Origin of the sequence: Loigolactobacillus zhaoyuanensis, assembly GCF_003946385.1 — a bacterium.
GTDB classification, from domain to species: domain Bacteria; phylum Bacillota; class Bacilli; order Lactobacillales; family Lactobacillaceae; genus Loigolactobacillus; species Loigolactobacillus zhaoyuanensis.
In genome coordinates, this window is record NZ_RHOE01000014.1 from 1 (window position 1) to 48,553 (window position 48,553).

Annotated in this window: 42 protein-coding genes, 1 pseudogene and 1 riboswitch; of the genes and pseudogenes, 32 read left to right on the plus strand and 11 right to left on the minus strand. The window is 42.3% G+C overall.

The window, feature by feature from the left end; translation table 11 throughout:
• Positions 1 to 295 precede the first annotated feature (295 nt).
• Positions 296 to 1,246, plus strand: coding sequence for a serine hydrolase (locus EKM76_RS04650; protein WP_225417876.1), 951 nt, complete (start codon positions 296 to 298; stop codon positions 1,244 to 1,246).
• Between the two features lie 120 nt (positions 1,247 to 1,366).
• On the opposite strand, the gene EKM76_RS04655 is transcribed toward EKM76_RS04650, so the two are convergent.
• From EKM76_RS04655 to EKM76_RS04665, 3 genes and pseudogenes are all read right to left on the minus strand, one after another.
• Complete coding sequence (locus EKM76_RS04655; RefSeq protein WP_125549574.1) at positions 1,367 to 3,148, minus strand: ABC transporter ATP-binding protein; 1,782 nt, start codon at positions 3,146 to 3,148, stop codon at positions 1,367 to 1,369.
• A pseudogene (locus EKM76_RS04660) lies at positions 3,141 to 4,868 on the minus strand (ABC transporter ATP-binding protein). The gene EKM76_RS04655 and the pseudogene EKM76_RS04660 overlap by 8 nt, the downstream one beginning before the upstream one ends.
• 215 nt (positions 4,869 to 5,083) lie before the next feature.
• A complete protein-coding gene (locus EKM76_RS04665; RefSeq protein WP_125549537.1) occupies positions 5,084 to 6,067 on the minus strand; it encodes a choloylglycine hydrolase family protein in 984 nt (327 codons plus the stop codon).
• 222 nt (positions 6,068 to 6,289) lie between these two features.
• On the opposite strand from EKM76_RS04665, the gene EKM76_RS04670 reads away from it, so the two are divergent.
• Positions 6,290 to 8,824: a M1 family metallopeptidase gene (locus EKM76_RS04670; RefSeq protein ID WP_125549538.1), complete on the plus strand. Its 2,535-nt coding sequence runs from the start codon at positions 6,290 to 6,292 to the stop codon at positions 8,822 to 8,824.
• A gap of 124 nt (positions 8,825 to 8,948) precedes the next feature.
• Here EKM76_RS04670 and EKM76_RS04675 read toward each other — a convergent pair whose 3' ends face one another.
• On the minus strand, positions 8,949 to 9,170 hold the full coding sequence (locus EKM76_RS04675) for a hypothetical protein (RefSeq protein ID WP_125549539.1): 222 nt from the start codon (positions 9,168 to 9,170) through the stop codon (positions 8,949 to 8,951).
• Between the two features lie 160 nt (positions 9,171 to 9,330).
• Between EKM76_RS04675 and EKM76_RS04680 the strand changes: the two genes are divergently transcribed.
• Genes EKM76_RS04680 through EKM76_RS04690 form a run of 3 tightly spaced genes read left to right on the plus strand, consistent with a single transcriptional unit; the run spans position 9,331 to position 11,328 of the window.
• A complete protein-coding gene (locus EKM76_RS04680; protein ID WP_125549540.1) occupies positions 9,331 to 10,629 on the plus strand; it encodes a Y-family DNA polymerase in 1,299 nt (432 codons plus the stop codon).
• Positions 10,622 to 10,948, plus strand: coding sequence for an acetyl-CoA carboxylase (locus EKM76_RS04685; RefSeq protein ID WP_125549541.1), 327 nt, complete (start codon positions 10,622 to 10,624; stop codon positions 10,946 to 10,948). Before EKM76_RS04680 ends, EKM76_RS04685 begins: the two co-directional genes overlap by 8 nt.
• Complete coding sequence (locus tag EKM76_RS04690) at positions 10,945 to 11,328, plus strand: hypothetical protein (RefSeq protein WP_125549542.1); 384 nt, start codon at positions 10,945 to 10,947, stop codon at positions 11,326 to 11,328. The genes EKM76_RS04685 and EKM76_RS04690 overlap by 4 nt, the downstream gene beginning before the upstream one ends.
• A 120-nt stretch (positions 11,329 to 11,448) precedes the next feature.
• On the opposite strand, the gene sstT is transcribed toward EKM76_RS04690, so the two are convergent.
• The gene (sstT, locus tag EKM76_RS04695) at positions 11,449 to 12,738 is read right to left on the minus strand and encodes a serine/threonine transporter SstT (RefSeq protein WP_125549543.1); all 1,290 of its coding nucleotides are present in this window, start codon (positions 12,736 to 12,738) and stop codon (positions 11,449 to 11,451) included.
• Positions 12,739 to 13,399: 661 nt separating this feature from the next.
• Positions 13,400 to 14,785 (minus strand): APC family permease, encoded by a 1,386-nt coding sequence (locus EKM76_RS04700; protein ID WP_125549544.1) that lies wholly within the window; start codon positions 14,783 to 14,785, stop codon positions 13,400 to 13,402.
• 649 nt (positions 14,786 to 15,434) lie between these two features.
• Between EKM76_RS04700 and EKM76_RS04705 the strand changes: the two genes are divergently transcribed.
• From EKM76_RS04705 to EKM76_RS04740, 8 genes are all read left to right on the plus strand, one after another.
• Positions 15,435 to 15,932 carry a GNAT family N-acetyltransferase gene (locus EKM76_RS04705; RefSeq protein ID WP_125549545.1) on the plus strand — a complete coding sequence of 166 codons (498 nt, stop codon included), beginning with the start codon at positions 15,435 to 15,437 and terminating at the stop codon, positions 15,930 to 15,932.
• A gap of 16 nt (positions 15,933 to 15,948) precedes the next feature.
• Positions 15,949 to 17,124 carry a chorismate synthase gene (aroC, locus tag EKM76_RS04710; protein WP_125549546.1) on the plus strand — a complete coding sequence of 392 codons (1,176 nt, stop codon included), beginning with the start codon at positions 15,949 to 15,951 and terminating at the stop codon, positions 17,122 to 17,124.
• A gap of 18 nt (positions 17,125 to 17,142) precedes the next feature.
• A complete protein-coding gene (gene aroA / locus EKM76_RS04715; RefSeq protein ID WP_125549547.1) occupies positions 17,143 to 18,438 on the plus strand; it encodes a 3-phosphoshikimate 1-carboxyvinyltransferase in 1,296 nt (431 codons plus the stop codon).
• A gap of 157 nt (positions 18,439 to 18,595) precedes the next feature.
• Positions 18,596 to 19,888, plus strand: a complete 1,293-nt coding sequence (eno, locus tag EKM76_RS04720) for a phosphopyruvate hydratase (protein ID WP_125549548.1) — start codon at positions 18,596 to 18,598, stop codon at positions 19,886 to 19,888.
• Positions 19,889 to 20,133: 245 nt separating this feature from the next.
• Positions 20,134 to 21,480 (plus strand): NADP-specific glutamate dehydrogenase, encoded by a 1,347-nt coding sequence (gene gdhA, locus EKM76_RS04725; protein WP_125549549.1) that lies wholly within the window; start codon positions 20,134 to 20,136, stop codon positions 21,478 to 21,480.
• A gap of 1 nt (position 21,481) precedes the next feature.
• On the plus strand, positions 21,482 to 22,321 hold the full coding sequence (locus EKM76_RS04730) for a pyridoxamine kinase (RefSeq protein WP_125549550.1): 840 nt from the start codon (positions 21,482 to 21,484) through the stop codon (positions 22,319 to 22,321).
• A 93-nt stretch (positions 22,322 to 22,414) separates the two neighbouring features.
• On the plus strand, positions 22,415 to 22,969 hold the full coding sequence (locus EKM76_RS04735; RefSeq protein ID WP_125549551.1) for an ECF transporter S component: 555 nt from the start codon (positions 22,415 to 22,417) through the stop codon (positions 22,967 to 22,969).
• 28 nt (positions 22,970 to 22,997) lie between these two features.
• A complete protein-coding gene (locus tag EKM76_RS04740) occupies positions 22,998 to 23,573 on the plus strand; it encodes a nucleoside/nucleotide kinase family protein (protein ID WP_191986905.1) in 576 nt (191 codons plus the stop codon).
• Between the two features lie 37 nt (positions 23,574 to 23,610).
• Here the strand turns inward: EKM76_RS04740 and EKM76_RS04745 are convergent, their stop codons facing one another.
• Positions 23,611 to 23,802: a hypothetical protein gene (locus tag EKM76_RS04745; protein ID WP_125549553.1), complete on the minus strand. Its 192-nt coding sequence runs from the start codon at positions 23,800 to 23,802 to the stop codon at positions 23,611 to 23,613.
• 684 nt (positions 23,803 to 24,486) lie between these two features.
• Between EKM76_RS04745 and EKM76_RS04750 the strand changes: the two genes are divergently transcribed.
• The 11 genes from EKM76_RS04750 to EKM76_RS04800 all read left to right on the plus strand — a co-directional run bounded on the left by EKM76_RS04750 (position 24,487) and on the right by EKM76_RS04800 (position 35,598).
• The gene (locus EKM76_RS04750; protein WP_125549554.1) at positions 24,487 to 24,927 is read left to right on the plus strand and encodes a cell surface protein; all 441 of its coding nucleotides are present in this window, start codon (positions 24,487 to 24,489) and stop codon (positions 24,925 to 24,927) included.
• Between the two features lie 14 nt (positions 24,928 to 24,941).
• On the plus strand, positions 24,942 to 25,871 hold the full coding sequence (locus EKM76_RS04755) for a DUF6681 family protein (protein ID WP_125549555.1): 930 nt from the start codon (positions 24,942 to 24,944) through the stop codon (positions 25,869 to 25,871).
• Between the two features lie 369 nt (positions 25,872 to 26,240).
• Complete coding sequence (locus EKM76_RS04760; RefSeq protein ID WP_125549556.1) at positions 26,241 to 27,227, plus strand: D-2-hydroxyacid dehydrogenase; 987 nt, start codon at positions 26,241 to 26,243, stop codon at positions 27,225 to 27,227.
• Positions 27,228 to 27,451: 224 nt separating this feature from the next.
• Entirely contained in the window at positions 27,452 to 28,189 is a 738-nt protein-coding gene (locus EKM76_RS04765) for an amino acid ABC transporter ATP-binding protein (RefSeq protein ID WP_318531401.1), read from the plus strand.
• An 18-nt stretch (positions 28,190 to 28,207) separates the two neighbouring features.
• Entirely contained in the window at positions 28,208 to 29,035 is an 828-nt protein-coding gene (locus tag EKM76_RS04770; RefSeq protein WP_125549557.1) for a transporter substrate-binding domain-containing protein, read from the plus strand.
• A 2-nt stretch (positions 29,036 to 29,037) separates the two neighbouring features.
• The gene (locus tag EKM76_RS04775; protein ID WP_125549558.1) at positions 29,038 to 29,676 is read left to right on the plus strand and encodes an amino acid ABC transporter permease; all 639 of its coding nucleotides are present in this window, start codon (positions 29,038 to 29,040) and stop codon (positions 29,674 to 29,676) included.
• A 15-nt stretch (positions 29,677 to 29,691) separates the two neighbouring features.
• Positions 29,692 to 30,348 carry an amino acid ABC transporter permease gene (locus EKM76_RS04780; RefSeq protein WP_125549559.1) on the plus strand — a complete coding sequence of 219 codons (657 nt, stop codon included), beginning with the start codon at positions 29,692 to 29,694 and terminating at the stop codon, positions 30,346 to 30,348.
• 114 nt (positions 30,349 to 30,462) lie between these two features.
• Complete coding sequence (locus EKM76_RS04785) at positions 30,463 to 32,082, plus strand: ABC-F family ATP-binding cassette domain-containing protein (RefSeq protein ID WP_125549560.1); 1,620 nt, start codon at positions 30,463 to 30,465, stop codon at positions 32,080 to 32,082.
• Between the two features lie 135 nt (positions 32,083 to 32,217).
• A complete protein-coding gene (locus EKM76_RS04790) occupies positions 32,218 to 32,748 on the plus strand; it encodes a hypothetical protein (RefSeq protein ID WP_125549561.1) in 531 nt (176 codons plus the stop codon).
• Between the two features lie 197 nt (positions 32,749 to 32,945).
• A complete protein-coding gene (gene recQ / locus EKM76_RS04795; RefSeq protein ID WP_125549562.1) occupies positions 32,946 to 34,718 on the plus strand; it encodes a DNA helicase RecQ in 1,773 nt (590 codons plus the stop codon).
• Positions 34,708 to 35,598, plus strand: coding sequence for an RluA family pseudouridine synthase (locus EKM76_RS04800; RefSeq protein WP_125549563.1), 891 nt, complete (start codon positions 34,708 to 34,710; stop codon positions 35,596 to 35,598). The genes recQ and EKM76_RS04800 overlap by 11 nt, the downstream gene beginning before the upstream one ends.
• Here EKM76_RS04800 and EKM76_RS04805 read toward each other — a convergent pair.
• The gene (locus EKM76_RS04805) at positions 35,576 to 35,854 is read right to left on the minus strand and encodes a hypothetical protein (protein WP_125549564.1); all 279 of its coding nucleotides are present in this window, start codon (positions 35,852 to 35,854) and stop codon (positions 35,576 to 35,578) included. The two genes, EKM76_RS04800 and EKM76_RS04805, sit on opposite strands and share 23 nt — an antisense overlap.
• A gap of 166 nt (positions 35,855 to 36,020) precedes the next feature.
• Complete coding sequence (locus EKM76_RS04810; RefSeq protein ID WP_125549565.1) at positions 36,021 to 36,809, minus strand: alpha/beta hydrolase; 789 nt, start codon at positions 36,807 to 36,809, stop codon at positions 36,021 to 36,023.
• Between the two features lie 131 nt (positions 36,810 to 36,940).
• On the opposite strand from EKM76_RS04810, the gene EKM76_RS04815 reads away from it, so the two are divergent.
• From EKM76_RS04815 to EKM76_RS04840, 7 genes are all read left to right on the plus strand, one after another.
• Entirely contained in the window at positions 36,941 to 37,480 is a 540-nt protein-coding gene (locus EKM76_RS04815) for a GNAT family N-acetyltransferase (RefSeq protein ID WP_125549566.1), read from the plus strand.
• 106 nt (positions 37,481 to 37,586) lie between these two features.
• Positions 37,587 to 38,153: a hypothetical protein gene (locus EKM76_RS04820; protein WP_386794890.1), complete on the plus strand. Its 567-nt coding sequence runs from the start codon at positions 37,587 to 37,589 to the stop codon at positions 38,151 to 38,153.
• A 205-nt stretch (positions 38,154 to 38,358) separates the two neighbouring features.
• On the plus strand, positions 38,359 to 38,886 hold the full coding sequence (locus tag EKM76_RS04825; protein ID WP_125549567.1) for an Rrf2 family transcriptional regulator: 528 nt from the start codon (positions 38,359 to 38,361) through the stop codon (positions 38,884 to 38,886).
• A 138-nt stretch (positions 38,887 to 39,024) separates the two neighbouring features.
• Positions 39,025 to 39,171: a hypothetical protein gene (locus EKM76_RS13430; RefSeq protein ID WP_164507596.1), complete on the plus strand. Its 147-nt coding sequence runs from the start codon at positions 39,025 to 39,027 to the stop codon at positions 39,169 to 39,171.
• A 283-nt stretch (positions 39,172 to 39,454) separates the two neighbouring features.
• On the plus strand, positions 39,455 to 41,134 hold the full coding sequence (gene alsS / locus EKM76_RS04830) for an acetolactate synthase AlsS (protein WP_125549568.1): 1,680 nt from the start codon (positions 39,455 to 39,457) through the stop codon (positions 41,132 to 41,134).
• 177 nt (positions 41,135 to 41,311) lie between these two features.
• Complete coding sequence (gene budA / locus EKM76_RS04835) at positions 41,312 to 42,037, plus strand: acetolactate decarboxylase (RefSeq protein WP_125549569.1); 726 nt, start codon at positions 41,312 to 41,314, stop codon at positions 42,035 to 42,037.
• A 41-nt stretch (positions 42,038 to 42,078) separates the two neighbouring features.
• Positions 42,079 to 42,258: riboswitch (Lysine riboswitch) on the plus strand.
• Between the two features lie 116 nt (positions 42,259 to 42,374).
• Positions 42,375 to 43,838 (plus strand): amino acid permease, encoded by a 1,464-nt coding sequence (locus EKM76_RS04840; RefSeq protein WP_125549570.1) that lies wholly within the window; start codon positions 42,375 to 42,377, stop codon positions 43,836 to 43,838.
• Between the two features lie 89 nt (positions 43,839 to 43,927).
• On the opposite strand, the gene EKM76_RS04845 is transcribed toward EKM76_RS04840, so the two are convergent.
• Together EKM76_RS04845 and EKM76_RS04850 are read right to left on the minus strand one after the other, a co-directional pair.
• Entirely contained in the window at positions 43,928 to 45,439 is a 1,512-nt protein-coding gene (locus EKM76_RS04845; RefSeq protein WP_125549571.1) for a helix-turn-helix domain-containing protein, read from the minus strand.
• Between the two features lie 138 nt (positions 45,440 to 45,577).
• On the minus strand, positions 45,578 to 46,243 hold the full coding sequence (locus EKM76_RS04850; protein WP_125549572.1) for a deoxynucleoside kinase: 666 nt from the start codon (positions 46,241 to 46,243) through the stop codon (positions 45,578 to 45,580).
• 470 nt (positions 46,244 to 46,713) lie between these two features.
• Here EKM76_RS04850 and serS point away from each other — a divergent pair, with 470 nt between their 5' ends.
• On the plus strand, positions 46,714 to 47,991 hold the full coding sequence (serS, locus tag EKM76_RS04855; RefSeq protein WP_125549573.1) for a serine--tRNA ligase: 1,278 nt from the start codon (positions 46,714 to 46,716) through the stop codon (positions 47,989 to 47,991).
• Positions 47,992 to 48,553: the final 562 nt, after the last annotated feature.

Genomic DNA, 48,553 nt, shown 5'->3' on the forward strand with positions numbered 1-48,553 from the left:
GCAATATTTTCTGGCCAGCTCGGCACCGCCGATATCATGGTCTAGATGTTCACTGATAATTTGCGCTTTTAAAACTGGGCTATATTTAACCATGAAAAAAGTACCTCACAATCATTAGACTCTTTGTCTAACAATTATGAGGCACTTCACTTTGCCATTATGGCAGAGCTTTTTTTGTCACTGATGATTAGCTAGGCTTTGAAAACGCGTAGTAATGACAGTTAAGTTTAATTTAAGGGTTAGTAATTATACTAAAAGTCATCAAGTTAAGTTTATAAAAGGAGATCAGTTTATTTTGCAGCGACACCGACTTAAACAAAAGTACCGTCGTGGCTTGCATCGTATCGAATCGACCGTTGTAGTGTTAGGTTTAGCAACGCTGGGATTTTTAGGTTGGCAAACGGTAAATGCCGGTACTGGTTCTGCTCAAACAACACAGGCAGCAGCTACACGATCGTCTGTAAGTACGACGACGGCTGCAACTAAGCAGCGGGCCAGCATTACAAAAAAGCTTCAAACTTACTTAGACAAGGTGACTGCCGATGGTGATGCCAGCGTTAGTATTTACAGTTTAGCAGCTAATGGTTCGACCGCTACTACTGCTGATCAGCAAGTGTATGGCGCTGGAAAAATTAATGTTAGTAGTAACGGTACAACAACGGCAATACCAGCCAGTACATATAAACTTTTCATCGCGGCGTACTTATTTCACCTCCACCAAAAAGGCGAGTTCAGTTGGACGACTGCCAATCGGGCCGGCTTTGAGCAAATGATCGTGAATTCTAGTAACGATTTCCCTTTGAGTATTCGTGCCAAATATGGAACGGATAGCATTAATACGTTCATTAAAAATCAAGGGTGGACGAGCCCAGTTTTCGTTAACGACGAGGCAACTAATACGACAAGTCAAAGTTTGTGCCTGCTATTACAAAATCTAGATGCCGGAACGGGTGCATTTAGTAATAAAAGCGATCGTCAGTATCTATTGTCGCTAATGAAAAAGCAGATTTACCGCAGCGGGATTCCCGCTGGTGTGGCAGCAGTTGATAGTGGGGCCACAGTGGCGGATAAAGTTGGGTTCTTGGATGATGTCAATAACGACGCCAGTATCGTCACTACCAGCGATGGTCACCGCTATATATTAGTTATCATGACGCATGGGCATCAGCAGACGACCTTAGATTTCTCAAGAATCAAAGACATTGCCGAACAAGTTCAGAAAATTATGGGTACAGGCACGGACTAAAGTGGCAGTGGTTAAAAAGAATGCGCATAACTTAACGACTTAAAATTTTAGAAAAAAAGAGCTCCCAGTTGGGAGCTCTTTTTCTAAATGATCGAAGTTGCGGACTTTTGTTGTGACCATCTAGCTATCGAATTGGCTATTGTACAATTTGGCGTAAAAGCCATTAGCTGCTAGCAGACTTTGATGGGTCCCACGTTCAATAATACGGCCTTGATCGATAACTAAGATTTGGTCGGCAGCTTGAATCGTTGATAAACGATGAGCGATCACAAAGCTAGTTTTGTTTTGCAATAAGGTTGCCATGGCCTTTTGGACGTCAGCTTCGGTGTTACTGTCAATTGAGGCTGTCGCTTCATCTAACACTAGCACTGGTGCTTCAGCGACAAAAGCGCGGGCAATACTGAGTAATTGTCGCTGGCCTTGTGAGAGACTATGCGCATTTTCACTTAGAATTGTATCGTAACCATTGGGTAATTGAGTAATGAAAGTATCAGCGTTAGCTCTGACGGCGGCCAAACGTACAGCCGCATCAGTTGCTTCTAAGCGCCCCAAGCGGATATTTTCACGGATACTCATTTGAAAAATGAATGGTTCCTGCTGAACGATAGTCACCATACGCCGGAGGTCATGGCGCTGAATATCTGTGACATCCACGTCATCTAATAGAATACGGCCTTGTTGCAGCGGATATAAATTAGTTAGTAGATTCATGATCGTTGTTTTGCCGGCACCAGTTGGACCGACCAAGGCGATCACTTCGCCGGGCTTTGCGCTGAGATTGATGTCTTGCAGAATCATTTTTTGGTCATAAGCGAAGGAGACGTGCTCAAAAGTAACGTTACCCTCTGTGTGGGTGAGCCGGCGTGCATGAGTTGCATCCTGCTCCGGTCGTTCATCAATTAATTTGAAAACTCGTTCAGCGCTAGCTAATGATAATTGCAAGGTGTTGATCAAATCTAGAATATTATTGATCGGACCAGTGAAATTACGTAAATAAATTAGAAAAGTAAAAATTATACCAACCGTGATGGCATGACTACCCATTAAGATTGAAAGCGCACCTGCTGCAGTGATCAAAACATAAGCGATATTATTGATCATATTGTTGAACGGACCAATCGTACTGGAAAATGCTTGTGCTCGAAAAGCGGCTTTGGTGTACTCCGTATTAGTGGTATCAAAAGCAACCATCGTTTCCGCAGTATGGTCAAATAACTGAATCAATTGTTTGCCGGAGACTGATTCTTCAATTTGCGTATTAAGACTACCTAGCGCTTGTTGCTGGGTGACGAAAGCTTTCTGGGTGATCCGAGCAATCGCCTTAGTAAAAATATAAGTAGCGACGGAACTAAGTAGCGCGATTACAGTCAGTAGAGGTGATAAAATCAGCATGGCAATGCCCATACCGACAACACTGATCACACCGGTAAACAGCTGCACGAAGGTCTGCATCAGGGCGGTATTAATGTTATCGACGTCATTAGTTAAGCGGCTCATGACATCACCGTTATCGTGGGTATCAAAGTAGCGCATCGGGAGCTGTTGCAGATTAGCAAACACATCATGGCGAATTTGGGCGCTGGTATCTTGGGCAACGCGGATCATGATTTTATTTTGAAAATAAATGAAGATACTGGAGGTGATATACATCAACGCCATAGCTAGGCAGACGAGCAAAAGCAAACGCAGCTTACCGTGGCTAATAAAACGGTCAATGATGATCCCATTTAAGCGGGTACCGACTATGGTTACAACCGTGGTCACAAGAGTCAGAAAAAAAACGAGTACCAATTTTGAACGCCGTGAATCTAAATAATGCCAAATACGTTTCAGCGAGCTTTTCCAATCAGTAAGCTGTACTTTTTCAGGGTGAATGGCACGGGGGCCAGGTCGATTATTCATGTCCAAAGCGGCCACCTCCTAATTGGGTCTTCACTAAATGCTGATAAAAGCTTGAACGCTGTAGTAGTTGCGCATGAGTACCTTGAGCTGCTAATTTACCATCCTCTAAAACAATAATTTGGTCGCAATCGATTACATTGGTGACACGCTGCGAAATAATAATTGTTGTTTTATGCTTACGGGTTGTGGCTAACTGATCCTTGATCTGGGCATTAGTTGTTTGATCAACGGCGCTGGTGGCATCGTCCATGATCAAAATATCCGGATCTGGCACCAAAGCGCGAGCAATATTTAAACGCTGGCGCTGACCCCCAGAAAAATTTTTACCTTTTTGCTCAACAGTTGCATCGAAATGTTGTGGTAGGTGGGTAATAAATTCTTCAGCGTCAGCAATAACGGCAGCAGATTCAAGTTGACTATCAGGTGCATTTGGTGCGCCGTAAGTTAAATTATCGCGGATCGTTCCAGAAAAGAGTAGCGAATCTTGTAATGCGACGGCGATTTTGGCGTGTATGTCGGGTAGGCTTAGCTGTTGAATATCGACATTACCGATCAAGATTTTACCGCTGTAGCCGTCGATGCTACGGGTCAATAATTTAATGATCGAGCTTTTACCGGAACCAGTTGCGCCAATAATGCCTAACCACTGACCATTTTTAAGATTGAAATTAATTTGATCGAGAATTGGTTTGCTTGCGTCATAACCGAAACTAACATTTTCAAATTGAATACTACTGTCAACTGGCCGCTTAGCGCTAGTAGCAGGTAAATTTTCGTCGATCTATTCATCTAAAACAGCCTGAACGCGGGTGGTTGAGGTAACAGCGCGCGAGAAAGAGGTGATGATGTTGACTGTTTGCACCATAGCAGTTGTAATTTGGATCATGTAATTGACGAAAGCCATGATCTCACCATTACTAATTAGATGGCTAATAGCTAGATTACCACCGTAGCCAAGGGCGACAACCACACCAAGGTTTAGTAATAGCTGAATGATCGGTGCCAAAATAACGGTTGCTGTGGCTGCATTTTGACTTTTTTGCCGTAATTGCTCGTTTTCAGTTTTGAATTGGGAAAATTGATGATTTTCTAATACATAAGCTTTGATCGTTTTAGCGCCTTGTAGGTTTTCACGCATTACCCGATTGATCGTATCGACTGCTTGTTGCATTTTAGTATAAAGTGGGATGCTACGACGAACAACGAATGACAAGAAGACGATCAGAATGGGAATGATAACGAATAAAATCGGTGCTAAATTAGGACAGACGATCACTGACATCACAATTCCGCCTAACATTAGCATCGGTGAACGAACAAGTCCCCGGGTGACCATCATCATTAAGTTTTGCATCTGGGTCACGTCGTTTGTGATCCGTGTGATCATGGTAGCTGGTTCAAGGCCATGGGGGCTACGATCTGCCAGTGCAATGTGCAACATACGACTGCGTAATGCTTTGCCCATTGTTAAAGAAGCATAGCTGCCTAATGTCCCCGCGCCAACGCCAAAAAATAAGCCTAGAATTGCAAAAAGGAGCATTAAAAGCATGTGATTGATCACATAAGTCATATCACCTTTGCCTAGACCATTATCAATAATTTGTGACATCAATGTTGGCTGTTGTAAATCGCAAAAAACTTCACCAAGCATAACAAATGGCGCAAGAAAGAAACAGAGTCTACTTTTACCGTGTGCGTGCTGCATAATAATTTTAAACAAGCTATCATCTCCCATAAAAAGGACGATTTTAACTAATCTAATTTCGTTATATTAGATTAACTATTATAAAAATATTCTATCACTAATTGATTTAAATCAGAACGCTGTTTACTTATATCGCTTACAATTTAGTCAGTTTTTTATGTTAAATCAGTTTATGTACAGTAAAACCGTTCAAGTTAGGTAAAAGATAACTTGAACGGTTCATTGATAACTTAATTGACTTCATGGAATTGTTGCTGTGTTTGTAATGGAAATTCTACTGGTGCCGCACTGTTTAGAAGCTTTTCCGTTAGTTTAACCTGTGTAATAGTTTGGTCGGCATATGGTTGCATGTAAAAAGTTGGTTCAGCTAGACTCATGTAGCCACGATATTGGGTGTAATCGAAGTCACCGTCAGCTTGGATTTTCACACCTCTAGGAATTTCAACGTTGTTTAAAATATGTGATAACGTGTTGATGGCCGCGCCGGTATTCGCTGCAACTTCGGTATACTGCCGGGTGAAGGCGGTACGAATAAAGCGCGAAACGGAAGTATAGTCGCCAGGCAAACCTAGTGCGCCAGTGCCAGCGCCAAAACTATTGGCGGTAAACTCACCATAGGGTTTATCACTGTGCAACCCAGGATTCAACTGAACGTAGTTGTTTAAATTTTTTAAGTGCCAATCAAAATCTGGTGAATTAGTCATTACGCCAACTGGGTTATCGGTGATCTTGACACCAGTGGCTTGCTGTTCGATCACCACGCTAGCCCCGGTGCTGTCGGCAACGATCCAGTGCAGTGGCACAACGATTTTTAAAAGACTATTTGGGACAGCCAGGATATTAACGTTAGCAAATTTTTCCTTTAAATCAGCAATGCTGGCCACGTTACCTAAAATCCAGTTAAGGACTTCGTGGGAGGCAAGATTAGTGGCACCGTTTTGTGGTTGTGCAGCATAAACGGATTCGGTGAAGTATAAAGCTGCCGCGCCAACACCTTTTTCGTTGACGCCATCCACGAGAATATAACCATTCAAATTGCGCCCAGCACCAACAAAGCCATAGCGAGTATCAAAACCGGTTGTGGTAGCATCGCTGGTGAAATGATGTTGCCGGGGGATCACAACTGGCCGACCGCCTAACTCAAATCCAAAATCCATTGTTCGTGCCAAAAACCAATTACTATTGGCATCTTTATAAGTTAAGCTCGTACACACACTGCATCACGCTCCCTAATAATTTGCTTAATTTTAGCACGCAGCGTTGATATAAAAAAGTCTTTACAATTAATTAGCCGGCTTGAGTGAAAATTATTGCTGCCACTTAGGCATCAGCATAGACTGTTGGTGCACCGATCAAAGTTAAGAAAAGCGGTACCTTTTTGTTGAAAGTCGTATAATGTAATTATGAATAAGGTTAATCAATTTAAGGAGGAACTCATGACAGAATTAACACGTTTTTATCAGACCTTCCAACCGACGCACTATGATATTTTTTTGGACATCAACCGGGCAGCCAAACAATTCAGCGGTAAGACCACGATCACTGGTACTGCCAAAACGCAGGCGATTGCGATCCATCAAAAGGGGTTAGTGATCGAATCAGTTCAAGCTGATGGACAGAATGTATCTTTCACCACTGATAAGGCGGCCGACGCGATTCGAATCGACTTAGCTAAAACAGGTAACGTCACCTTAATGATCAGTTATCAGGCCACTTTAACCGACTCGATGATGGGAATTTATCCGTCATACTATGAAGTGAATGGCGAAAAGAAACAAATTATTGGGACGCAATTTGAGACGAATTTTGCACGCCAAGCTTTTCCATGTATTGATGAACCAGAAGCCAAAGCGACATTTGATTTGGCCATCAAGTTTGATGAGCATGCTGACGAAACGATCATTAGCAATATGCCGGAAATTCGTAATGAAAATGGTATCCATTATTTTGATACCACCGTTCGGATGTCGACGTATTTGATTGCTTTTGCCTTTGGTGAACTACAAAGTAAATTAACTACCACTAAAAGTGGCGTACAGGTCGGCGTTTTCGGGACTAAAGCGCATCAAGCTAACGAATTAGATTTTGCGTTAGATATTGCTAAACGGTCGATCGAATTCTATGAAGATTTCTATCAAACCCCATACCCGCTACCGCATTCTTGGCAGCTGGCCTTACCTGATTTTTCGGCGGGGGCAATGGAGAACTGGGGCTTAGTTACTTATCGTGAAGCCTACTTATTGCTTGATCCAGATAATACGGCGCTAGATATGAAGCAACGTGTTGCCACGGTGATCGCGCATGAATTGGCTCATCAATGGTTCGGTGATTTGGTCACGATGAAGTGGTGGGATGATCTATGGTTAAATGAAAGTTTTGCTAATATGATGGAATATGTGGCTATTGATGCGCTCGAACCTGACTGGCATATCTGGGAAACTTTCCAAAAATCAGAAGCGGCTGCAGCTTTGCAACGTGACGCAACTGATGGGGTACAATCAGTCCATGTTCAAGTTGAAAACCCTGCAGAAATTGATGCGCTGTTCGATAGTGCGATCGTTTATGCAAAAGGCGCACGGATGTTGGTCATGGCGCGAGCATTGGTTGGTGATAAGGCTTTGCGTGCTGGTCTGAAAGCTTATTTTGCTGCCCATCAATTTGATAATGCAACTGGGGCTGATTTATGGGCTGCGCTAGGTGACGCCGCTAACATGGATGTCGGTGCAATTATGAATTCATGGCTGGAACAACCAGGTTATCCGGTGGTGACAGCAGCAATTGTTGATGGTCAGTTGACCTTGTCACAGCTACAATTTTTCATTGGTAAGGGGCAAGAAATTGGCCGCCAATGGCAAGTGCCACTGAATAGTAATTATACGGCGGCACCGGCAATTTTGACTGACAAAAGCGTAGCGTTAGGCGAGTATGCGCAATTACGCAAAGCTAGTGGGCAGCCATTCCGCTTAAATGTCGGCAACAATTCACATTTCATTGTTAAATACGATCAAACATTGTTGAATGATATTTTGAATAATGTCACTGCAATGGATGCTATTTCACAATTACAAATTCTACAAGATCTGCGTTTGTTGGCTGAAGGTGGTCAAGTATCTTATGCCGCTGTAGTGCCATTGTTGTCCCGTTTTGCCAACAGCCGATCAACAGTTGTTAACGCAGCTTTGTATCAGGTTGCAGGTAATCTGAAGAAATTCGTTACACCAGATTCTTTTGCGGAAACTAATTTGCAAACATTCTTTGATCAATTGAGTGCGACCCAAGTTGCGCGCTTAGGTTGGACCGCAAAGACTGATGAATCCAACGACGATCAGTTAACACGGCCATACGTTTTAAGCGCAGCCTTATACGCTAAAAATACGGACGCAATTGCGGCGGCGCATGATTTATTCACGGCTAACCAAACTCAATTAGCCACTTTACCAGCGGGTATTCGCGTGTTTGTTTTAACTAATGAAGTTAAAAACTTCGGCAGTACCGAATTGTTTGATCAGTTCTTGCTAGCTTATCGCCGATCCACCGATGCCAGTTACAAGGCTGATTTATGTGCTGCTCTGACTAGCACCGCCGACGTGGCACTGATCACGCGCTTGATCGGAAAGTTTGAAGATGCGGAAACCATCAAGCCGCAAGATTTACGTGCTTGGTTCCGTGGTGTTTTAGCCAATGATGACGCGCAACAAGCGGCATGGGACTGGATCCGTAATGATTGGCAGTGGTTGGAAGATACAGTCGGCGGCGATATGGAATTCTCCACCTATATTACCGTTATCGCCGGAATTTTCCACACGCCAGAACGCTTAGCGGAATTCAAAGCCTTCTTTGAACCTAAACTCGCCACACCAGGTTTAACCCGCGAAATCACGATGGACATTAAAGTCATCGCAAGTCGTGTTGATCTGATCGAGGCAGAAAAACAGGCTGTAAACGCCGCTGTTGCAGCGGTTGTTGAATAGTTAATTGATCGTCAAGAGCTAACTTGGAACTATTCTGAGTTAGCTCTTTTTATGTACGCTGAAATAAAAAAAGAGTGTGACATCAGTAAAATTATGTCACATCCTCATGCTGCGAGGTAACGCGTTATTTTTCAACTAAATCAGCGCTAATAACGTCTTTCGCGGCAAATATTTTATGCTGACTGCCGTCATAGGTGATATCGTAGCGAACGGCGCGACCGATATTGAGAAAGTCATGACTAGTGGTTTCAATTACGGCATCGTTGGTTGTAACGGCAACAGTTGAAACTTCATTAAGGGTCAGTGTTTGGCCGTTTGCAAGCTTGATCGTTAAAATATTGTCCATAGTAATAATCCTTTCAACGGGTTTATTTTGAATCAAAATGAGTCTCCTAGTAAAGTGTAGCACTGTCGCAGTCGAATGAACGGTTCTAAACGCAAAAAAAAGCTTGCTAAATCGAACGTACGTTCTTATAATGGATTTAAGCGATAACGAGGTGGATTGAATGGATTATACAGATGAACCACATGGGGTCTTTTTTATGATCGATAATAAATCATTTTACGCGAGTGTTGAAAGTATTGAGCGTGGACTGAATCCGTTACGTTCGACGCTGATCGTGATGTCTGAGGCGGATAATACTGGTAGTGGCTTAGTGTTAGCGGCTTCACCGCAGGCTAAAAAACGTTTTGGCATTAGCAATGTTTCGCGGCAGTACGAGGTACCAGTCACGCCGGAACTACTAGTGGTGCCACCACGAATGAACTTATATATTGAAAAAAATTTGGCGGTCAATAAAATTTTCCGTTCATTTGTCGCTGATGAAGATTTATATCCCTATTCGATCGATGAGTCGGTTTTAGATTTAACTCGTTCGTGGCGCTTATTTGGTGCGACACCGCTGATCGTAGCGCGTAGGATCCAAAAAACGATTCGGCAGCAGTTAGGTCTATACACCACAGTGGGCATCGGGGAAAATCCAGTCCAAGCAAAGTTAGCGCTTGATCTATTTGCTAAACATGACCATGAATTATTGGGAACACTGACTTATGCGCTGATGCCGGCTAAGGTGTGGTCAATAACGAATTTAACTTCGGTATGGAGTATTGGTCAACGGACGGCCGCTCATTTACAACGCTTAGGTATTCACAGTATGTCTGATTTGGCGCGAGTTGATCCATTTGAACTACAGCAGGAAATGGGTGTGATCGGCGCGCAACTATTTGCTCTGGCATGGGGGATCGACCGCAGTCAGTTACATGAGTTAGTGACACCAGCAGATAAAAGTTGGGGGAATTCGCAGGTTTTGCCCCGTGATTACCTTCAGCAAAAAGAAATTGAATTAGTGCTCCGTGAAATTGGCCTGCAAGTGACCACGCGTATGCGGCATCATCAGCAAAAAGCTGGCTGTGTCAGTTTGGGTATCGGGTTTGCACATGTAGCAGCACAGGAGGATGGTCGCAGTGGGTTTAGCCACTCTTTACGGATCGAGCCAACGGACAGCAATCGCGAATTAGTTGATCATTTGCTGACGTTATTTCGTGAAAGCTGGGCAGGACAAGCCGTGCGCCACATTGCAGTTTCTTATTCGCGTTTAGTACCGAATACTGGGCTGCAACTTGATTTATTTCAGGATCCACAGCGGCAAATTAAGGACGATCGATTTGAACGCGTGTTAGATTCGATCAGAGCGCGCTTTGGCACTACAGCGCTGTTCCCGGCTAGTAGCTTGTTACAAGGCGGAACAATGTTGTCACGGGCGGCGCTGGTCGGTGGGCATAATGGAGGTAATAGCTTTGATTGAAACAACACAACAAGCAGCTAAATTGATCCAACAACGAATACAGCGCTATTTTAAGCCACAGACCCGGCAACGCTACCAAATTGACGTGGTCAACAATATTTATGGACCAACTTATAACTTTTTTCTCAATATTCAGGTGCCACAGCAGCGTGAACGCTCATTGCCGCTACATCGACTACAAGTCTATCAATTGAATTATTTAGAAAATGTGATCACGTTATTGCAGAACACGACCCAATTGACGTTCAACTTTATTGATTTTAAGCAGTTACGCTGGCCAGATAAGCAGACATTGATCCGATTGGGGGCATTAAAATGATTTTACATAAAACAACTGATGACCAGCTGGCAACTTATTTTTTCAAGCATCATTATCATGACCGAGGAATGAAGAAGTGGGGCGGTTTCTATTTATCTGACCATACCAGTGCACTGAAAAAAATGCGTGCTACAGAAGTTGCAGAGGCCGCATTGCCGACACAGCCTTTGGCCATGATCAGCCAAAAATTATTTGGCGCATGGCAACATAAGCAAGTGGTCCACTTGCAGTTAAACCAATTAGAAGCGGGCGAACAGGTTGTGGCGGTTACAGGAATTGTGGTGGGGATGGCGGATAATGAAATTGGCATTCAAAATGAAGATCAAAAAATAATTTGGCTGGTGCTAGCGGAGATTAAACATCTAGAAGTAGTGGCGTAGGTCATTTCTAGCCATATTTATACCTGTATTTCAGCGACTGCATATGGGTACGCACATATAATGGCCAATAAAAATGAGACTGCAACGTCAGTTTACTGACGTCACAGTCTCAGCAATATTTTAGACTTCGTGTTTTTCGATAATTGGAGTTATATCGCCAGCTTCAGTTTGCTTAGCGTGGCGAACACGTTCAGCAATATTAACTGGTTTACCTGCACGGCGCAGATCAGCAAATTCAGCGGTTGCAGTGAAAAGAATGTCGCTAGATGCATTAACTGCTGTTTCGACAGAATCTTGAATGACACCGATAATGAAACCAACACCAACGACTTGCATGGCGATGTCATTAGAGATACCAAACAAACTACAAGATAGCGGGATCAGCAATAATGATCCGCCGGCGATACCAGAAGCACCAGTAGCTGAGATGGCAGATATGAGGCACAGTAGAAAGGCCATTGGGAACGAAACGCTGATGCCTAACGTGTGGGCGGTTGCCAAAGTCATCAATGAAATAGTCATGGCGGCACCACCACTATTAGCTGACGCGCCTAATGGAATTGAAATGGCATAAGTTTTTTCACTTAAACCTAAACGCCGGCTAAGATCCATGTTGATCGGAATATTGACGGCTGAACTACGGGTGAAGAATGCTGGAATACCACTTTCGCGTAAAGTAAACAACGTCAATGGATATGGATTTTGATGAGTCATCAGCCAGACCATTGCCGGATATACGATCAAGGCGACAAAGCTCATCGTGCCGACAACCAGCAAAATTAATTGACCGTAGCGAGCTAAGCCGTTAAGACCAGTTTGAGCAACTGAACGGAAAACTAAACCAACGATTCCAAGTGGTGCTAGTTGAATGATGAATTGGACAACATTGGTGATAGCGCTGGAAAAGTCGCTAACCAGTTTTTGAGTGGCCTTGAAGGGGCGTAGACCGATTCCAATCAAGCTAGCCCAAACTAGGAGTGCTAAATAATTACCTTGAGTGAGCGCCTTAACTGGATTTTCGATGGCACTGTTGAATAAATTGGTAATGACCGACGCGATACCCTTTGGTGCCTGTGCGGCTGCACTGACTGTACCTTTAGGCAAAACGATATCCACTGGAAAAAGATAGCTGGCACCAACGGCTACTAGTGCGGCAATGAAGGTGGCCATCAGATACAGAACAACAATTGAGCGCATATGCGTCTGTGCGCCTTTTTCGTGTTTCGACATTGATGACATGATCAACATAAAAACTAATAGCGGTGCAATTCCTTTAAGCGAATTAACAAATAAATCGCCTAAAATTTCGATCCAAGTCCAGCTTGGAATGGTAACGCCAAGAATTGCCCCAATAACAATACCGATCAAAATTCGTTTGATCAATGATACCCTAGTAATTCGTTCCCACATAACTTTCAACTCGCAATCTTTTTTTGATTATTATAAAAGTATAAAGGATTATGAGAGAAAAATAAACTTTTTTTAATATTAAGTAATATTTCGCAACCATTTTAGTTAATATTTTCTAATTAATTGAGCGTAAATACTTCCAAATTTAAATGGTATGTTTAGAGTGACTAAGTTAGTTATCGTAATTCAGCTTAGAACCCAATTTTTTTGCAATTAAGCTAATATCGGACACAGAAAACGATAAAAAAAGAGTTTAATAAGAAATAGTCACTTAAAAAAGTAAATAGCTGATTTATACTAGTTGTTGTCAGATAGGGCGTTAGCGATATATTGAATCCTTAATTAAGCGCTTGTGAGGAAGATACTGAATAGTTTTATAAAAAACTGCTAATGAAACCGGATAAATTAAAAGCGACATGCTATGCTAAATACATCCTTTGGGAAAGGACGTTGATAAGTATGGATTTGGAAAACGGTCGGCGGCCTGTGTGTACAGGCTATTGGCGACAAAAGATTTTTTAACGGCTTATGTTAGTTACTATTCAGTACTACGATTAAAAACTTAAAAAAGGGGCAAGGCTGCCATGTTAAAAACGGAGTTACGACAAGTTTAGACTTGTTGTAACTCCGTTTGGTGTTTTATGAGCACACAGCTATGAGGTTAAGAAATATTTTCGTGGCGAATTCCGTATGAGAAGTAGATCACCATACCGACGGCAAACCAGATCAAGGAAGCGATCCAAGTTTCCAATGATAATGTTAGCATCAAACCGATGCAGGCTAACGCGGAGATAATTGGTAATACAGGCGACCAAGGAACATGGAAGCCATTATGTTTGATCTCGTTATGTTTACGCAACGGAATGATCCCAATTGAGACAAAGGTAAAGGCAATTAAAGTACCAATATTAACTAAATTAGTTAATTGATCCAGTGGAACTAAACCACCTAAGAAAGAAATGATGATGGTGACAATGATCAGGCTGTGCTGGGGTAAATGATGCTTACCCTGTAATCGGCCTAAGGATTTAGGCAGTAGGCCATCACGACCAATAGAATAAATCAACCGCGAGCTACTATAAACCATAGTGATCATCATTGTGAACATACCGGCCAATGCACCAATTGAAATAATACCTGCTGCCCAATTTTGGCCCACTTTTTGTAATGCGAAAGCCACTGGATTCGCGACATCTAGTTCACGGAAAGAAACCATTCCGGTTAAAACAACAGCAACTAAAATATAAAGGGCCGTCGCGACGATTAAAGTACCAATGATCCCAATCGGCATGTTACGTTGTGGATTTTTGACCTCCGCTGCGGATGATGAAACCGCGTCAAAGCCTAGATAAGCAAAGAATACTGTAGAGGCTCCCTGTAAGACGCCGATTTTACCAAAAGGCAAGAAGGGGTGCCAATTGGCCGGTTTTACGTAAAAAATACCCACTAATAAGAAGATAAAGATAATACTGATCTTGACGATTACCATTATATTATTGATACGGACAGATTGTTTCATGCCTTGACTCAGTAACCAGGAGATCAACCAAACAATGATCACCGCAACAATGTTGATATAGGTGCCGTGGGCTGGGTCAAACGGTCCGTTAAGTACTTTAGGAATCGCTAAGCCAAATCCTTGTAGTAGCGAGCTAAAGTACGCGGAAAACCCAGTTGATACAGCGGCGACTGCCAACATATATTCCAGGATCAAGGCCCAACCGATGATCCAGCCGATAAATTCACCGAAAATAACGTTGCCGTAAGAATAAGCTGAGCCAGCAATTGGCATTGCTGAGGAGAACTCTGCGTAACACATAGCTGCTAAAGAACAGACAACGGCAGCGACAATGAATGAAAGCATAATTCCGGGTCCTGCCTTTAGCGCTGCGACTGTGCCTGGTAAAATAAAGATCCCCGTTCCAATTACAGCACCGATGCCCAAAGCCATTAAGTCAAAAGCGTTCATTGATTTAATGAATTGATCATCTTTGGCTAGATATTTATCTAGACTTTGTTTGTGCCACATTTTATCTTTGATCGACAATTAGTTTCCCTCCAAAAGTGTGCGGTCAAAAGCGCTAGATGTGGCTAACCATCAAATCAAACTTTTACCCCAAACTCATTTATTTATTGCTTTTCATCATAGCATAGCAAGTGGACAATGAAAAGAAAATGATAGTTCACATTTTTGTCTCATTTTAATGTAAAATAGCCTTTAGGGTGCATGATTAAAAGCAAAAAAGTAGCCAAAGCAACAATTACTTGTCAGTAATTGCGCCTTGGCTACGTATTAGTTAGTCGATTTAAATGTGTGGGTGCTCCTATCTGTTACCTGCTTAATTTTCTAGTTTGCATTGACGGACCGATAAAAAATTTATACGTTCACTAGCCTTCAAGCTAATCAACGGCGCTGAGCAATTTTATTCTGTCACTATTATTTTCCTAACAATTAATAGTCTATCAGGAAGGTATGAATTTTATATGAATAAACCCTAACATAACTCTAAAGAAAACGATTACTGAGTTAAATAATTGCGGTAGTAAATCATTAACTAGACGGGGTCAGCGCGATTTGTGTATATCCGGGATAGCTATCACATAGAATAGTTTTGGGACATAAGCTAGCATTTTAGCCGTAAAGATGGTTAAATATTTAGTAATTAATGAATAGATATGTAACTGGAGGAAAAGAAATGGAAATCGAGTTTCAACGGGCAACACAGACAGATTTACCATTTATCGTGCAAGTTTATAACCAGACGATAGCGGGACGGCAGGTGACGGCAGATCTAGTTCCAGTCACTGTTGCCCAGCGCAAGCCTTGGTTTGCTGCACATCAGCAACGCCGCCGACCGCTTTGGTTGATCACCGCTGCTGGACAGCCGGCCGGTTGGTTAAGTCTGTCCGATTTTTATGGGCGAGCCGCTTATCAGGCAACGGTTGAGATCAGTCTTTATATTGATGAAAAATTTCGTGGTCAACATATTGGTAAAAAAAGTTTAGCTTATGCGGAACAGCAGGCATCAGGCTTAGGCATTAAAACAATTTTAGGTTTTATTTTTGGTCAGAATCAACCGAGCCTGCAGCTGTTCACTAAGCAAGGCTATACGCAATGGGGCAAGTTACCACAAGTGGCCGAATTAGATGAACAATTAAGTGATCTAGTAATTTTAGGTAAACAAATTAATTAAGAAATGAGGCTTTCAGATGCGTTACATAACAGCAGGAGAATCACATGGTCCTAAATTAACCGCTGTGATCGAAGGTATTCCCGCCGGTTTAACTTTAACGGCAGAAAAAATCAATGCGGATCTGGCACGGCGGCAGCAAGGTTATGGCCGCGGCAATCGGATGAAGATCGAGCATGATCAAGTAGAAATCATTTCTGGTGTACGTCATCAAAAGACGTTGGGCTCACCGATCACTTTACAAGTGACTAATCATGATTATGCACATTGGACGGACATTATGAGTCCAACGGCAGAAGCTACTGCCGAAAATTCCATTCGCCAAGTGACTAAGCCACGGCCAGGCCACGCTGACTTAGTTGGTGGACAAAAATACCAACAGCGTGATCTGCGCAATGTACTAGAACGTTCCAGTGCCCGAGAAACCACGATGCGGGTGGCAGTGGGTAGTGTTTGTCAGCAATTATTAGCGGCAATTGGTGTTGAAGTGCTTGGTTTTGTCCAACAGCTAGGCGGTATTTCCGCTGATCCGGCTAAGCTACCTGAATTAGGTGATCTAGCAACATTGCGGGCAGCCACCGAAGACAGCGACATACGAACCTATGATGCTGATGCTGCGGCTAAGATTCGCGAATTGATCGATGCCACTAAAAAAGCTGGAGATACATTAGGTGGCGTGGTAGAAGTTGTTGCGACTAATTTACCCGCTGGTTTAGGCAGCTATATTAGCACCGAAACCAAGCTGGACGCCAAACTAGCTCAAGCTATTGTCAGTATCAATGCTTTTAAGGGCGTTGAATTTGGCGACGGTTTTGGTTTAGCCGCGCATCCGGGTAGTGAAGATATGGATGAAATTTTATACACGCCTGAGCGTGGCTTTTATCGTGGTAGTAATCATCTTGGTGGCTTTGAAGGTGGGATGACCAATGGCGAACCTATCATTGTCAAAGGCGTGATGAAGCCAATTCCAACGCTGTATAAACCACTTAACAGTGTTGATATTGCAACCAAGCAAGCTTACAAGGCGAATGTTGAGCGTTCCGATACCACGGCGGTACCGGCAGCGGCAGTAGTGGCTGAAGCGATGGTGGCGATCACATTGGCGCAAGCCGTTTTGGAGAAATTTGATGCGGATGCACTACCGCGGCTACAAGCACAAGTGGCTGCTTACCGGAAAGAATTAGCAGCTTATTAAAGAAAAGGGAGCGTCAAGATGGATAAAGTATTAGTTGCCGCTGCGCGAGGATTGCACGGTACATTGACTGTTCCTGGCGATAAAAGCATTTCACATCGCAGTATTATGTTTGGGGCTTTAGCTAAGGGAACCACGATCATTGATCATTTTCTTTTTTCGGATGATTGTCGGCGCACGTTGGCTGCTTTTCAAGCATTAGGCGTGCCGATCACAGTTGATGGCGAGCGCGTCACGATCACCGGTGTCGGCTTTGCTGGGCTGAAGGCACCACAACAAGCGCTTGATTTGGGTAATTCAGGGACATCGACCCGTTTGTTATTGGGTCTATTTAGTAAACAACCATTTCCGATTAAATTTTTTGGTGATGCTTCATTAAGTAAGCGGCCAATGAAGCGGGTGATCGCACCTTTAAGTAAAATGGGTGCCAAAATTCAGGCGACTGATACCGATTTTCTACCATTAACGATTGCGACTAATACCACGTTACAACCTGTAGAAATGACGATCCCAGTAGCAAGCGCGCAAGTGAAAAGTGCGTTGATTTTTGCTGCATTGCAGGCCAATGGTACTTCAAAACTAACTGAGCTTGCGCAAACCCGTGATCACACCGAACGGATGCTACGTCAATTTGGTGGTGAAATTGATAAAAATGGTCTAACCTTAACCATCAAACCACAAAGCCAGTTTGTGGCGCAAAAATTCCGTGTCCCTGGTGATATGTCATCAGCTGCCTTTTTTGCTTTAGCAGCAACTTTGGTACCGAATAGTCAATTACGGTTAGCGCAAGTTGGGTTAAATAATACGCGAACTGGTTTTTTAGATGTATTAAGTCGCATGGGTGCTGATTTCCGCGTCGAAGATGTGGACTCCAAAACTGTTGAAGCCAGCGGCGATGTGATTGTGACTTCAAGCAAATTAAAAGCAACCACAGTTCATGGCGCTGAAATTGCTAACGTGATCGATGAAATTCCATTGATTGCTTTAGCAGCGACCCAAGCTGAAGGTGTCACTGAAATTAGTGATGCTGCTGAATTGCGGGTCAAAGAAACTGATCGCATCGAAACCGTTGCGACTGAATTACGTAAGCTTGGTGCCAATATCGAAACTAAGCCAGATGGGATGATCATTCATGGCCCGACACCGTTACGCGCGGTGACCAGTGATCGTGTTGATTCACATGGTGATCACCGAATTGGTTTAATGTTAGCCGTTGCGGCGTTGCTCAGTAAAAGTCAGTTGACATTGACTGATGCTGCGGCGATCAATGTCTCGTATCCTAACTTTTTCACTGACTTAGAACAGGTGCTAGATTAAAAATCCCATCAAGTAAACGTTTTCCTTAACTTATTTTCAAAAAAGCAGGCATATTCAGTTGTTATTTGAAATATAAGATGATATCATTTTAAATGAATGTGGGCGTGGTGTCGCCCGATTAATCACACCGATAATCACTCAAGGAGGGACATATTAAATGTCTAAATCAGTAGTAATTGAAAGTGTTAAAGCACGCGAAGTCTTTGATTCCCGCGGTAACCCAACGGTCGAAGCTGACGTTGTTTTAACTGACGGTACTTTGGGCCGTGCATCCGTTCCATCAGGTGCTTCAACAGGTGAATTAGAAGCAACTGAATTACGTGATGGTGGTAGCCGTCTTTTAGGTAAAGGCGTTAGCAAAGCCGTTAACAATGTTAACACTGAGATCAATGATGCCTTGAAGGGTGTTTCACCATATAACCAAGCTGAAATTGATCAAATCATGATCGACTTGGATGGTACACCTAACAAAGCTCGTTTGGGTGCCAACGCTATCTTAGGCGTTTCAATGGCAACTGCACGTGCTGCTGCACTTTCATTGGATACACCATTGTATCGTTATTTGGGCGGGGTAAACATTGAATTACCACAAACATTCCATAACGTTATCAATGGTGGTGCACATGCCGACAACGGTATCGACTTCCAAGAATTCATGATCACACCAATTAAGAAGACCAGCTTCCGTGACGGTATTGAAAAAATTGCCGACACTTACCATACTTTGAAAAAGGTATTGGAAGAAGCAGGTTTCCAAACTGGCTTAGGCGACGAAGGTGGCTTTGCTCCTGATTTGAAGTCAACTGACGAAGCAGTTACAATGCTTTACAAAGCAATTGAACAAGCTGGTTACGTACCTGGTGAAGATATCGGTATCGCACTTGATGCTGCTTCATCAGAATTCTATGATCAAGAAACTGGTATCTACACATTTGAAGGCAACACTTTCAATGCTGACCAATTACGTGATTACTATGTCAATGACTTATTGAAGAAATTCCCAGCAATCATTTCAATCGAAGATCCATTCTCCGAAAATGACTGGGACAACTTTGCTAAGTTCACCGAAGAAGTTGGCGACCGCGTTCAATTAGTTGGTGACGATATCTTCGTTACTAACCCTTCAATCTTCCGCAAGGGGATCAAGAAGGGCGTAGCTAACTCGATCTTAATCAAATTAAACCAAATCGGTACAGTTACTGAATCAATCGAAGCAATTCGTTTGGCTAAGAACAATGGCTACACAACTATGATCTCACATCGTTCAGGCGAAACTGAAGATACATTTGTTGCTGACTTTGCCGTTGCCGTTTCTGGTGGCGAATTGAAGACTGGTGCTATGGCACGTTCAGAACGCGTTGCGAAATATAACCAATTATTACGCATCGAAGAAGAACTTAATGGCCAAGCACACGTTGCTCATTTCCCACACAACGTTGATTTTGACTAATATTAATAAATCGATAAACAGGATCACCTTTTAGGCGATTCTGTTTTTTTTATAGCAATATTGAACGTTAAAATTAACGTTCAAGGAAGTGGGGTAGGTATAAAACGCTTTCTGAAAAATAGTTTTCAAAATCGTTAAATTATAATTTGATGAGTGTTTTAATTGTGCTATAATATTGGCATGCATTTATCCATGTATACTGGATGGTGTACTTTCAGCAGATGGTCAAAATTAGGAGGCAAAATATGTCACAAGCAACTGAGTATATCAAAGAAGTTCGTGCAACACTTGCGCAGCGCGACGGTAACCAAACTGAATTCCTTGAAGCGGTCGATAATTTTCTAGCAACGATCACACCTGTTTTTGAAGCACATCCTGAATATATTGAGGCTAATATTTTAGGACAGATCACTGAACCAGAGCGCGCCTTTCAGTTCCGTGTTCCTTGGGTCGATGATGCTGGCAAAGTCCAAATTAATCGTGGCTTCCGTGTGCAATTTAATTCAGCAATTGGGCCCTATAAAGGTGGGTTACGGCTTCATCCCAGCGTTAATTTATCAGTTGTTAAATTTTTAGGTTTCGAGCAGATCTTTAAAAATAGCCTGACTGGCTTACCGATCGGCGGTGGTAAAGGCGGCAGTGACTTTAACCCTAAAGGTAAATCTGATGGCGAAGTCATGCGGTTTATCCAAAGCTTTATGACTGAATTGCAAAAACATATTGGTCCTGATTTTGATGTTCCGGCTGGCGATATTGGCGTTGGTGGCCGTGAGATCGGCTACTTGTTTGGCCAATATAAGCGACTCAATGGCTTTAGCGGTGGTATTTTAACCGGTAAAGGCTTGAGTTACGGTGGTAGTCTAGTTCGGCCTGAAGCAACTGGCTTTGGCTTACTTTACTATGTGGAAGCTATGCTAAAGGCACATCGTGATGATTTAAGTGGTAAGAAAATTAAATTATCTGGTGCTGGCAACGTCGCAATCTATGCGATTCAAAAGGCAACTGAACTCGGCGCTAAAGTCGTTACCGTTTCTGATTCTGATGGCTACATTTACGACGAGCAAGGGATCGACTATAAAATCGTGCAACAGATCAAAGAAGTTGAACGTGGTCGGATCAGCGACTATGCTAAACGCGTTTCTACTGCGCAATATACCAAAGGTTCAGTCTGGGAAGAAGCAGTCGATTGTGATCTGGCTTTACCATGTGCCACGCAAAATGAAATTGATGCCAGCGGTGCTAAATTATTAGTTTCTGGAGGCGCTAAATTAGTCGCTGAAGGGGCAAACATGCCAAGTACGCCGGAAGCAGTAACCGTTTATCGCCAAGCTGGCTTACTTTATGGCCCAGCTAAGGCTGCTAATGCCGGTGGGGTCGCTGTATCCGCATTAGAAATGAGTCAAAATAGTCAACGTCTTGCTTGGTCATTTGAAGATGTTGATCAACGACTTCAAAAAATCATGCAGGATATTTTCCAAGAATCAGCTGCTGCAGCTAAGCATTATAACTTAGGTGATGATTACGTAGCTGGCGCTAATATTGCTGGGTTCTTAAAGGTGGCGGATGCAATGTACGCCCAAGGCATCGTCTAGCATGACTTTACCGCAGCAAGTTCTGATCAGCCAAGATTTATCTTGCGTTGGGCAGGTTTCATTAGGGGTGGCGTTACCGATCGTGGCTGCATTAGGCCTACAACCCGCCGTGTTACCGACTGCGTTATTGTCGACGCACACTGGTGGCTTTGGTGACAATACTTATCTCGATTTGAGCCAAGAAATGGAGCGCATCATTGGCCATTGGCAAACGCTGGATCTACGCTTCGCGGGATTATATTTTGGTTATTTAGGTCAGGCAGCGTTACCGGTGATAGAACATCATTTGCAGCAGCTAGCAGCTCCAGCAGCTAAAATCATGCTTGATCCAGTGATGGGTGATCATGGCCAGCTTTATCGCGGCTTTGATCAGGCTTATGTGGGTAAAATGCGTCATTTGGTGCGGCGCGCAACGGTGGTGACGCCAAATGTTACTGAAGCGCGTTTATTATTAGATCAAGCACAGGATCAACAGCCACTGACTGCAGTGGCGGCAGCTGAATTAGCACAAGCAGTTAGTGAACAGCTAGCAGTGCCGAACGTTATTTTAACTGGTGTCCCGTTAGTCGATGGCCAGCTTGGTGTGTTCGGTTTTACTCAACAAAAGGCGTGGCGTTGGCAAACGGTCCAATTACCAGGGCACTATTTTGGCACGGGGGATATTTTTGCTAGTGTTTGTTTTGGCTTGTGGCTCCAAGGTCAGACCTTACAAACGGCTAGCCAGCACGCCATGATCTTTGTACAACAAGCAATTCAACGCACAACTGCTGCGGCAACAGATATTCGTTTTGGTGTTGATTATGCTGCTGGTTTGCATGAACTTTTAGCAACTTTAGTTTAAGCTACAGCTTTGTTCAGCAGTATAATAAAATAAATAAGTTGAGGGCTGCGGTATAACTTTACTGCAACCCTTTATTTTTAGGGGAGATTACAAATGCAACAATCAAGAAATACTTTACGGGCAATTATTTTAACTGGTTTATTTGCAGCAATTATTTTTATTGGTATCTCGTTGTTAAGAATTCCGATACCGGCCTTAGTGGGACGGCCATTTATTCACTTCGGTAATGCATTAACTGTATTAGCAATTTTATTTTTAGGTGGTCGTAATGGGGCCTTTGCTGGTATCATTGGACTTGGCGGCTTTGATCTGCTAAATGGTTATGCGGCAACATCGTGGTTGACTGCACTAGAAGTCATTGTGGTGGCAGTGGTGGTTAATACTGGTTTTAAACTTTTTCGTTATGATGACCGAGTTAGTCATATCGTCACACTTGGCATTGTTGCGGGTATAACCAAAATTTTCACGACGTATGCAGTTTCGATCGTAGAAGCATTAATGGTGGGCACTTCCTTTAAAGTCGCATTGATCAATTCGTTCCTTAGTTTACCAGCGACCGTGATTAATTCGATCTCCACTGCTATTATTGTGCCAATACTATATTTTGCTTTACGCGGCAGTCTGCGCGGCATTCAGCGGCGAGCATAGGTTTGAAAAATTAAATTAGGAGGTGGCTTTGTTGCCACAGCGTTTATTCGTGATCACCGGAGCAACTGGAACGGGAAAAACAACGGTTAGTCAATACTTGACTGAATATTATCAGATTCCGCGTGTGATCACCCATACTACGCGGCCACCGCGTTCTAATGAACAAAATGGCGGGGCGTATTATTTTGAAACTCAAAATAGTTTTTTTACGAAGCACTATATTGAATACGTTAAATATGCCGATTACTATTATGGTTCTTCACGTGAAGCAATCACGGCTGCTTGGACCAAATGTCCTTACGCCAGCATTGTTTTGGATACCAAAGGCGCCGTTACCTATGTAGAAACATTAGGTACGCAAGTGATTCCGTTATTTCTGACGGTTAAACAACCAGCTGCGTTGATCGCACGTTTAACTAAGCGCGGAGATCAGCAGGAAATGATCACGCAACGAGTAGCTAGTGCAGAGTACAAGCGTGATCTGGCGATACCGCCGCAATTATTAGGACAGGCACAAGTGATCGTTAACGATGATTGGTCGGCAGCCAAGCGACAACTTGATCAAATAATGCAAGATTATGGTATAGAAAAAAACGCTGACTAAGTTAGAAAACTTAGTCAGCGTTTTTGACGTTAATTAGTTAGGCCGTTTGATCGGCATGATTAAGGGTCACGGGTTGATGTGCTTGTAACGCTAATTTACGTACCGCTTCATCAATAGTGACACCACTAGCAACTTGTTCAGGATGTTGCTTCGAAGTTGCATAGAAAATCTGTTGATCAGTGTCTAATGAGATCCGATACCAACTATTACTAAAATTACCAAATTTCATGGTGTATACCTCCTTGGTTCAAGGAAAAAGTCCTTGTGAGTTAGTCCCAACAACTCAAGCAAGAAGTTGTTGGTGACTAAGATGTTACGTTACTTTCTGTAACGCCCAGCACGTTCTAAACAGTCTACAACCAAAATGAATATTACGCAAGAACTTAGCTCAAAATTATTTTTGCGGATGATCACATTGTTCTGCTTTTTTGTAAACGGTTAACGTAACAGCTTACATCATAGTTTACAATATTGATTTATGATTAGCAAGTGAAACGCAACACAAATTTTAATAACTGGTAGTGGCAAATACATAAGTAATAACGAAACGATATAGCTGATTTTTTTCACAAGTTATTTTTTATGGAAACCTTTGAAAAATGTGTGTTTTTTTCCATTTTCGTTTTCAATCAGTTGACTTGCACCTTGGCCGGCATATGCTAAAATAGTTATAAGAACAAATGTTCAACAACGCCAATTAGAAAGTTGGTCAGCAGCGGATTTTTAAGCTTTTTAGTTTAATTTAAGCTAGGATGATTAGGATAAGACTATTATGAACTAAAAGTAGCACCGCCGTGACGATTAAATTTGAATCATAAATTTTAGTAATTCTTTAGCATAACAACGCGCAATGTTAGACAAGATATGGTTTAATAAAATATTAGAAGATCAATAAAGTAGAGGAGACTTTTACATGGCTTATCGAACACCGCCATTTATCACCCCATTTGCGATCGTATCGATCGTTTTAGGCTTAGCCGCGACGAATGTAGTGGCAGATAAGGTTGCACCTGTCAAAAGTAAAACTGAGCAGACTAGCCAAGTTGATAGTAGCTCAGCGGTCACTAGCGGTTCCAGTAGTATCCGCCAAAGTAGCTCGTCACGACCGGAAAGCAGCCAATCAGTTGCGGAAAGTAGTGTGCAGGAATCAACTGACGATAATACGCAACAAACAACACCGTCTGCTGGCTCACAGTCAACCACGCAGAATAGTCAAAGTACGACTGCGGACTCTTCAAGTACAACAGCTAATTCAAGTTCTGCTGCTGGTACATCGTCTGCCACTAGTACTTCCGGAAGTACAGCAACCGGAACGACTGGTACAGCCACGACGGATAATACGACGACTGAATAATTGGAGGTGATTGAGTGTTATCATTGCTAGATATGTTGAATCATTATTTAGGTTACTTCAACATGAACGTTAAATTAAAAAATCGCGTCTATACAGCCATCGGCATTGCTGGTGTAATTTATCTAGGTTATTTGGCGATCAACTTTATTCGGCTAGGTGCTTGGACACGCGGAATTTTGTTTTTACTTATCTTTTTAGTATTAGTCTATTTTGTGACGTTAAATGTGATTTATTATTTCACGACCAAAACGGCTAAATTTGACATTTCACCTAAAATTGAAAAAGTATTGGGTGGTCGGCCAGCAGGTGCTGCTGATGATCCAATGCTTGGTGGCAAGCACACTGCTCAAGCAACAAAAGTTATGCCTGCAGCTGGCTTATTTCATGAACAGAGTTTGCTACCAGCTAAACTAACTGTTGATGCGAGCCAACAGGCAAACATTGAGCAAGTGGTCGATGGGCTAGTGGCAAGCAATTATTTACAATTAGATTATGCTGGTCACTCTGATGAACAAATCTATCAAGCTGCTCAAGCCTCGGGGCAACCAGTTTATGCAGTTGGTGAAGGGGTGCAACTGCCTTTTTATGAATTACGTGAAGCGCAGGGCCGTTATCTGGTTTACGCAGGGCGTAATGCAATCGACAGTTTACCAGTTGGTGAAGTGACTGAAGTTGGTTTAATGCCAACTAAGCAGGCCGCTGCCAAATACCAAATTGTTTTGGCTAGCGCCCAGCTAACTGGCGGTCCGAATAAAATTGCCGGTCGTTCTGGAGCTGTTGCTGGGAGCGCACCTTTTCAATTGATCGTCCAAGTGGCGTATAAAGATCCAAACGCAACTGTAACCAGTACGCCAGTGGATAGCAGCGCTACAAATATGGGACCACGAGCGACTACAGCAACTGAATCATCTGAATCGACCAGAATGTCGCGACGTAATCGCTGATTTTTGGGGGCTGTGGCATAAGTGAACTTATGCCGCAGTCCTATTTTTATTGCCAAATATTGTCATTTAAACGGCTTAAGGGACACTTTTTTTACTGGCATCGCTTATTGACGGTTTCTAATAAAAAGGTTAAGCTTAAATTAAAATGAGCTAATAATTAATCGCCTATGACTATTTTGTTAAGGTACCGTATAAGTCGGTCAGAAGTTACTGTCGAAATATAGTTAAGGCGAGTATTGTTGTGGTCAATGGTGCGACTGGGTCAAACTCACGGCGTTGATGCTGTGAGTTTTTATTTATTTGATCTAGGATTATTAGCTTAAAATGATCAGTTTTGTAGTTGCAAAATAAGTTAACGGAGGAATTTAAATGAAAATCTTAATGTACAGCGTTCGTGATGATGAGCAACCCGCAATCAAGGCTTGGGCGCAGCGTCACCAAGCGACGGTGGATACCTTTGATCAAGATCTTAATTTGGCAACTGTTGAACGTGCAAAAGGCTATGACGGTGTTGTGATCGTCCAACATGCTAAAATTGACAGCGAAAAAGTCTATCAGCAGTTACATGATTATGGCATCAAGCAACTTAGTTTACGTAGCGCGGGCTATGATGTGGTCGATTTAGCAGCTGCCCAGGCTAACGAATTACTAGTGACCAATGTACCCGCGTATTCGCCACGTTCAGTTGCTGAATATGCCTTGACACAAACTATGCGCCTGATTCGCAATTTGGAATTATTTGATGATCGAACAGCGCACCATGATTTTCGTTGGGGTGGCTTGATGGCCCATGAAGTACATACACTGACAATTGGGATCATTGGCGCTGGGCGAATCGGTGGCACGGTTGCCCATTTATTCCATGCTTTAGGCGCTCGTGTAATTGCGACAGATCCAGTTGAGAATCCAGAACTAGCTGAATTTGTCACTTATATGGATCAAGCTAGCTTATTGAAAACGGCTGACGTGGTGACTTTACACACTCAGCTTTTACCAACGACTACGCATTTAATTGGCGCAGCACAGTTGGCACAAATGAAGCCGACAGCTTTTTTGATCAATGCTTCTCGGGGCCCGGTTGTAGATACACCGGCATTAGTCGCTGCCTTGAAAGAAAAGCAAATTGCTGGCGCTGCAATTGATGTGATCGAAGACGAACAAGAATTCAATAATCGTGATCTCAGTGAAGCTAAGATCACTAATCCAAATGTGCTAGCTTTACAAACGATGCCCAACGTTATTTTCACGCCACACATTGCTTTTTACACGAATATGGCGGTACAAAATATGGTGGATATTAGTTTAGATGACGTTAAAAGTATTTTAGAAACAGGACAAGCACAACATCAAGTCTAATGATGACGAGTTGTCATTAAAAAGATAAGAATTCTCTCATAAACAAGTTAGAAATTAAAAAAATATTTAAAAATCAACGATATTCATTTGCTTAAAGATTAAAAATAAATTAAAATTAAAAAAGTGGTTATTACCCATGCACATTAGGTGAACAAAATTTTGCTGTTTGCTGCGGGTTATTGGCCAGCATTGATTATGGTGTACCTAAGTTTGGAGGGAAAGTTATGTCAATGATCGAGTTTCACGATGTTGAAAAATATTATGGCGATTTTCATGCCCTAAAAGATATCAACTTGACGATCGATAAAGGAGAAGTTGTTGTTATTATTGGACCATCTGGTTCTGGTAAAAGTACGTTGTTACGTTCAATGAATGGTTTAAATACAATTTCTTCTGGTAAATTAATTGTTAATAATTTTGATTTAGCGGATAAAAAAACAGATATTAATAAGATTCGCCGCGAGGTCGGCATGGTTTTCCAGCATTTTAATTTGTATGCTAATAAAACGGTGCTCCAAAACGTAAGCTTAGCCCCTCAATTAGTTTTAAAAGAGGATAAAGCACAAAGTGAAAAAGAAGCGATGGAGCTGTTAAAATTAGTTGGCTTGGAAGATAAAGCCCAATCGTATCCCAGCATGTTATCCGGGGGACAAGAGCAGCGAGTTGCGATCGCGCGTAGTTTAGCGATGAAACCACAGGCGTTGTTATTTGATGAACCAACCTCAGCATTGGATCCAGAAATGATCGGTGATGTGTTGGATGTTATGAAAAAAGTGGCGGCTGACGATGGGATGACCATGATCGTTGTGACTCATGAAATGGGCTTTGCTAAAGAAGTGGCTGATCGGCTAGTCTTCATGGCTGATGGCGAGATTCTTGAAGATGACGATACGAAGTCTTTCTTTGCGCATCCAAAAGAAGAACGCGCACGGCAATTCTTAAGTAAGATCATTAATCATTAATGAAGGGAGGCGTGGACGATGAAAAAATTTGTCCAACGCGTGCTACCGCTTGCCTTCTTATTGAGTTTGGTTTTACTGATGAGTGGCTGCGGTAAACAAAGTTTATCAGAACAGAATGTTTTAAAAACAGATCAAGCTAGTAACGCGATCACTTGGGGCGTTAAGGCTGATACTCGGTTGTTTGGCTTAATGAATATTAAAACCAGCCAAATTGAAGGTTTTGATATTGATATGGCTAAAGCAATCACCAAGCAGATTCTGGGCAAAGATGGCAAAGCCAAATTTATTCAAGTAACCAGTAGTACCCGCATCCCGATGTTGAAAAATGGTAATATTGACGCGATCATTGCTACCATGACAATTTCGCCAGAACGGGCTAAGCAGGTTGATTTTTCTAAACCATATTTTAATGCGGGTCAGGCGATCTTAGTTAAAAAAGGTAGCAAAATCAAAAACATCCGCGACTTGAATTATAAGGGCGCTAAAGTATTAGCGGTTCAAGGCTCAACTTCGGCGATCAACGTGGCAAAGTTTGCGCCGAAAGCCAGTGTGCTTGAACTATCTGATTACGCGCAAGCCTTTACCGCCTTGAAATCAGGGCAGGGCGATGCTTTAACCACTGATAACGGTATTTTGTATGGGATGTCGTTAGAAAGCCCGAATTATGTCGTGGTTGGCGGTGCCTTCACGAAGGAACCTTACGGGATCGCCGTTAATAAGGGCCAAAAACCGATGACTAAGGCAGTTGATCAGGCGGTCAGTAACATGAAAAAATCAGGGGAATACCAACGCCTGCTTAATAAATGGTTTGGTAAGGTACCTGGGTTCAGCGAAGGGGGGAACTGAGTATGCTTTCGATTTTAGTTAATCATTGGCCAGAACTTTGGTCAGGACTTTTGTTCACCCTGGGTTCTAGCGTTTTAGCGCTGATCGGTAGTTTGATCGTGGGTACAGTGTTCGCTTTTTTAGAGATCAGTGAGCGCAAATGGGTCCGCATCATTGGCCGCATCTATGTCGAAATTTTTCGGAATATTCCACTATTAGTCATTACAATGTTCTTCTATGTGGTCATTCCAATGCTTTTTGCCAACGTCAATGGTTTTACGGCAGGGACGATCGGCTTGACTATCTATACGTCAGCCTTCATTGCTGAAACTGTGCGTGCTGGTATTGAAGCAGTTGATCTTGGTCAAATGGAAGCAGCACGTTCCAATGGCCTGTCTTATCTACAGGCGATGGTTCACATTGTTTTTCCACAAGCCATTAAGATCACGATTCCACCGTTAGGCAATCAGTTCATTAACTTGGTTAAGAATTCGTCGGTGTTAGCCTTTGTCGCTGGTTTCGATTTAATGTATCAAGGTAACTTGATCGCGTCAACGACCTTTGATACGTCAAACACTTACTTAGCGGTTGGACTTTTGTACTTGGTTTTGACCTTACCGTTAAGCTATTTCATGCGGTATCTGGAAAAGAAATGGGCTTAGAAGGGGGAATAACTAATGGCTAATTTTATCCAAGCATATTCATGGCTTAATATTCGTTATCTCCTGGAAGGGCTATGGATCACTGTAGAAATCTCCGCCGTTTCGATTGTTTTTAGCTTTATTATCGGCGGTTTATTAGGTTTATTACGCTACGTTAACATCAAATATTTATCAGCGTTAGTTGGCTTTGTGATCGATATTATTCGTAACTTACCACTGCTGCTGATCCTGTTCTTCACTTTCTTTGGTTTACCGAACATTGGGATCAAACCTGATGCGATCACGGCGGCAATTTTTGCGATGACGGTCTTTGAATCGGCAATGGTCGCTGAAATCATTCGTAGTGGGATCAAAGCAGTTGACCCTGGCCAGATGGAAGCGGCACGTAGTAACGGAATGTCGTATCGGCAAACTATGCAGCATATTATTTTACCGCAAGCAATTAAAAAAATGATTCCGCCATTGGTCAGCCAATTTGTTTCGCTGATCAAGGATACTTCCCTAGCAACGATCATTATGTTACCGGAATTGATGTACCACGCACAGATTATTTATGGACAAAATACTAATTTTGTTCTACCGATGTTCTTGGCGTTAGCAGTGTTGTATTTTATTGTTTGTTACGCATTATCGTGGCTATCTCGCGTTTTAGATCGGCGAATGGGCGCGTAAAAATAAAGTGTGCTGGCTGTTCTTTCCACGGCTGGTACACTTTTTTGATTGTTGTTGTTGCTTTTCTATGCTAAAGTGTATGTCTATAATCAAGTAAATAAGTGAGGCTATTAAATGATAACTGTAAGTGATGTTAGTTTACGTTTTCCTGATCGGCAATTGTATTCTGACGTTAATTTGAAATTCACCCCCGGCAACTGTTATGGCATTATTGGTGCCAACGGTGCTGGCAAGTCAACTTTTCTAAAGATTCTTTCGGGTCAATTAGCGCCATCAACGGGTAAGGTCACGATTTCGCCCAATGAGCGGATGACTAGTTTAAAACAGGATCATTATGCGTTTGAAGATACGACGGTCTTGGATACAGTCATTCAAGGGTACGAAAAGTTGTATCAAGTGATGCAAGCAAAAGATGCCTTGTACGCTAAGCCAGATTTCAGCGATGAAGATGGTATCAAAGTCGCTGAATTAGAAGGTGAGTTTGCTGAAATGGACGGCTGGAACGCTGAAGCCGAAGCAGCTCAATTGTTACAAGAATTAGGTATCAATGAAACGATGCAGCAACAAAAGATGCGTGAATTAACTGAAAATGAAAAAGTCAAAGTGTTGTTAGGCCAAGCTTTGTTTGGTAAGCCTGATATTTTGCTATTAGACGAACCCACTAACGGACTAGATGCACCAACGATTCAGTGGTTGGAAAACTTCTTGTTGAATTTTTCTAATACCGTTATTGTGGTTTCCCATGACCGGCATTTTCTGAATACGGTTTGTACCCACATGTGCGACGTCGATTTTGGTAAGATTCAATTGTTTGTTGGTAACTATGATTTCTGGTTACAATCTAGCCAATTGGCGGCGCAATTAAAAGGCCAAGCTAATGCAAAAAAAGAAGATCAGATCAAGGAACTACAAGAATTTATTGCGCGGTTTAGCGCTAATGCGTCGAAGTCTAAGCAAGCCACATCACGTAAGAAACAATTGGACAAAATCACCTTAGAGGACATTAAGCCATCTAGTCGGAAATATCCATTCATTAAATTTGTGGCTGCGCGGGAAATCGGTAGTGATCTATTGCGGGTCGATAACATCAGCAAGACAGTTGCTGGGGTGAAAATTCTCGATAACATTACATTCACACTAAAGCCCGGCGAGAAATCTGCCTTGATCAGCCGCAGCGATGTGGCCACAACGACACTGATGCAAATTCTAGCTGGTGAGTTAGAACCCGATACCGGGAGTGTTACGTGGGGCGTTACCACCACACGGGCTTATTTACCGCGCGATAGTTCGGCTGAATTTACGTCCGATTTATCGATTCTAGATTGGTTGCGTCAGTTTGCTTCGAAGGAAGAAAGCGATAATACATTCTTGCGCGGTTTTCTTGGCCGGATGCTCTTTTCTGGGGATGAAGTCTTGAAGAAGCTTAATATGTTATCTGGTGGCGAAAAAGTTCGTTGTCTATTGGCAAAAATTATGCTTAGTGAGGCTAACGTTTTGCTGCTAGATGATCCAACTAATCATTTAGATCTGGAATCGATCACTTCCCTAAATGATGCGCTGGTTGATTTTGATGGCGCGCTAGTGTTTACGTCACACGATTATGAATTCATTCAGACGATTGCGGATCATATTGTTGAAGTTAGTGCTAAAGGGGTCGTTGAACGTTTTGCAACCCATTATCAGGAATTCCTAGCTCACGAAGATATTCAGAAACAAGTTGCTGAATTATATTAAAAAAGTCCGCCCGATATATTGGGCGGATTTTTTTATCTGTATAGTTAAACACTCGTTTGATATCAAAGTATATTTATTGACCTTACTTATTCTTTCCCGCATGCTTGATGTAAACATAACGGAAGGGTGGTCTCAATGACTAAAAAATTAAGCTTGATCGTGTTACTTGGTACTTTAGGTTTATTAACAGCTTGTACGGCGCCTAGTCCAGGCCAAGAATCATCGAGTCAGAGCACCAGTAGCCAAAACACGGCAACGCAATCGACGCAATCATCCCAATCGCTGGGTAGCCAGATTACTTTGTCACGTGATACCGATGATAAAACGGTCTTATTGAACCAAACTTGGCACTTTGATCAGTTTGCACTAACGACAGTCAAAGGTGAGCTAGAAGGCAGCCAACAATTGGAACTTGAAATTGAGTGGCGCAATTTAACGCAGGATGATCAGCGTTTTGCCGATATTGCTGAGATTTCTGTGCAGCAAGGGGAAAATAAGTTAGCGATGAGCGAACGAGATGATGATTTTGCTGACGCGATTGGCGCCCAAGCAGATGAAGATTTTGAACTAACCTTTAGGCTACATGATCAGACGCAGCCTGTAAAAATTAGTGTGACACCCAAACAAGGCGCTGCTAAAACGTTGACCGTTAATTTAGATCAATAGGGTATTTTGAACTGAGCAGCCTAAATAAAAATGGGCTGCTTTTATATTGGCTTATTTTTGCTACTAGCGGCAACGAGGTAGTTTGCATTGCCACTGATTATTCGTTAGAATAGGTGTTTGAAATTTCATACACTTAAATCTTAAAAAATGGCGAAGATTAGTATTAGGAACGTGAATAAAAAAGGGGCCCTGAATTAATGGACGCGGCAACAATATTGAAAACTAAATTCGGATACACGCAATTTCGCCATGGACAAAAATTAGTGATCGATAAGCTACTGGCTGGAGAAAATGTGTTAGCGTTAATGCCGACTGGTGGTGGTAAATCACTTTGTTATCAAATTCCGGCGTTATTATTTTCAGGCCTAACGCTGGTGATCTCACCGTTAATTTCTTTGATGAAAGATCAAGTTGATGCGCTGAATGAGAATGCGATCCCAGCGACGTTTATTAATAGTTCACTGACCTATGCTGAAATCAATTCGCGGTTGGACATGGCGGCACAGGGTGAAGTTAAATTATTATATTTATCACCGGAGCGCTTGGAAATGGCTGATTTCATGAACGAGTTGAATCAGTTACAAATTGATTTAGTTGCAATCGATGAAGCTCATTGTATTTCCCAGTGGGGGCATGATTTTCGGCCCAGTTATTTGCAAGTCACCGCGCGCTTGCAGGAATTACGTAGCACCCCAGTGTTAGTAGCATTAACCGCTACTGCCACGGAACGAGTGGCCACGGATATTCGTCAGCGCTTAGGTATCGCCGCCGAAAATGAAGTCAAAACAGGTTTTGCCCGCGATAATTTAGCGTTACAAGTCGTCAAAGGACAGGATCGCGACCGTTATATGCTGGATTATTTACAATTGAATGCGCATGAATCAGGTATTATCTATGCCAGCACCCGCAAAGAAGTTACGCGACTGACGACTTTATTTCAACAACATGACCTTAGTGTCACGATGTATCATGCTGGGTTACCGGAAGCTGTGCGCCGCCAAAACCAAGAGGACTTCCTCTACGATCGCAAATTAGTAATGGTGGCGACCAACGCTTTTGGTATGGGCATTGATAAAAGTAATGTTCGTTTTGTGATCCACGCCCAAGCGCCTGGTAGTTTAGAAGCTTATTATCAGGAGGCTGGACGAGCTGGGCGTGACGGATTACCCAGTGAGGCTATTTTGCTATATCGGCCCTCGGATGCCCAATTGCAGCGTTTCTTTATTGAGCGTTCGGAAATGGCTGATGCACCGCGGCAACAAGAATATTTGAAATTACAGGCGCTAATGCAATACGCCAACACGCAAGGTTGTTTACAGCAAGCAATTTTACAATATTTTGGCGAAACAGCTGAGCCCTGTGGTCGCTGCGGTAATTGTTTAGATCAACGCGAAGCGACTGATATCACGGTTACAGCGCAAAAAGTGTTGTCATGCGTCTATCGAATGCACGAGAACTTCGGCAAAACTTTAGTGACCCAAGTTTTGACCGGTGCCAACAATCAACGTGTTCGTGAATTAAACTTTGCTGAATTATCAACTTACGGCATCTTAAAGGGGACAACGCAAAAGGCGGTCGGTGAGCTGATCGACTTTCTGACGGCGGAAGGCTATTTGCAGGCTAGTGGCGGCCAGTATCCGACTTTAACCGTGACAACACGAGGCGCAACGGTTTTGCGTGGTCAAGAACAAGTGATGCGCAAAACGACTGTGGCGACACAGGCGACTCATCCAGAAGACGATGCTTTGTTTGAACAACTGCGTCAATTACGGTCACAGTTAGCACAAAAGCAGCAGGTACCGCCATTCGTTATTTTTTCGGATCGAACGTTACATGATATGTGTGCGCGCTTACCGCAAAATAATAGTGAACTATTGACCGTCAAAGGGGTTGGCGAACATAAAGCGGCCCAATATGGTCCTGCTTTTCTCGAAGTTTTAGCAGCAGCTGGCGATCGTGATGCAGTTTAGTTGGCGTAATCAGGGTGTAGCGATCAAAGTGGCCTTGTTTTTGCAACATCAAGGATTTAGTAAGCGTTTGTTGCAGCAATTAAAGTATCATGGGCAAACTTGGATCAATGGGCAACCTTGTCGTTTAATTGATCAATTACCAGCTAGTGCACAAATACAAATAAAGCTGCCAGCGGAAAGTGGTGATCCGCTGGCAGCTTTAAGTTCGCAACCATTAAATATTTTATATGAAACGGCTGATTGGTTAGTCCTGAATAAACCAGCGAACGTGGCTTCGGTGCCAGGGCCACAGACGGGAACCGATACAATTGTTAGTCGTGTGCGTGGTTACTTATTGCGGCAGCACAGCGAAAATGTTGTACCGCACTTAATGAGTCGTCTGGATTATGGCACTAGTGGGGTATTATTAGTGGCTAAGCACGCCTTTGCGCAGAGTCGTGCCACGACAAGTGACAGTTTGATGCGCGAAAAGATATATCTAGCGCTTGTTGCTGGAACGGTTAAGGCTGAACATGGCATGATCAGCTTACCAATTGGCCGTCGATCCGATCAGATTGCTGGAATTATTGACTTGGCAGGTAAAACTGCGCGCACTGAATTTTGGCGCCAGGCTTACTTGCCAGAACTTGATGCCACACTACTAAAAGTTAGTTTACACACTGGTCGACGGCATCAAATTCGCATCCATTGTCAAGCAATCGGGCATCCTTCACTAGGCGACTCGTTATATGGTGGCCCAATGAATTTAGAAATTCAGCGGCCGGCGCTACATGCGTGGCAATTAATTTTTAATGATCCCTTTACCCAGCGCAAACAAAAAATTACGGCACCGCTACCAACTGATTTGCAAAATTTGCTTAAAAGTAAGCATAGTCAGTGAAATCATCACCAGCAATGATTTCAAAATTTTCTGGTGAGATACCAGTGGCTTGGCTAATAGTTGTCGCCAAATCTATTTTACTAACATGGCTCCAGAAGCGATAATCATGATCACCATAGCGCATCCAATCACCAAGTTGACTAATTTGTGGATATTGCGTTAAATCTGGTCGCGGAACATTGCTGAAATGGAGCACATAATCGGTGGCGTCATCATTAAAAGCAGGACGAGGTTGAAAATAATTGCGTTCGTGCATCGTATTTCCCTCTTTCTCATAGGTGACAGAATTAACAGTAAACCTTGGTAAAAATTATACGTGGTCGAGTTAAAAAGTACAAGCAATTAAGCTTTTGCTTATAGAAAGTTAACTTTAAACACTATTAGCCTAAAAAGTCAGTGGAAATGGATGTCAACGCGATTGGTTACCAAATTTCATGTAACCATTCAACGGCTAAATCAAGCCAATGAGCAACGTGTGGTTGATCGGCATCAGGTTGCCAAGCAGTTTGTGGGTCGGCTAAGGCTAAGCCATGCGGACCATGGTGAAAAATATGAGCGTCAAAAGGAACTTTGTGCTGGGCCAAAGCATTAATATATAATAAACTATTTTGGACCGGAACCAACGGATCATCAGCGGTGTGCCAAATAAATGTCGGGGCACAGGCCGCATTGACCAACTGATCGGCGGCTAATTTTTCTGGTTGGCTGGTTAAGGCAGCTAACTTTTCTGCTGTCGGTGGCCAACCAGCATCTAAACGAATGACCGGATAACCGAGGATCGCAGCGTTCAATTTAAGCTCAGCGGTTGGCGCAACTGCTTGTAGCGGCTCACTTTGCCAACTACCGTTATAGACGCTAACGATATGGCCACCAACAGAAAAGCCCGCCGCAGTAATTTTATTTGGATCAAGATGCCATTGGTGCGCGTGTTGGCGTATTTGACTAATTGCCGCAGCTAGATCAAACATGGGTTGTGGCAATAATGGTGATTTTTCGGCAGTGAAATGATAGCGCAGATAAAAAGCTTGGAAGCCGCGTGCCGCGAAAGCTAAGGCCAGTGTTTCAGCCTGCGCCTCAGGGATGTGCGTGTAGCCGCCGCCAGGTACAATGATCACGGCTGGATAAACTTCTTGGCCAGTATTAGTATCTGGTTCGCGAATGTAGGCACGTAAATAGGCTGGTGCCGTTAGCGGAACGGTTATAATTTGCAAAATATAGACCTGCCTTTCATGGACTGTTGCTAACCACTATTGTAACGATTTTTCAGTAATTTGTGCAATGATCAGGGCGCTAAATCTATATTAGAATGAATCAGATTTATAAAGTAAAGGAGCTGATCAACATGCGTTTAGAAACCGATCGATTAGTGATCCGACCATTTATTGACGCTGATTTAGATGATTTACATGAATTGATGCAAAATCCTAAATTAGGCGCAATGGCGGGCTGGCAACCCCATCATAGTCGCGGTGAGAGTGAGGCCGTTTTAGCGATGTTTTTGCGCAGCGATGAAGTCTTTGCAATTATTGCCAAAAAAGATCAAAAGTTGATCGGTACGATTGGCTTACACCGTCGTGCTCCTAGTGGAACGACGCCGAAAGATGATAGTCGTGAACTTAGTTTTATGCTTAATGAATCTTTTTGGGGTCAAGGAATAATGCCAGAAGCAACCACTGCGATCGTTACCTTTGGGTTCAATCATTTACGGTTACAAGAAATTTGGGTGGGGCATTTTGCTGATAATCAGCGCTCACAGCGTGTGATCGAAAAAACTGGCTTTCACTTTGAATATGAATTGGAGCGCCCCCGTTTATTTAGCGATGAAACGCCAGTCGACGAAATCTATTATAAAATGACCTTAGCTGATTTTCGTAAGCAGTAACTGAAAATGAAAGTATCATGAAAATATTGTGGCTATGCTAAAATTTAGCTTGGGCTTGCTGATGATTATGGTATAATGAGCCGAGATAGAGATATTGGAGGTAGGAATGATGGATGTGTCACAGGAGCAATTGAAAATTATGGGAAAAGCTTATCAGGAACGTTTGGCCGCAATTGAAGCAAATTCTAAATTAACAATATTGGATACGGTGGTCGATTATAACGCGGATTCGCAACCCGTTACACCATACATTGTTTATACCGATTTTAATCGCGCAGAGATCAATGAAAAAAGCAGCTCGATTTTTGTTTATACCGCGTATGAAAATGTTGATAAATATGGTCATTCAAAGACTGATTATCAAAATGAATTGTTGTTTGAGTATGATGCTTGGGCGAAATCAATGCATATCACAGTTTTGGAAACATTAGGTGCCGAAAGCCAGTTAGCATTTTATGATTTTCAGAATCATGGCCTAGCGCAATTAGCTTTGACCCACTTATTAAAAATTGCGCGCCATAATAAAGTACAAAAAATCGGTGGTAACGTTAGTTCCTTCGATGGCGAAGGCTTAAAAAAAGTAATGACGTTATTTGAAAAGTTTGATTTTAAATTTAACGTGCAGAATGCACAACAAGGTTTAGCTAGTTTCAATTTATCACTAGTTGAATAACGCCAAGTTAACAAATTAGGTTTGATCAGACAGTGGTTGATTTTTTAAAACTTACTGCAGTATACTTAACTTACACCCTTGGCAGGAGAAGACGGTTATACCACCTAGAAGCGTGGTATGAGCGCCTTTTTTCTTTTTTGCACCTTAATTATATTTGTGATATGATATATCCATAACAAAGGAAATTGATAGAGGGGTGTTCCACATGCAATTAACCCGTGGCTTCGAACAGGCTGCTTGTATCATTACATTATTAGCGACGCAAGATCCGGATATTCCGATTTCATCAGAGGTTATTCATCATCGGTTGAATGGTTCGCAAACTTATTTACGGAAAATTATGCGTAAGCTAGTTGTTGGCGGTTTAATTAAATCCGTTTCAGGGAATAATGGCGGCTTTACAATTGCGCGCTCACCTAAGGAAATCAGCTTATACGAAATTGTATTAGCAACTGAAGGCGATATTCAAACTTATCCTGACTCTGGCTTGATCGATATGGTATTTAAAGATTTCCAACCGGTGGCCAAGCAGGGAACTTCGGTCATTAATCAAGTCTTTCATCAGGCTGATCTTTTATGGGGTGAAGCATTGAAGAAGCAGTCGGTTTATCAAGTGATCAGTGAAACTTTGGGTGGGAGCGCAATTCCGCTGGTCAATTGGAATGAATCGGATGAGAAGCGCGAGTTGCTAATTCAAAAGTTATTACGCAACGTTCGTAATGAAATTAAGTAACAATGGGTTGATTTATTTTTTGTAGTGGCTAGCAGATTCAGAATGTGGAAATTAGTAGGCACCATGATTGCCAAAAAGCGCTATAATGAAAGTAACGAGTAATGGCCCGTTACTTCAATATTAAAAGAGGCGGTAACAATGGCAAAAAAGCTCTCTAAAGCTGAAAGAAAAGAATTGATCCAAAAGGCTGAAGACGCACGTGCTAAGCATCCACAGCCTAAGTCAGCAGTTTCTGGTTTTGAAACGATCGACGAAGAAGCTAGAAAACTTAGTGGTCGTAAATAAAATAATCAAAGTTTAAGTGTGTGGCGCTACCTGAGTAAAACAGGTCAGCGGCACGCACTTTTTTTGTTGGCTATTTTAGTGTAATTTCACAAAGCCAGAAAATTTAAGGGCGTATTAGCTTGTGAAAAATTATAACCAATGGATTTCCAGTCGTACAGCATTTGTAATAGATTTCACTTAAGCTAATTCACAAGAATTTCCACGGAGAATATGCTATGATAAGAATCGACTTTGGAAAAATAAATTAAAACTTGAAACGAATTTTATTTTGGAGGGATTTATAATGACGGAAAAGCAACGCTACGGTGCTGATGCCATCCTAGAAAGTTTGATCAATCATGAGGTCAAATATGTTTTTGGGATTCCTGGTGCAAAAATCGATCGTTTGTTTGAACTGTTGGCACACGCCGATAACGCTAAACGGCCTGAATTAATTGTTGCCCGCCACGAACAAGGGGCTGCTTTTATGGCCTCAGGAATTGGCCGGATCACTGGTAAACCTGGTGTTGTCATGACAACTTCGGGCCCTGGTGTTAGTAATTTAGCAACGGGTATGGTCACCGCTACCGCTGAAGGTGATCCAGTTTTAGCTATTTCGGGTCAGGTGCAGCGAGCTGATCTATTGCGGTTGACGCATCAAAGCATGGCCAATACTGCTTTAATGGCACCAATAACTAAATATAGCGCTGAGATCCAAGAACCAGAAAACGCCTCAGAAGTGATCGCCAACGCTTATCGTGCAGCAACGTCGGCTAAGCAGGGGGCTAGCTTTGTTAGTGTACCGCAGGATGTAGTCGATTCTAAAATCGACCGTGCTGCTGTAATGCCATTACAAGCACCCAAATTAGGTCCGGCTAGTCCAGCAGATATTACAATTTTAGCTCGTAAAATCAAGGAAGCTAAATTGCCAGTCTTGTTAGTGGGGATGCGGGCCTCTTCTGCAGAAGTAACTCGTGCCTTACGTAATATCTTATATGTATCCGATATGCCAGTTGTGGAAACTTTCCAAGCAGCAGGAATTATTTCGCGCAACTTAGAGAAGAATTTCTTCGGTCGTGTCGGTTTATTCCGGAATCAACCAGGTGATATGTTACTTAAACAAAGTGACTTGGTGATCACAATTGGTTATGATCCAATCGAATACGAACCACGTAACTGGAATGCTGAAAATGATGCACGCATCGTTGTGATCGATGATATGATCGCGGAAATTGACCATAATTTCCAACCAGAAAGCGAATTGATCGGTGATATCGCACAAACGCTAGATTTCTTACTACCATACATGCGTGGTTATGAAGTGAAGCTGGAATCGCGCGATTATTTAGCTGGCTTACATGAGCAATTTGAAAAACGTGACTTGCCACCAGTTATTGCCCCAGAAACAAAATTGACCCATCCCTTAGCTGTGATTTCAGCACTACAAAAACGGGTAACCGATGAGATGACGGTCACCGTTGACGTTGGTAGTTTCTACATCTGGATGGCACGGCATTTCCGTAGCTATGAACCACGCCATTTGTTGTTTTCTAATGGGATGCAGACGCTAGGGGTTGCCTTGCCATGGGCTATTTCGGCTGCATTGTTACGGCCGGATACCCAGATTATTTCCGTTTCCGGAGATGGTGGCTTCTTGTTCACCGGTCAAGAATTAGAAACGGCTGTCCGCCAGAAGTTGAACATTGTTCAATTAATTTGGAACGATGGCGCCTATGATATGGTGAAATTCCAAGAAGAAATGAAGTATGGGCAAAGTGCTGGCACTGATTTCGGGCCTGTAGACTTTGTTAAATACGCTGAAAGCTTTGGTGCAACTGGATTACGGGTCAACCAAGCAGGCAATCTTGATCAAGTACTTGATCAGGCTTTTGCAACCAAGGGACCAGTGATCGTCGATATTCCAATCGATTATTCTGACAACAAGAAGTTAGGCCAAACAATTTTACCAGATCAATTCTATTAAGATTGATTATTTTTTAAGTCAAGTATTGTCGCTTTGGCAACGAAAACGCGTTAAAAAGAATAGATCAAGACACATCGTTATGTTCAGCAAGTAAGCTACTATATGTGACTTGTTGTTCTATATTGTGGCGTGATCAAGCGTCTTTTTTAACGCTTTAAACGGAAGGATGCTTAATTAATGGCAGAGCAGAAAAAGCAGTCAGTCCTCTTTCAACATGGCACACTTAGTTTATTGGTGCCCGGATTATTTGAAGGCACGATGACTGTGGGTGAATTATTACAACATGGTAATTATGGTATCGGTACAGTGCAAGACTTTAACGGTGAATTAGTAGTGCTTGATGGTCACGCTTATCAGGTGGTTGAATCAGGTGCCGTTAATGAATTAACAGCTGACCAGTCAGTACCATTCGCATCAGTTCATTTTGATGATCCAATTGCACAAACTGAATTAGCTAATTTAAATAAAGCTGAAGTGGAGCGCTATTTGCTCCAAAACTATCCATACCGCAATGTCTTTTTTGCCGTTAAAATTGTTGGTGAATTTGCACAGATGCACACGCGTGTGGTTGAGGAACAACAAAAGCCTTATCCAAGTTTGACGGAGGCAACAAAAACACAACCGAAGTTTAATCAAGATAATATTCATGGGACTTTGATTGGTTACTACGCCCCTGAATTATTTCAAGGCGTAGCTGTAGGTGGTTATCATGTCCATTTTCTTAGTGATGACCATAAAACGATCGGTGGCCACATTCTCGATTATCGACTGAAAAAGGGCCAAGTTTCGATTCAGCCATTTGCTACATTGGAACAGCATTTTCCACTAGAAAATCAAGATTTCTTACAACAGAATTTTAACTATGATGGCATGAGTCAATCGATCGATCAAGCAGAAAAATAAGTGCGCGTCTTGTTAAACAAATGAATATTCGGTATACTATAACAAAAGATTGAGGTTGCAGAGATCAAAAGTAGCTAGTTGGAGACGGAAAAGCGTCGCTGAGAACTAGTAAAAGGGTGATCTGCCGAAATGCTTAATTGCTTTTTCAATTAAGTGTTGGGGCTTGGCTAAATAAGCTAAGTACTGTCGTGATGAAGTTATCACGGGGCGCTATCGACTGACAGAAAGAGACACCGTCTCTTTGTGTAGCAGTGGATGCTATGCAAAGAGGCGGTTTTTTGTGTTTAAGTTAGGCGCGACCTCTAAAATTAAACTTGGTAACAGGAGGAATTTTTAGATGGCGCAACAACATATTGATCATGAGCAAGGCGGGGTTAAGCGTGAGCTGAAAACACGACATTTGTCGATGATCGCATTAGGTGGCAGTATTGGTACTGGTCTATTTGTCGCCTCAGGTTCAGCAATTTCAACTGCCGGTCCTGGTGGTGCATTGATCGCATACATCGGCATCGGCTTAATGGTGTATTTCCTGATGACTAGTTTAGGTGAAATGGCGACTTATATTCCGGTGTCGGGATCATTTGCTACATATGCGGGCCGTTTTGTTGATCCAGCATTAGGCTTTGCGATGGGTTGGAATTATTGGTTTAACTGGGCAATTACGTTGGCAGTGGATGTTTCAACCACGGCGATCGTCATGCATTTCTGGTTACCTAACATTCCCGGCTGGATTTTTAGTTTGTTTTTCTTGATCGTTATTTTCGTCATTAATGCACTGTCAGTACGCGCTTTTGGTGAAACTGAATATTGGTTATCGATCATTAAAGTGGTCACCGTGATCGTCTTCTTGATTGTTGGTTTCTTGACGATTTTTGGCATTATGGGGGGAAACGGGCCGGCAATTGGTTTGCATAACTTTACAGTCGGTAAAGCGCCATTTGTTGGTGGAATACCAGCAATTCTCAGTGTTTTCGTAGTGGCTGGGTTCTCATTTCAAGGAACTGAATTGATCGGCATTACTGCCGGCGAATCAGCAACGCCTGAAACAAGTATCCCTAAGGCAATCAAACAAGTCTTTTGGCGAATTTTGTTATTTTATATTTTAGCAATTTTCGTGATCGCAGCGATTTTACCTTACACTAGTAAAGACTTACTTGGTTCTGGCGCGGGTGATGTAGCAATCAGTCCGTTTACCTTAGTTTTCCAACGGGTTGGTTTAGCTGGCGCGGCTAGTATCATCAACGCGGTGATCTTAACTTCTGTTATTTCTGCCGCTAATTCTGGAATGTACGCTTCGACACGGATGTTGTGGGCAATGTCGAAGCAAAATATTGCACCAAAAATATTCGGTCGAACTAACGGCCGTGGAGTGCCAGTTGCTGCTTTATTAATGACAACGGTGGTCGGCTTATTCACTTTCTTAACCAGTATTTGGGGATCACGGATCTACATGTTCTTGGTTGCAGCTTCTGGTTTGACTGGTTTTATTGCTTGGTTAGGGATCGCGATTTCACATTATCGCTTCCGGAAAGCTTTTATTGCCCAAGGCCACAAGCTTAGTGAGCTGAAATACCACGCTAAATTATTTCCATTTGGGCCGATTCTAGCGATGGTACTGGGGATTTTAGTGATCGTTGGCCAGGATCTGAATGCAGTGAAGACATTTGATTGGCAAGCATTGGGTATTAGTTACATGAGTGTGCCGCTGTTTATTGTGTTATTTGTTTATTATAAGCTTCGGCACAAGACGCACGTAGTTCCACTGAAAGAAGTGGACTTGACTAAGATCGATCGTGATTAAATTTTAAAGGGAGAAAAGTGCTGGTAGCCATTAAGGTTACTGGCACTTTTCTTTTGTTGTGGGTAATAAAAAAGCCACCTAGCAAATTGCTAAGGGGCTGATTCAGGTTTTATAGCGTCCATTTTGGCGTCATAAAGCTCTTTAATTTTTGTATATAGGCGGAAAAAATCACTATCTTGAGCTTCTAAATTCCAATGTAGCATCGGAATGCCGTAAGTAGCCATTTGCTGGATGTTTGGCGCCTGAATATCGATTGTTGAAAGGATTAGATCGGCATGACTAGGCTTTGCTTTAGGTGGTAGCACTTGAACGATGCGTAAATGTTTAAGAAAACGCTGCAACTCGATCGTCAGAAGATCGGCATTTTCTGCAATCAACCAAACACGTACAATTTGCTGGTCTTCAAAGTGATGAAAACGTGGCTGTAATAGGTAACATAGGTATTCAACGATTTGTTGGCGATTACGATAAAGCGTTGCGAGATTTTGTTTGACACCTAGCTGTTCAAAAAAGGTTAGCACAGTCTGGTAAAGGTGAGTACGCTTAAAACCAGCTAAGTTAGTATGATAGAAATCAAGTAGCTTCGGATAGTTGGTCTGTAACGCGTTTGCCGTGATCAAGGCGCGCAAGATATCAGCCGTAAGCATCGGTTCATCATTGACCGTCATTTTAGTGTGGTAAGTGACGGCCAAATAGTCAAATAAATTAATCGTGAACTGCCATAAATCACTATTTTGTGCTTCTAAATAGGCTTTCACATGTTGCAGTTGTTCGGTCTCGGTTGCGGATGTGATCAAACTAAATTGAGCAAAAAAGAAAAATTTAGTTTCCAGTTGGCGATTTTTATTGGAAAGATCAGCAAACAATTCTGCTGATAAAGTCAATTGTTCAAAGTCGGGGTTATGTATGGTCAAGCTGTCAAACGCAGCGCTATTGCGTACCAAGTAACCGTGCTTAATTCGGATGTGCGTAAGTCCCAAGAGCAATTTTTTTTGCAGTAGCGTGATTGTGTCAGTGCTAGGTGAATTGATAGCTGAAACCAACTGATTGGTCTCAGTTTCGCTAAAGTTACGAAATGGCCATTTAATACCATGAAAACCCGTCCAATAGATGATGAATAAAAAGTAACGAATATTACATTCATCGCCGGTGATCTGTAAGTTTGTGTATGCAAAACGCAGTGAATATTGCGCCATAAAATGCTTAAGTGGCGCTGACTTACGCAATAAGGTCGATTTGCTAATGAAATGCTGATCGCAAAATTCGCCTACCGTCGCGTCAGGGGACTGAACTAAATAATCAATAAATTGAAAAACCAGTGATTGCTCCAACAGAAACAAGCGGTAACGATCCAGCGAAACTTTAAAGGTCTGCTGGGAAAGTAACGCGTGACGGTCAAGTGTGGTATCTAGATGTGTATCCAGTGATTGCATATCCCGTAAGAGGTCTTGAAAAGTATTGTAAGTTTGTTGATAGGAAAGGTGTAGTCGATCGCTGATATCATTGATCGTCAGTGAGTTAGCACCGGCTGATTTCAAAACGCGAAACATGTCGTATTTCTGTAAGTCTGCTTTTTCTAAAAATAATTCTTCAAACAGCATTTCAAGCCTCCTTGTGGTATTTAATATTTATTTTACTATTCTGTTAAGTAAATGCAAACGGTGTTAACTGCATGTTGCATATTTGTTAGAAATATATAAAAGGCCGAAAATCAAAGGTTGATTTTCGGCCGTAATATTTTACTGTTGGTTACCAGCAACTGAAGCTGGCTGATGGAGTGTAGCTAACTTTTGATCCACTAATTCAATAACGCGTTTACGGGCTAGTTCATCACTGACAAAGTCCAACTGATCGCCATCGATCTGAATTTTAGGACTTTCATTGTAATCGGCATACCACTGCATATAGCGTTGATTTAAGGTTTCATAGTAAGCATATAGGCTTGGATCCTGAGTGATCTGTTCATATGGACGATTACGTTTTTCGATGCGTTTTAGCATCGTTTCAAAATAAATATTGATGTGGATCAATAACTCTGGTCGTTTGTGATAATCTTGTTGGGGTAGTTCCTGGAGCATATTAGTCAATAAAGAGTCGTATACGGCAACTTCAGTTTCAGTTGCGCGACCTAAATCAGCATTTAAATGAAATAATAAAGAATCCTCAAAAATCGAACGATCCATAACGCTGTTAACAATTGGATCAGCAGCTTTTAATTGTGCCATCCGCTTGTTCAGAAAATAAATCTGTAATAGGAAGGCATATTTTTTGGGATCTTGATAGAAATAAGGTAGCACCGGATTATCATCAACCGATTCATAAAAAGCTTTAGAATTCAGGTGCTTTGCTAATAGAGTAGTTAAACTAGTTTTACCTGCGCCGATTGTTCCTGCAAGTACGATCATAATAATAGGCTCCTCGTTTTTGTTTTTTAAATTAGCGCATATCACTAGGGTTGGCCCTTTTGTGATCAGTTTACGCCAGAATACAATTAGGCTTAGGCACTAGTTGTGCGTCTAAGCAGCACCATATATTGTATCATGCTGGTAGCTGATTGCAATATGTGGCGCAAATTTTTCAGTAGTTGCCTTTTTATAGAATTTCGGGTACACTGACTACATTATTTAAACGCGATGATGCGCCTAAGGTCAGTTCAGAGAAATGGTGATCGCTGCAAAGCCATTCTGACCACTTCCAGCGCAATAGCGGGCAGGTAGTTCTGCACGGTCCTAGATCGTTAACCGAATTAAGGGTGACTAGCGATAGTCAAACTTGGGTGGTACCGCGAAGCTGATTCGTCCCAATATAGGGATGAGTCGGCTTTTTTTGTGCAATTATTGCTGCGTTTAAAATTTAATTAATGGAGGTTTTATCAATGTTAGATGTTAAAATGATCCGCCAAAACCAAGCAGAAATGAAACAACGCTTAGCGACTCGTGGCGTTGACCCAGCAGAAATCGATCACTTAGTTGAATTAGATGAAGCACGCCGTGACCAGATCGCTGTCTCAGAAAACCTGAAGCAAAAGCGTAATGAAGTTTCAAAACAAATCGCGACTTTAAAACGTTCAAAAGGTGATGCCACTGATTTGATCGCAGAAATGCGGGAGGTGGGTGCTCAAGTGAAGCAAGTTGACGAAAAATTAGCTGAATTAAATGAACAGGTTCAATATATTGTGGTTCGGTTACCTAATTTGCCGGATGCTTCAATTCCGGTTGGCCCAGATGAATCGGCCAATCATGAAGAACGCAAGATCGGCACCCCACGCGAATTTGCGTTCACTCCTAAACCGCACTGGGAAATCGGTGAAAATCTAGATATTCTTGATTTCGAGCGGGGCGCAAAAGTTGCTGGCAGTCGTTTTCTCTTCTATAAGGGACTAGGTGCTAAGTTGGAACGTGCGGTCTATAATTTCATGTTAGATGAACACGAAAAAGAAGGCTACACTGAAATGATCACTCCTTATATGGTTAATGATGATTCAATGTTTGGGACTGGACAGTTTCCTAAGTTCCGCGCCGACGTTTTTTCAACGGTGACTGATGACAAGGAAATGACCATGATCCCAACGGCTGAAGTGCCATTGACTAACTATTATCGGGGTGAGATCCTCGATGAAGCGCAACTACCAGTTTATTTTACGGCACTCAGCCCTTCGTTCCGTTCTGAAGCAGGTAGCGCTGGCCGCGATACGCGCGGTTTAATTCGCCTGCATCAATTCAATAAGGTAGAAATGGTTAAATACGTTAAGCCAGAAGAATCATTTAATGAACTAGAAAAAATGACAGCTAACGCAGAAAATATTCTCCAAAAACTTGAATTGCCGTACCATGTGATCACATTATCAACCGGTGATATGGGCTTTTCTGCTGCTAAAACTTATGATTTAGAAGTTTGGATCCCAGCACAAGAAACGTATCGTGAAATTTCTAGCTGTTCTAACTGCCTTGATTTCCAGGCGCGGCGTGCTCAAATTCGTTATCGAGACGGTGAAGGCAAGGTCCATTTGCTGCATACACTTAACGGATCTGGCCTAGCAGTTGGTCGTACAGTGGCCGCAATTTTAGAGAATTATCAAAATGCCGACGGTAGTGTCACAGTACCTAAAGTGCTAATTCCTTATATGCGCGGTGTTGAAAAAATCACTAAATAGAAAGCGAACGGTGCTTAATGCATAATTACCCCTTTACGGTAATTATGCATTTTTATTACGTACGTTTATTTAAAAATATAATCTACCATTCGTGATTTGCAATCGGGCTGATTTTAATTATAAATATCCTTGACGCTGCGGCTAAATGTTGATATAGTATTTGTTGTTGTCAGTTATGGCGCGCCACGTTGAAAAAAGTTTTTAAAACTTTTTATTGACACGGCTTGCTGAACTTGATAGACTATTAAAGTTGTCACTTGTTGAGTTATTCATCTCTTCCTGCATAAACATACAGAAGGAAAGCTTGGCTTAATAAGACATAGCTGAATTAGTTTTAACTGGCTTGAATATTTATTCAAAAAAGTTCTTGACAGATTTTATCCGTCATGCTAAACTAATTAAGTTGTGTTGAACAACGACCGTAGATCTTTGAAAACTGAACAAAGTTTCGACAAATCAAATGTGTAGGGTCTTTATTTTTTACTGGTTTTCGGACCGGTCGAAGTAAAGCAAACATTTGCGAAGTCAATTCAATTTGAATTATAACTCGCTAGCAACAAAA

Bases quoted from the DNA above. Each gene is read 5' to 3' on its own strand.
- EKM76_RS04655 (WP_125549574.1), bottom strand. From the start codon at position 3,148: ATGAATAATCGACCTGGCCCCCGTGCCATTCACCCTGAAAAAGTACAG.
- EKM76_RS04670 (WP_125549538.1), top strand. From the start codon at position 6,290: ATGACAGAATTAACACGTTTTTATCAGACCTTCCAACCGACGCACTAT.
- EKM76_RS04675 (WP_125549539.1), bottom strand. From the start codon at position 9,170: ATGGACAATATTTTAACGATCAAGCTTGCAAACGGCCAAACACTGACC.
- EKM76_RS04680 (WP_125549540.1), top strand. From the start codon at position 9,331: ATGGATTATACAGATGAACCACATGGGGTCTTTTTTATGATCGATAAT.
- EKM76_RS04690 (WP_125549542.1), top strand. From the start codon at position 10,945: ATGATTTTACATAAAACAACTGATGACCAGCTGGCAACTTATTTTTTC.
- sstT (WP_125549543.1), bottom strand. From the start codon at position 12,738: ATGTGGGAACGAATTACTAGGGTATCATTGATCAAACGAATTTTGATC.
- EKM76_RS04705 (WP_125549545.1), top strand. From the start codon at position 15,435: ATGGAAATCGAGTTTCAACGGGCAACACAGACAGATTTACCATTTATC.
- aroC (WP_125549546.1), top strand. From the start codon at position 15,949: ATGCGTTACATAACAGCAGGAGAATCACATGGTCCTAAATTAACCGCT.
- aroA (WP_125549547.1), top strand. From the start codon at position 17,143: ATGGATAAAGTATTAGTTGCCGCTGCGCGAGGATTGCACGGTACATTG.
- eno (WP_125549548.1), top strand. From the start codon at position 18,596: ATGTCTAAATCAGTAGTAATTGAAAGTGTTAAAGCACGCGAAGTCTTT.
- gdhA (WP_125549549.1), top strand. From the start codon at position 20,134: ATGTCACAAGCAACTGAGTATATCAAAGAAGTTCGTGCAACACTTGCG.
- EKM76_RS04730 (WP_125549550.1), top strand. From the start codon at position 21,482: ATGACTTTACCGCAGCAAGTTCTGATCAGCCAAGATTTATCTTGCGTT.
- EKM76_RS04735 (WP_125549551.1), top strand. From the start codon at position 22,415: ATGCAACAATCAAGAAATACTTTACGGGCAATTATTTTAACTGGTTTA.
- EKM76_RS04745 (WP_125549553.1), bottom strand. From the start codon at position 23,802: ATGAAATTTGGTAATTTTAGTAATAGTTGGTATCGGATCTCATTAGAC.
- EKM76_RS04750 (WP_125549554.1), top strand. From the start codon at position 24,487: ATGGCTTATCGAACACCGCCATTTATCACCCCATTTGCGATCGTATCG.
- EKM76_RS04760 (WP_125549556.1), top strand. From the start codon at position 26,241: ATGAAAATCTTAATGTACAGCGTTCGTGATGATGAGCAACCCGCAATC.
- EKM76_RS04765 (WP_318531401.1), top strand. From the start codon at position 27,452: ATGTCAATGATCGAGTTTCACGATGTTGAAAAATATTATGGCGATTTT.
- EKM76_RS04770 (WP_125549557.1), top strand. From the start codon at position 28,208: ATGAAAAAATTTGTCCAACGCGTGCTACCGCTTGCCTTCTTATTGAGT.
- EKM76_RS04775 (WP_125549558.1), top strand. From the start codon at position 29,038: ATGCTTTCGATTTTAGTTAATCATTGGCCAGAACTTTGGTCAGGACTT.
- EKM76_RS04780 (WP_125549559.1), top strand. From the start codon at position 29,692: ATGGCTAATTTTATCCAAGCATATTCATGGCTTAATATTCGTTATCTC.
- EKM76_RS04785 (WP_125549560.1), top strand. From the start codon at position 30,463: ATGATAACTGTAAGTGATGTTAGTTTACGTTTTCCTGATCGGCAATTG.
- EKM76_RS04790 (WP_125549561.1), top strand. From the start codon at position 32,218: ATGACTAAAAAATTAAGCTTGATCGTGTTACTTGGTACTTTAGGTTTA.
- recQ (WP_125549562.1), top strand. From the start codon at position 32,946: ATGGACGCGGCAACAATATTGAAAACTAAATTCGGATACACGCAATTT.
- EKM76_RS04800 (WP_125549563.1), top strand. From the start codon at position 34,708: ATGCAGTTTAGTTGGCGTAATCAGGGTGTAGCGATCAAAGTGGCCTTG.
- EKM76_RS04805 (WP_125549564.1), bottom strand. From the start codon at position 35,854: ATGCACGAACGCAATTATTTTCAACCTCGTCCTGCTTTTAATGATGAC.
- EKM76_RS04815 (WP_125549566.1), top strand. From the start codon at position 36,941: ATGCGTTTAGAAACCGATCGATTAGTGATCCGACCATTTATTGACGCT.
- EKM76_RS04820 (WP_386794890.1), top strand. From the start codon at position 37,587: ATGATGGATGTGTCACAGGAGCAATTGAAAATTATGGGAAAAGCTTAT.
- EKM76_RS04825 (WP_125549567.1), top strand. From the start codon at position 38,359: ATGCAATTAACCCGTGGCTTCGAACAGGCTGCTTGTATCATTACATTA.
- EKM76_RS13430 (WP_164507596.1), top strand. From the start codon at position 39,025: ATGGCAAAAAAGCTCTCTAAAGCTGAAAGAAAAGAATTGATCCAAAAG.
- alsS (WP_125549568.1), top strand. From the start codon at position 39,455: ATGACGGAAAAGCAACGCTACGGTGCTGATGCCATCCTAGAAAGTTTG.
- budA (WP_125549569.1), top strand. From the start codon at position 41,312: ATGGCAGAGCAGAAAAAGCAGTCAGTCCTCTTTCAACATGGCACACTT.
- EKM76_RS04840 (WP_125549570.1), top strand. From the start codon at position 42,375: ATGGCGCAACAACATATTGATCATGAGCAAGGCGGGGTTAAGCGTGAG.
- EKM76_RS04845 (WP_125549571.1), bottom strand. From the start codon at position 45,439: ATGCTGTTTGAAGAATTATTTTTAGAAAAAGCAGACTTACAGAAATAC.
- EKM76_RS04850 (WP_125549572.1), bottom strand. From the start codon at position 46,243: ATGATCGTACTTGCAGGAACAATCGGCGCAGGTAAAACTAGTTTAACT.
- serS (WP_125549573.1), top strand. From the start codon at position 46,714: ATGTTAGATGTTAAAATGATCCGCCAAAACCAAGCAGAAATGAAACAA.